Here is a 57,671-nt window from a genome sequence, read left to right as displayed (position 1 = left end):
GGATGACATGGCAGAGAGGATTGACGCCGACTACGCGGGCGAGGATCTGCTGCTGGTGGGCGTGCTCAAGGGCGCCGTGTACGTCATGGCGGACCTGTCGCGGCGCCTGCGCCGCAGCACGCCCATGGATTGGATGGCCGTGTCGTCCTACGGCTCGGGCACGAAGTCCTCGGGCGTCGTGCGCATCCTCAAGGACCTCGACACGGACCTCACCGGCCGCCACGTGCTCATCGTGGAGGACATCATCGACTCCGGGCTCACCTTGTCCTGGTTGCTGGGCAACCTCACCAGTAGGGGCGCGGCGAGTGTGGAGATCGCCACGCTCCTGCGCAAACCGGAGGCGATGAAGGTGGAGGTCGACGTCAAGTACGTGGGCTTCGACATCCCCAATGAGTTCGTCGTCGGCTACGGCCTCGACTACGCCGAGCGCTACCGCAACCTGCCCTTCATCGCCACCTTGCGACCCGAGGTCTACGAGGGCTGACGGGAACGACGGCGCGCTGTGGGCGTTGCGCGGCAGTAAGGGCGTGCCCTGCGGTTGCCGATGTTCTCCGGGGTTGCCGACGTGCGCCCGGAGAGCGTTCTCAACCGGGAGGCGCGTCGGCAACGCGTTCCGTGCCACCGCCGGCGCCCCGCTCCGGCCCATCCCTCTCCGGTGCCCTCCTTCCCCAGCACGCCCGGCGCGAACGGGAGGGGAGCGGGTGAGGTGATCCGCAGCCTCATGGGATAGCGTCTGACCGGAATGACGCTCCGGGTACGTTGAAGGGACGCACCGCCGATGAAGAAGCCTGGCCAAAGCCCCAAGCCCACTCCCTCCGGGGGCCGGGGCGGCAACAGCGACCGCCGCGACCCCTCCGGTCGCGGCGACAAGAAGAACCGCAAGCGCAAGGGCGCCCTCGGCAGCCCCTTCGTGTGGGCCGCCCCCATCGTGCTCGTCGCCGTTCTCATCTGGGCCCTCTACTCCTCGCTCAGCGGCTACCGCGCCATCGACACCTCCGACGGTCTGACCATCCTCAACGACGGCACCACCATCAAGTCGATCACCGTCATCGACCGCATCAACCGTGTCGAGCTCGACCTCGCCGCCCCCTACACCGTCAAGGCCAAGCTTCCCGACCAGCAGGATCGGCAGGTCGGTGACAAGGTCCAGTTCACCTACACCGACGCCCAGGCCGGCCAGGTCAACGAGCTCGTTCAGAAGGCCGCGCCCGTCGGCGGCTTCAACTCGGTGGTCCCCACCAGCTCCTGGTGGAGCTCCCTGCTCCAGATCACGCTGCCCATGCTCTTCTTCTTGGGTCTGCTCTGGTTCCTCATGAACCGCGTCTCCGGCGGCTCCAGCGGTCCCCTCAGCTTCGGCAAGTCCAAGGCCAAGATCGGCTCCAAGGAGATGCCCGACGTCACCTTCGACGACGTCGCCGGCGAGGACGAGGCCGTCGAGGAGCTCGAGGAGATCCGCGAGTTCCTCTCCGAGCCGGAGAAGTTCCAGGCCGTCGGCGCCAAGATCCCCAAGGGCGTCCTCCTCTACGGTCCTCCCGGGACGGGCAAGACCCTGCTGGCCAAGGCCGTGGCGGGTGAGGCCGGCGTGCCCTTCTTCTCCATGAGCGGCTCGGAATTCGTCGAGATGTTCGTCGGCGTGGGCGCCTCGCGCGTGCGCGACCTGTTCGAGCAGGCCAAGGAGAACGCCCCCGCCATCATCTTCGTCGACGAGATCGACGCCGTCGGGCGCCACCGCGGCTCCGGCACGGGCGGCGGCCACGACGAGCGAGAGCAGACCCTCAATCAGCTCCTCGTCGAGATGGACGGTTTCGACGCCACCACCAATGTCATCCTCATCGCCGCGACCAACCGGCCCGATGTCCTCGACCCCGCGCTCCTGCGCCCCGGTCGCTTCGACCGCCAGGTCTCCGTGGAGGCCCCCGACATGGCCGGGCGCGCCGCCATCCTCAGGGTCCACGCCAAGGGAAAGCCCATGACCGGCGACGTCGACCTCGACCAGGTCGCCAAGCGGACCCCCGGCTTCACCGGCGCGGACCTGGCCAACGTCCTCAATGAGGCCGCCCTGCTCACCGCCCGCTCCAACGCGCAGCTCATCGACAACCGCGCCCTGGACGAGGCCATCGACCGCGTCATCGCCGGTCCCCAGAAGCGCACTCGCGTCATGAACGACCATGAGAAGGCCGTCACCGCCTATCACGAGGCCGGCCACGCCCTGTGCGCCGCCGCCGGCGCCTACTCGGACCCGGTGACGAAGGTGACGATCCTGCCGCGCGGCAAGGCCCTGGGCTACACGATGGTCATGCCCGCGGACGACAAGTACTCCACCACCCGCAACGAGCTCCTCGACCAGCTCGTCTACGCCATGGGCGGGCGCGCGGCGGAGGAGATCGTCTTCCGCGACCCCACCACCGGCGCCTCCAACGACATCGAGAAGGCCACCGGCACCGCCCGCCGCATGGTCACCGACTTCGGCATGACCCGCAGTGTCGGGGCCATCAAGCTCGGCACCACCGAGAACGAGACCGTCCTGGGACTGTCCGCCACCAACCGGGACTTCTCCGAGGCCGTCGCCGCCCAGGTCGACGCCGAGGTCCGCGCTCTCCTCGACGCCGCCCACCGGGAGGCCTGGGAGATCCTCACCCGCAACCGCGATGTCCTGGAGGACTTGGCCACCCAGCTCCTGGAGAAGGAGACCCTCCTGGAGAAGGACCTGGAGGAGATCTTCGCCCCCGTCGTCAAGCAGCCCGAGCGACCCCTGTGGTCCGCCGATGAGAGCCTCGTCCTGCCCGAGGACGTTGCCGGCTCCTTCACCGGATCGCGCTTCCCGCGCCGCCCCGCCGCCGGGGCCGACACGGCGATGCGCACTGATACCACGGTGGGCTCCGAGGGCCCCCGCGCATGACCTACGACGCCGAGGGCGTGCGCCGCGCTGTGCGCGACCTGCTGACCGCCGTCGGCGAGGATCCGGACCGCGAGGGCCTGCGGGAGACCCCTGAGAGGATGGCCCGTGCCTACGCCGAGCTCTTCGCGGGGCTCGATGAGGACCCGGGCAAGCACGTGGAGCGGGTCTTCGAGGTCGGCCACCACGAGATGGTCCTCGTGCGCGACATCCCCATGTACTCCGTGTGCGAGCACCACCTCCTGCCCTTCCACGGCGTCGCCCACGTCGCCTACCTGCCCGGGGGGCGGGGGAGGGTCACCGGGCTGAGCAAGCTCGCGCGGCTCGTCGAGGGCTACGCGCGCCGACCCCAGGTTCAGGAGAGACTCACCGCACAGATCGCCGACGCCCTCGTGGAGCGCCTGGAGTGCTCCGGGGTGCTCGTCGTCGTCGAGGCCGAGCACCTGTGCATGTCCATGCGGGGCGTGCGCAAGCCCGGGGCCAACACCGTCACCTCGGCGGTGCGCGGCCAGCTGCGCAACGCCGCCACCCGCGCCGAGGCGATGAGCCTCATCCAGGGCGGGAGGCACTGAGGCGCGGGTGGGGCTCAGCAGCGTCGGCGCTGGATCTCAGGAACCTCCAGCGTTGGCACCGCACGTAGCATGAAGGCGTTGAAGTCGGGAACGGTGAAGGCCGCGCAGGGGCCCCGGCCTCGAGCACGGGCCGGCTCCTGGGGTGATGCGCTGCGATTCGATAACGCTCATGGGGCGCTCGACTCCTCGAGTCAGTGGATGATCGGACGCCGCTGATGTTAGAAGCGCGTGAGATCCTTGGGAATACTGCGATTGTGGGGGGCGGCGGGCTCATCTCAGCCTTTCGATGGACAGCCGCTCCCTACCCGCTCGCAGCGCTCTCCGGGGCGAGCCGGCGCTCACAGTGGCCGGTGGAACAGCCCATCCCGGCTGAGAACCGTTAGCCTGGGGTGGTGACCGAGCATCAGGACGCCCCCCGACTCAGGCCGGAACCACTACCCGGCTCGCTCGCCGACGGCCGGTGCCTCCTCATGGGGATCGTCAACGTCACCCCGGACTCCTTCTCCGATGGCGGCCGCTGGTCCACCCCCGAGGCCGCCATCGCCCACGCGCGCGAGCTGCTGGCCCAGGGTGCGGACATCCTCGACATCGGCGGGGAATCCACCCGGCCCGGCGCCACCCCCATCAGCCCGGCCGACGAGGCCGAGCGCGTCCTGCCGGTCATCCGCCCGCTCGCCGCCGAGGGCGCCGTCGTCTCCGTGGATACCATCCACGCCTCCACTGCGGCCGCCGCCCTCGACGCCGGCGCCCTCATCATCAACGACGTCTCCGGGGGCCTGGCCGATCCCGCCATGCACCCCCTCGTGGCCTCCTCCGGCGCCGTCTACATCTGCCAGCACTGGCGCGGCACGCCGGAGACCATGAATGAGCTCACCGATTACCCGGAGGGCGTCGTCACCGGAGTGGAGGCCGAGCTGCGCCGGCGCCTCGACTCCCTGGCCGCCGCGGGCGCGCGCGACTCCCAGATCGTCGTCGACCCCGGGCTGGGCTTCGCCAAGACCCACCCGCAGTCCTGGGAGCTCCTGGCCGCCACCGCCCGCCTGCGCGAGGATCTGGGCCTGCCCGTCCTCATCGGCTCCTCCCGCAAGCGCTTCCTCGCCGCGGCCGCGCCGCCGGGCGCCGAGCCCACGGGGCGCGACGCCGCCACTGCCGCCACCACCGCCCTGGCGGCCGCAGCCGGGGCCTGGGCCGTGAGAGTCCACGAGATCCCGGCCAACCGGGATGCCATCCGCACCGCCTCCCTCTGGAAGGACCCCCGATGAGCACCGTCACCTCCTTCTCCTCCGATAGGATCCGCCTCACCGGCCTGTCCGCCCGCGGTTACCACGGAGTCCTCCCCTTCGAGCGCTCCGAGGGGCAGATCTTCACCGCTGATATCGCCCTCGACCTCGGCCCGCGCGGCACCGCCGTCGCCGCGGTGACCGACTCCCTCAACGACGCCCTGGACTACTCGGCGGTCGCCAACGCGGTGGTCGCGCTCATCGAGGGCGAGCCCGTGGCCCTCCTGGAGACCCTCGCCGAGCGGATCAGCGAGACGGTCCTCGCCTTCCCCCGCGTCATGGCCGTGGAGGTCACGATCCACAAGCCCAACGCGCCCCTCGAGGTTGCCTTCGACGACGTCTCCGTCACCATCACGCGCCTGTCCGAGGCGGCGGCCTCCGTGCTCTCCTCGGCGACGAGCGCGTCCGCGGCGGCCAGTGCTCCGGTCGTTGCGAGCGCGCCGTCGGCGGCTCCCTGCGCGGCCGCCGCCGACGCCTCGGAGCCCCCACTGCCCAGGGCGAGTCTTCCACTGCCGTCCGCGCCGTCCGTCCCCTCGGCGCCCGCCGGCGCGCCCGCGGCCGAGCCGATCAACGACGCGCCCCCGTACCCGGGCGCCCTCACCGGTCGCCTCGACGCGGTCGACGATTCCAGGACCGGCGTGCCCGAGGCCCCTCTCGCCCAGGGCTCCAGCGCTCCCGAGCCGGCGCAGCCCCCCGTCCCGCCCGTTGGCGACCTCGGAGAGGGCACGGTTGACCACTTCGGGCAGGCCGGCCCCCTCCGGGCCGGCTCCGTGGACGAGGCCTGGGCCGCGGTCCCGTTCAGCACCGCTGAGCCCGTCGGAGGCGATCCGGGCGAGGATTCCCATGAGAACCGGGCCGAGGGGGCGGGCTTCGACGGCGTCGCGCCCGCCTACGATGCCGGCGCTCACGATCCTGGGGCTACGACCCCCATCGACGATGCGGCCTCCCACGCCACGCCCGCCCCGCTCGGCATGGGCTCACCCGCCCGGCCCGGAGATGATCGCATCGCCTCCCCGGCCCCCGCCGCGAGCGGTGAGGACACCGACTCCCCGATCGGAGCCGGCTCCTCCGCCGTGTCCCAGTACCAGGATGTTGAGCCCGGCCACGCCGTGGTCGCGGAGGCGGCCCCCCTTCCCGCCGGGCCCGCCGTCGACCCCCTCGCGGAGGCCCCCACGGCCCCGGTGCCCGTTGTCATCGGCCTGGGGGGCAATCTTGGTGAGGTCGTCCCCAGCTTGCGACGCGCCGTCCGCACCCTCCAGAGCACCGAGGGCGTCGAGGTGACGGCCATCGCCCCTCTGGCGCGCACCGCCGCCGTCATCGAGCCCGGCGCCGGCGAGCAGCCCGACTACCTCAACACGGTGATCCTCGCCCGCACGAGCCTGTCCGCGAAGGATGTCCTGGCCCTCTGCCGGCGCCTGGAGGCCGATGCCGGGCGCGTGCGCCTGGAGCCGAAGGGCCCGCGCACCCTCGACGCCGACGTCATCACCTACTCCGACCTTCGCTCGGCCGACCCCGAGCTCATCCTCCCGCACCCGCGCGCCACCAGCCGCTCCTTCGTGCTGCTGCCCTGGTCCCAGGCGGACGCCTTCGCCGAGATCGACGGCCAGAGCGTCGCCGCCCTGGCGGAACAGGCCCCGGACCGCGACGGAATCCGCTGGCTCGCCCTGGACTGGATCGACTCCGACGCCCTGCCCAAGCTCCCCACCGGCCAGTACGTGCCCGCCGACGCCCTTGCGGACTCCTCGCAGAAGGTCGGCGCCGGCGAGCGGGCCTCGCAGTCGCAGGACGTCCCCGACTTCCTGTCCGCGCCGTCGGCCGCCCTCGTGGGGGACGAGGAGGAGCCCTTCAGTGAGACCGTCCCCGCCTCCATGATCAAGGACGCTCTCGCCCAGGACCCCTCGAGCGCCGACGCCGCGCCCCCCGGCCCCGGGATGCCCGGTGCCCCCTCCGCGCCGGTGCCGCCCGCGCCGCCCGCCCCCAGCCCCTTCGTCGATCAGGCCCCGCAGGTCGCGGAGCCGATCAGCGGGGCCGCGCCGGGACAGCCCGGCCGACCGGGCCAGGCTCCGCAGGACGGGAGAAGGGCTGCGGGCCCCCAGCGCTCGGATGACCACACGTGGTCGGCCTCCTCCGGCTGGGAGGACGTCATCGGCCGAGGCGGGCAGGGGAACTGATGCGCCGCACGCGCTGGACGGCGGTCCTCGCGTGCTCCGCCACGACGACCGTCCTCTCCCTGGTCGCCCTCGATCTCATGCTGCGCAGCCGCGGCTGGATCCCGGTCCTCACCGCGTGGGGCGCGGCGACAGGCCTCGTCATCGCCATGGTCATCCTCGTCGCAGGGCTCGCGGTGAGGCGCCTGCGCGCTCGGCAGGCGACCTGGATCACCCCCACCGGCGCCGCCGCGACCGCCGCCGGCGCGCAGGCCTCCGCACTGGCGGGCTCCTGCATCGGCGGCGTCTACGCAGGGGGGCTGGCCTGTGCGCTCCTCGCTCCCGCCTCACCGGCGATGAGCGACCTGGCCCTCACCAGTGGACTCTGCCTGGCCGCCTGCGCGGCCTGGTGCGGTGTCGGCCTCCTCGTCGAGCACTGGTGCGCCATCGACTCCTCCGACGACGATGACCGTCCCACCGGCTCCGCGCGATCGGGCGGCGCCGCCACCCCCGGGGCCGCCGCATGACCGCCCAATCGATCCCAGGCCCCGCCGATCAGCGCCGGCCCGCCGCGCCCAGGACCTCCCGTCTGGCTGGCGCCGCCTCCGGTGCAGGAGGGCCCTTCGCTCCCCAGGGCGTCTCCTTCTCCCCGGTCTCGCCCTCCCTGGCCACCGCTCGTGTCATGGCGGCCCTCTTCCTCCTGCTCCTCCCGGCCGCGGGATTCGCCATCCCCGCGGTCCTTGTGAGCCCCTGGTTCTGGGCGGGAACCGGCGCCGCGATCGTCATCCTCGCCTGGCTGCTGTGGATGATCCCCCGCCAGGTGCGGGCCATGGGCTACGCCCTGGCCGGGGAGCACCTCCTGTGGCGCAAGGGGATCATGTGGCGCCGAATGTCCGTCATCCCCTATGGCCGCATGCAGTACGTCGACACCTCCCAGGGGCCCATCGCACGCCGCCTGGGCATCGCCGAGGTCAAGCTCCACACCGCGAGCGCCGGCACCGATGCCACCATCAACGGACTGCCCGTGGCCGAGGCCGAGCACCTGCGCCAGATCCTCGCCGAGCGCGGCGAGGAGAGGATGGCCGGCCTGTGAGCGGGGCCGCCGAGGCGGGCGGCGCCTCCTCCAGCGGCCCGAGCCCGGCCAGGACCGGCGCCGCTCGCCACCGGCGCGCGAGGGGCGCCGTGCCGAAGAGCGCCCGCCGGCGCGCCATGAGTCTCCCCAAGGGTCTGAGCTGGCGCCGCGTCCATCCCATCACCCCGCTGGTCCGCGGGTGGAGGGTCGTCGCCGCCCTCATCGCCATCGTCTCCTGGCGGGCGCTGGACGACATCGAGCGCGTGATCGAGCTCTACCGCGAGTTGCGCGAGGTCGAACCCGGTCAATACATCCAGACCGCGCGCGGCTGGGCGGCCGACGTCTCCGGAGGCGACCCCACGACCTGGCTCATCGGCGCCGGGATCATTCTCGGCCTGATCGTGCTCGTCATCCTCGCGCTCCCGTTCCTGTCGTGGCGGGCGATGAGCTACGCTGTCGACGCCGACGCCGTCTACCTGCGCTCAGGGATCCTCGCCAAGCAACTGCGGATCGCCCGGCTGCCGCGCATCCAGAGCATTGACATCACCCACCCGCTGCTCGGGCGCATCGTCGGCCTGGGGCAGCTCTCCGTCGAGGTCGCCGGCGGCGCGGACTCCAAGGTCCTCATCGGCTACGTGCGCACCCGCCAGCTCGAGGCGCTGCGGCGTGAGATTCTCGACCTCGCCGCGGGCGCCAGCACCGCAGGGGCATTGCCCGGCGCCCCGTCCCCGGCGGGCGCCGGTATGGGAGCTGGGGCCAAGGGCTTCGAGGATGCCGTGGGCTTCCCCCGCGTCTCCGAGGGCGTCCTGGACGAGGCCGAGCACCCCCTCTACGCCGTCGAGCCCCGTGTCCTCATCGCCTCCCTCATGCGCTCCGGGACAACGGCCTCCATACTCACGGCCGTCCTCTTCGCGGCTATCGGGCTGCTCTTCATCCTGCGGACGGGGGCAGACGTCCTCGCCATTCTGCCCATCATCACGGGCCTCTTCACAATCCCCATGACCCTCATCTCCCTGCAGTGGAGCTCCCTCGCCCGTGGCTGGGGATTCCGAGCCGCGGCGACCCCCGCGGGCATCCGCATGCGCTACGGCCTCACCGATGCGACCTCGACGACGCTGCCCCCGGGACGCGTGCACGCCGTCGGGCTCGTCCAGTCGGTGCTGTGGCGGGGCAAGGACTGGTGGCGCGTGGACGCGACCGTGGCCGGCCGCGCTGTCACCCCCTCCGCATCGAAAGGCGCGAAGAAGGTCTTCACGCGGCTGCTGCCCGTCGGCCCGCGTGACCATGCTCTGCGGGCCCTGTGGCTGGTGGTGCCCGACCTGGGGACCCCCGACCCCGATGCTCTCCTCGCCGCGGCTCTGAGCGGCATCGACGGTGCCGGTGCCGGTCCCGCCGCCGCGCCCATCGGCTCGGCGGAGCGCGGCTTCATCGGCGTGCCCCGCCGCGCCCGGCTCTTCAACCCGATCGCCTGGCGCCGCAAGGCCATCGCCCTGACCGGCACCTGCGTCATCCTGCGCCTCAACCGCTGGGCACGGCGCGTGAGCGTCATCCCCTACGAGCGCATCCAGTCCTTCCGCGTCCTCCAGGGGCCCCTCGCGCGGCGCTGCGGCCTGGCGACCATCCGATTCGACATGGTCGACTCCGATGTGCCCGTCATCCTGTCGAATCTCGACGCCCAGCACGTCACCGAGCTCTCGGCGCTCATCGCCGCGCGGATGGCGAGGCGGGGCCACGATGAGCACCTCGACCGCTGGCTCTCCCGCGTCACCGCCTCCATATCGTGAGACGATCCCGGCCATGAGCGACGCATCTTCACCCGACAACCCCGAGTCCCCCGCCCCCTCTCAGGCAGGGGGAGCGGCCCGCCCCGGGCGCCTCGGGGTGGGGGTCATCAGCGCCGGGCGCGTGGGAGCGGTTCTCGGTTCGGCCCTGCGCGCCGTCGAGCATCAGGTCGTCGGTGTCCACGCCGTCTCCCAGGCCTCGCGCGAGCGTGCCGAGATGCTCCTGCCCGGCGTGCCCATCCTGGAGGTTGAGAGCATCGTCGAGCGCGCCGAGCTCATCCTCCTCGCCATCCCCGATGACGCCCTGGGACCCCTCGTCCAGGGCCTGGCCGACCTGCGCCGCTGGCAGCCGGGCCAGCTCGTCGTCCATACATCGGGCACGCACGGCATCGCCATTCTCGAGCCCGCGCGCCTGTGCGGGGCGATCCCCCTGGCGATCCACCCGGCCATGACCTTCAGCGGCTGGTCCACGGACCTCGCCCGCCTCACCGGATGCCCCATGGCCGTCACCGCGCCCGCCGCCGTCCTGCCAATCGCCCAGGCCCTCGCCGTCGAGCTCGGCGGCGAGCCCTTCGTCCTGGAGGAATCCGCGCGACCCGCCTACCACGCCGCACTAGCCCACGGCGCCAACCATCTCGTCACCCTCGTCACCCAGGCTGTGCGCGCCCTGGAGGCCGCTGGTGTCCCCGATGGCGCCGCCACTCTTCGCCCACTGCTCACCGCCGCGCTCGACGGAGCCCTACACGAGGGGGAATCCTCTCTCACCGGACCCATCGCCCGGGGGGACGCGGGCACGATCACCCGCCACCTGACCGCCCTCGAAGCGCTGGAGGACTCCTCGGGCCACGGTCTCAGCGATGTCACCGCCACCTACCGGGCGCTGGCCCGTGCTACCGCGGACCGCAGAGAGTCCGCCGGAGCGCTCGGCGCCGAGCGGGCCGACGCCATCAGACGCGCGCTGGAGGCCGGTGAGTCGGGGGCCTGACGAGCAACGGCGCCCGTTCGCGCCCGGCTCGCGCGCCCCGTCAGCGGTCCGACCCCCGCGAGGCGCGCCCGGGCGCGGATCGGCCCGGGCGCAGTAGTGTGAACGCCATGACCGGCTCCGTCGTACCGTCCCCCGCTGTCCTGGCCCGCACTCGCGCGGAGCTCGCCGACGCCCTCGCGGGCGATGCCGCGCCGCGCGCCGTTGTCATGACCATGGGCGCCCTCCACCAGGGCCACTTCGATCTCGTCATCGAGGCCGCGCGCCGCGTGGGGGAGTTCGGGACCGTCGTCGTCACCATCTTCGTCAACCCCCTCCAGTTCGCCCCCGGTGAGGATCTCGACGCCTACCCGCGCACCCTCGAGGCCGACGTCGCAGGGCTCACCGGCGCGCTCACGAGGGATGACGGTGCCCTGCGCGTGGGCAGGCTCATCGTCTTCGCACCCACCCCCGAGGTCATGTACCCGGGAGGCGAGCCGGGAGTGCGCATCGACCCCGGCCCCATCGCCACAGTCCTGGAGGGGCGCTCACGGCCCACGCACTTCGGCGGCGTGTGCCAGGTGGTGCTCGCCCTCCTGCACCTGACGGCCCCCAGGTGGGCGATGTTCGGGCGCAAGGACGCCCAACAACTCGCCATCGTCAGCGCCATGGTCCGCGACCTCGCCGTGCCCGTGGAGATCGTGGCAGTGGACATCCGTCGTGAACCCGATGGCCTGGCCATGAGCTCGCGCAACGCCTATCTCGGCCCCGAGCAGCGCCGGCAGGCTCTCGCCCTGTCCCAAGCCCTGGAGGCCGGCCGGGCGGCGGCCGACGCGGGGGCGGACGCGTCGCGCATCCGCACCGCCGCGCTGACCCACCTGGAGACTGCGCCCGGCGTCGAGGTCGACTACGTCGCGCTCGTGGACCCGGAGACCTTCGTGGACCTGGCGGGCGCCGGGCTCGGGCTGGCCGCGGGCCCCAAGACGCGGGAGGAGCAGGCGCAGGCCGAGCCGCGCCAGGGACTGCTCGCGCTCGCGGCCCGCGTGGGCGCCACCCGCCTCATCGACAACGCCCGTGTGCCCCTGACGTGCTGACCGGCGCTGATGCCTGCGCCCTCGGGCCTCACATACCGGCTGGCCCCGCTTCGCGCCTTCAAACGGCGAGGATGAGGGCGCGAAGCGGGGCCGAGACCGCGAATCCTGGCCGAGACCGCAAGGACGGCACCGGCGATAGTGGTGCAGACCTCTCATCCGGGGGCTGGTGCCGCCCCTGCGGCCGTCTAGGCTGATTCGCGATGAGCACCCGCACCCGGACGATGATGACGTCCAAGATCCACCGCGCCACCGTCACCCAGGCCGACCTCGACTACGTCGGCTCGATCACCGTGGATGCCGCGCTCCTTGAAGCCGCCGATCTCCTGCCCGGTGAGCGGGTGGACATCTGCGATTGCGCCAACGGCAACCGCCTGTCCACCTACGTCATCCCCGGCGAGCGCGGCAGCGGCCAGATCTGTGTCAACGGCGCCGCCGCCCACCTGGTCAGCCCGGGCGATGTCATCATCCTCATCGCCTACGGGCAGATGAGCGATGAGGAGGCCCGTGCCTACCAGCCGCGCGTCGTCTTCGTCGACGCCAGGAACCGGATCGTCGAGCGCTCCGCCGAGCCCGGAGGCGTGCCCATGGACTCGGCGGCCGCTCGCCTCCAGGGCCTGTGTCCCTCTGGCATTCCGCTCGCCGAGGCCCGTGCCTGAGCCTCGACGCGGTTCTGCGCGCTCAGCCTCGGCACGCTTCTCTTGCCCCGGCGGAGAAACGTTGCGATCTCGCGGAACAGCGTGATCGGCAGCCACCGCTCGATGGGCGGTGAGACTCTCCGGAGGGGATCGCGTCCTCGGCACGACCTCCTCCAGTCGTTTCCGGGCGCCGGCGTCATAGCGGCTGGTCAGTGGATCCCGCAGTTCCTCGACGATGGCGCCCTGGCCCAGGGCGGCATCGTCGACCGCGATCGCCTCCAGTTCATCGTTCACGAGGTCCTCGTCGGCCGGCGTCTTGGGCGCTCATCCAAGTGCGCGCCTCCCCGATCGGGACGCCAGTCATCCACAAGCCTGCGGACTGACTTCGACGCGGATCACGGTGCGGGCCGGTCCGGCGCGCGTGGAGGAGCCGTAGACTCGGGCTGTGATCGACGATAACCCCACTGCCCCCGAGGCATCCCCCCTGGCCGACGCCCCTGTGACTCCCCCCGCTGCTCCCTCCGCTGAGCCCCCCGCGCAGGGCGGGCCGAAGCAGTCCAAGGCCGAGCCGAGCCCCGGTGAGCAGTTCGCCATCCGCGCCGGCAAGCGTGAGCGCCTGCGCGCCGAGGGCTGGGACCCCTATCCCGTCCAGCTCCCCCTGACCACCACGATCGCCGCCGTCCGCGCGAAGTACGCGGACCTGGCCGCCGGTGAGGAGACCGAGGACGTCGTGGGTGTGGCCGGCCGCGTCGTCTTCCTGCGCAACACCGGCAAGCTCTGCTTCGTCACTCTGGCCGACGGCGCCGGCACCACTCTGCAGGCGATGCTGTCGGCCAAGTCATTGCCCGGCCGGGGGCACTCCTCGCTCGCCGCTTTCAAGGCGGACGTCGACCTCGGCGATCACCTCTTCGTCCACGGCCACGTGGGCACCTCCCGCCGCGGCGAGCTCTCCGTCTTCGCCGAGCCGCTCCTGTGCGAGGGCCATGGCGCCGACGATCTCGCCGCCGCCGGCGACGATGCCCTCGAGGTCCCGGCCTGGCGCATCGCCTCCAAGGCCCTGCGCCCCCTGCCCAAGACCTGGACCAACGAGGCCGGCGAGGCCGTCACCCTGTCCGAGGAGCAGCGGGTGCGCCGCCGCGAGCTCGACCTCCTCACCCGCCCGGCGGCCCGCGACATGGTGCGCATCCGCGCCGCCGTCGTGCGCTCCCTGCGCGAGAACTTCCACCGCCGCGACTACGTGGAGCTGGAGACCCCTATGCTCCAGGTCATCCACGGCGGCGCCGCCGCGCGCCCGTTCGTCACCCACATGAACGCCTTCGACATGGATCTCTACCTGCGCATCGCCACGGAGATCTATCTCAAGCGGGCGGTCGTGGGCGGCGTGGACCGCGTGTTCGAGATCAACCGCAACTTCCGCAACGAGGGCGCCGACTCCTCCCACTCCCCGGAGTTCGCCGCCCTGGAGGCCTACGAGGCCTACTCGGACTACAACGGCATGGCGGAGCTGACTCGCAACCTCGTCCAGCAGGCGGCCCGTGACGCCTTCGGCCTTCCCGAGGGCGGGGAGGTCGTCGTACTCGCGGATGGCACCGAGTACGACCTATCCGGCGAGTGGGCGAAGATCGACCTCTACACCTCCATCTCCGAGGCCGTCGGCGAGGAGATCACCGTGGGCACCCCGCGTGAGGATCTCGTCCGCATCGCCGAGAAGCTGGGCCTGGAGGTCGACGACTACGCGGTGGCCGGCAAGATCGCCGAGGACATCTTCGAGGTGACCGTCGGCGACTCCCTGTGGGCCCCGACCTTCGTCTACGACTTCCCCGAGGACACCTCGCCGCTGACCCGCTATCACCGTTCCAAGCCGGGACTGACGGAGAAGTGGGACCTGTACGTGCGCGGCTTCGAACTGGGCACCGCCTACTCCGAGCTGGCCGACCCGGTGGTTCAGCGCGAGCGCTTCGAGGCGCAGGCCCTCGCGGCGGCCAACGGTGACCCGGAGGCCATGGTTCTCGACGAGGACTTCCTCGTTGCCATGGAGCAGGGCTTCCCGCCCTGCGGCGGCATGGGCATGGGCATCGACCGCCTGCTGATGGCGCTGACCGGCCAGGGGATCCGTGAGACGATCACCTTCCCCATCGTCAAGCGCGGCTGAGCCGGCCCGGTGGCGCCTCAGCGCGGTGCGCCCGATTCCCAATCCTTGAGCGCTTCGGTCACCTCATCGAGGTATTCATCGACCTCTTCCTGGGAGTAACCGGTCCGGAAAGGCATCCACAGGTCGTCGAATAGGGTGTTCAGCAGCCGATCGGCGGTCAGGATGTCCTTTCCTCCCGGGGCGGTGCTCATCGAGGCCATGAGGGTCGGCGCTCCCCTTCCCTCCCATGCGCGCAGGGCATGAGCGGCGCGCTCCATCGTCGCGTCCACATCCTCGATGACGTAGCGGGAGCCCGTGCGAACCCTCCTGAAATCCTTGAGCTGGACATCGCGACTGGTGATGGAGGGGGCCATGGGCATCCAATCTGGTTCGGGAACGGGGGCGGAGCGGTCCCATCATAGGCGAGGAGCCTGGAGGCGGGACGCGGTGCCGGTCGGGGCGATCGGCCGGGATCCGACCTCGCCCGGCGTGATCCGTGGATCCGTGGCCCTTAGCGGCTGAGGCTCGCCTCCGCCGCGGCGACCTGTCGGCTCACGGGGACGAGGCGGGTGAGCTGGGTGATGTGACGGGGTTCTAGCTCCTCGATGGTGGCGACCCCGAGCAGGCGCATGGTGCGCACGATCTGATCGGCGAGAATCTCGATCATGCGGTCCACCCCGGCCCGGCCGCCGGCCATGAGGCCGTACAGGTAGGCGCGGCCCACCAGTGAGAACTTCGATCCCAGAGCGGCGGCGGCGATGATGTCCTGACCATGCATGATGCCGGTGTCGATCATGACCGTGGTGTCCTTGCCCACCTCCCGCAGGACCTCGGGCAGGAGGCGGAAGGGGACGGGGGCGCGGTCCATCTGGCGCCCGCCATGATTGGACAGCAGGATCCCGTCGACGCCGAGGTCGACGAGCCGCTTGGAGTCCTGCACGTTCTGGACCCCCTTGACGATGATCCTGCCCGTCCACATGGAGCGGATGACGGCGAGGTCGTCGTCGGAGATCGTGGGGTCCATGACGGAGTCGAGCAGCTCGCCCACCGTGCCGTCGGTGGAGGACAGGGACGCGAACTCCAGCTTCGGGGTGGTCAGGAAATCGAACCACCAGCGCGGGTACATCGCCGTGTTGAGGACCGTTCCGGCGGTGATCCGCGGCGGGATGGAGAACCCATTGCGCTTGTCCCGCAGGCGGGCCCCGGCGGTGGGCACGTCCACGGTGAACATGAGGGTGTCGAAGCCGGCCCTCTGCGCGCGCTCGACCAGCCCGTAGCAGATCTCGCGCTGGCGGGTGACGTAGAGCTGGAACCAGTTGCGGCCGCTGGGATTGGCGGCGGCGACATCCTCCATGGACGTGGTCCCCAGCGTGGACAGGCTGAAGGGGATGCCCGCGGCGCCGGCGGCGGTGGCCCCGGCGATCTCGCCCTCGGTCTGCATGAGGCGGGTGAATCCGGTGGGGGCGATGCCGAAGGGGAGTGAGGAGCGCCCGCCGAGGATGGAGCAGGAGGTGTCGGTCTCCGGCGCGGGGCGCAGGATGTCCGGGTGCCATTCGATGTCCCGGAAGGCCTGACGGGCGCGGCGCAGGGAGATCTCCTCGTCGGCGGAGCCGTCGGTGTAATCGAAGGCGGCGGCGGGTGTGGTGCGCTTGGCGATAGTGCGAAGGTCCCAGATCGTCTGAGCTGCGGCAAGGCGGCGACGGCGCGCGTTGAAGTCGGGGGACTTGAACTGCAGGAGTTCGAAGATCTCGGATGGTCTGGGGAACTGGCGCTTCACCACAGTGCTACCTCTTTGTCGGCTGGTGGTGCCGCAGTGGGCGGTGGCTGCTGCGGCGATCGGACAATGCTGGGACCTTGGTCTAGGTCTGGCGCACGTCGAAGTATGCTCTGAGGCCGCTGAAATAGCAAGGCAAGGCTTGCCTGTGTAATCGCTGAGGTGTGCGGAGGCCCCGGCGCCCTCCAGGATGGGGAGGGGGCCGGGGCCTCCGGTATCGCCGGCGGACCCGATCCCGGGGATCGGCGCGCTGGGAGCCTTTCCGGACCGTGCAGCCGCGACCGCGGCTCAGTCCTCGCTGAGAGTGGCCTCCATCCGGGCGCGCGCGCCCTGCTCCTTGATGGCGGCGAGCTCGGCGAGGAAGGCTGAGCGGAACCGTTCATCGGAGCCCAGGTCGGAGAAGACCTCCTCATTGGTGAGGAAGGCGCCCTCCTCGCCGTCGCGCTGGCGCCGGCCGTAGTCCTCCAGGTGGTCCTGGGCGTCCGGGATCGGCCTGCCGGTCTCGTCGACGCCCTCGGCGCACCAGGCCCAGGCGGCGCACAGCGCCGCGCCCAGCCGAATGGAGCGGCCCGCCTCGAGGTTCTCCCGGATCGTGGGCAGCACGAACTTGGGCATGCCCGAGGGGCCGAAGAAGGCCAGGCGCGCCAGGGTGTCGGCGATCGCCGCGTTCGTGAAGCGCTCGAATAGCGAGTCCACGTAGGCGGGCAGATCGATACCCGGCACTGGGCGCAGCGTCGGCAGGGCCTCGCGCTCCAGGTAGGCGCGGGTCCAGGCGGCGATCTGCGGGTCGGCGGCGGCCTCGTGCCCATAGGTCATCCCCAGCGGTCGTCCCCAGTGCGCCAGGGCCTGGTGGGAGGCGTTGAGCAGCCGGAGCTTCATGAGCTCGTAAGGGACGACGTCACTCACCATCTGCACGCCGACCTCCTCGTACGCAGGGCGCCCGGCGGGGAACTCGTCCTCAAGCACCCACTGGGTGAAGGGCTCGGCCACAACCGGCCAGGCGTCGTCGACGCCGAGCTCGGAGCGCACCAGGGCGATGTCCTCATCGGTGGTGCGGGGGGTGATCCGATCCACCATGCAGTTGGGGAAGGAGACGCTCGTGTCGATCCAGTTGGCCAGCTCCGGGTCGCTCATCCGGGCCTGGGAGACGACGGCGGCGCGGGCCACCCTCCCATTGCCGGGCAGGTTGTCGCAGCTCATGACCGTGAATGGGGCGGTGCCCTCCTCGCGGCGACGGCGCAGTGCCTCCACGATGTAGCCGAACGCCGTCGTCGGCTCACCGGGGTTGGCGGCGTCGTGGACCGCCCCCTCGGCGTCGGTGCGGAAGACGCCGGTGGCGTCGTCGATGTTGTAGCCGCCCTCGGTGACGGTCAGGGAGACGATCCGCGTGGTTGGCGCGGTGAGCGCGTCAAGCACCTCCGCGCGGGCCTCGGGGGCGTACAGGTAGCGGTGGATGGAGCCGATGATCGTGGGCTCGAGATGCCCGTCGGGGTGCTTGAGGGTGAGCGAGTAAAGGGTGTCCTGGCCTGTCAGGGCATCGCGCATGGCGGTGTCGGCCGGGAGGAGCCCGACACCGCAGATGCCCCAGTCCAGCGCCTTGCCCTCGCGCATGAGGCGGTCTATGTACATGGCGTGGTGAGCGCGGTGGAATCCCCCGACGCCGAAGTGGACGATCCCGGTGGTGATGGCCGAGCGGTCGTAGGCGGGGGCCAGGGGCGAGTCGGCGAGGCTGGTGGTCATGGTTCTCTCCTTGAGTCGGTGGTGGTCATCTGGCGATGGATATGGCGATGGATATGGGGGCTGTCGCCCGGCGGCTGTCGATGAATCGCTCGCGCGCCGGAGCGCGGCGGTGCCCATGGGCGCGGGGCGGCGTCAGGCGGTCGTGTGGCCGGCTCCCTCCTCCGGCTTGTCGGACAGTGCGGGCGCCGAGTGGAGGATTCGCGCGTTGCCGGGCAGCTTGAGGGCGAAGCACAGCAGGAAGGAGACGGCGTAGATGAAGGCGAGTGCCATCGCGGGTAAGAAGTAGCCCTGCGCGGTGTTCTCGTCGCCCAGGAGCATGGTCACGATGGCCGGGCCGACGAATGCTCCCAGGCCGGCTCCGAGGTTGAGGATGGCCAGGGCATTGCCGGTCTCTCCGTGCGCGTGGGCCACGAGCAGGGGAGTGGTGGGCACGTGCGCGCTCAGGCCGATGCCGATCCCAGCGGTGCCGATCGCGATGAGGAAGAAGTTCGGTCCTGCGATGATCGGGATGAAGTACATGTACACCAGGGAGGCGAAAGTGATCGGGGTGGCCGCCCATTGCAGGGTGTTTCTCCATCCGATCCGGTCGCCGGCCACGCCCCAGAAGACGTCGCCGATGATCGCGACCAGACCGAATACGGAGAACTCGAGGATGGCTTGGGACTCCGGCATTCCGAATACCTTGTGGAGGTAGACGACATAGTAGACTTGCATCCCGTACTGGCCGGAGAGGTTGATGATCTTGACGATGCCGCCGATCGACACCTTGGGGTAGCGCCAGAGGACGGATACCGCCGAGCCGACCGACTTGGCGATCGAGATCCCCGCGGTCTGCTTCGCCGAGGGGTGCCGGCGCAGGAAGAGCATCGTGATGATGCCGCCGATGGCCGCGAGGATCCACCCGGCCCACAGAGTGGCGATATGGCCGATGGCCGGCAGGAAGAAGCTCGAGAAATAGGAGCCGAGGAACTGCATGCCCAGGGAGAAAGCGAACCAGAACCAGCCGGAGACCGAGGACTGGCGCTCCGGGGGCGTGACCATCATGGTCCAGGTGAGGTAGCCGTAGGCGAACATGGGGTAGCCGAATCCGCGCAGCCCGTAGAACAGCAGGACGAGCGGCATCGAGTGGCTGGGGAGTCCGACGACGATGAACAGGACGTCGAAGATGAGGAAGGATATCAGTCCGGTGAGCATGACCGCTCGACAGCCCAGGGCATCGCACAGCGCCCCGGACAGGAATGCCGCGAGTGCGACGACGACGCCGTAGAAGGAGACGATGGTGGACCCTTGCGCCACCGAGAACCCGACGTCGTCGGAGGAGAAGTAGTTCGTGATCCACACGGCTTCGATTCCATCTCCGATCACGAAGATGATGACGCCGAGGAAGCCAATGGCGAGATTGGTGGGGAATCCGGTCTTCTGGATCGCTGCGATGACAGGAATGGATCTAGGCATTCAAGGCTCGTTTCGAGAGGGACTGCGTTGTCTTGGATGTCAGCCAGATCGTTCTGGCGCATCCAGCATCGCCGATCGGAGCGCGCCTGACAGTGACCGGTCGGGGATTCCCGACTGCCGATTCACCGATGGGGGCCCGCCGGCGCATCGATTCCGCCGGCGCGGCTGAGCGGGCCCGGCGATGCGCCCGGGTGACCGGTTCGCGGTGCCCGGGTGACCGTTATCGACCGGATCGGTGCCCGATTCACCGAGGGAAGCGGATCGGCGGGCCCGGCGGGTGCTCCCCCGGTGGGAACGGGTGCTCACGGTGCCTCGCCGAGTGGGTCGTGATCAGACCCGATCCAGGCGCCCCCCGGCGCTGATGATCCGGCGGGCGATCGATGAGCGCAGCTCGGTGCCGGTGATGATGCGCTCGAACTGTCGCACGTGGCCGAACCGGCACAGGGTGGAGCGCGCGAATTTCGTATGCGAGCCCACGAACAGGGCCCGCTGGGACACGGACAGGGCGGTCTCCTTGACCTCGGCCACAGAGGCGTGGGGCGTGGTGAGCCAGCCGTCCAGATCCACCCCGTTGGCGCCGATGATGGCCAGGTCCGGTTGCATATCGCGCAGCATCCTCGTGGCCCACCGCTCGACGCTGGCGGCGGTCACGTGGCGCACCCTGCCGCCCAGCACGATCACGGTGGTGCGGGGGCGCTCGCACATCTCCAGAGCCGTGGGCAGGGAAGCGGTGATGATCGTCAGATCCCGGTCCGTGGGCAGGGCCCGGCCGACGAGGAGCGGATGGAAGCCCTCATCGAGGAAGACGGTGTCGGCCGCGCCCAGTCGATCGACGGCGACCCGGGCGATGCGCTCCTTCTCATCGGCCAGGTGCTCCTTCCTGTAGGTCAGGGTCGACTCGTAATTGGAGGCCTCAGCGATCCTCACGCGCCCGTAGGAACGGGTGATCGCGTGCGTGTCCTCGAGCTCGCGCAGGTCGCGCCGGATTGTCTCCACGGAAACCCCGAACAGGCCTGGCAGGGAGGACACTGCCGCCTCGCCAGTGGCCCGGAGATGGGCGAGGATCGCCTTGCGCCGCTCGGGCGCGCCCAACTGCTCCTTGTGCTGCCCGCCCGGCGTGAGGGGGCGTCGGCCCTCGAGATGCGACGGATCCGCTGTGATCTCAATGCCCATGCCCTCCATCGTGGCATGTCAGCGAGCGGTATGGGAGGGGAAGAGGGACGCGGAGGCCCCGGCGCCCTCTGGGACAGGGATGAGCGCCGGGGCCTCCGGTTCTCCACTGCCCGAGGGTGAACATCCCGGGCAGTGGGGCTTTGCGCGGAGCCGGATCGAGTCCGGCCCCGCGGTCAGTGCGCGATGACGACCCCCAGGTTGCGGGGCCCGTGGACGCCGTTGACGCGGATGAGCTCGATGTCGCTGGTGGCCGATGGGCCGGCGATCCAGGTCGTCGGACGGGTCGGGTTCTCGCCCAGGATGTCCACGGCCTGCGGCACCGTGGGCTGGATCGACTCGCGCTCCAAGATGATGACGTGGCGGTCCGGCACCAGGGAGATGGCGCGGCGCCCCTGGTCGGGCTCGCCGTCGAGGCAGATCGTGCCCGACAGCGAGATCGCGGTGCGCGAGCAGGTCACGACGGCTTCGATCCCGTCGAGCTCGAGTGTGGGGATCGGATCCTGGCGGGAGTCCTCGCGGACGGTCCGGCCGTTCCTCGCAGCGGCCTCCTTGTAGGCCTGCGGGAGCCCTGCGGGAACCACGACGGTGGTCGCGTCGGCCAGGAGGGCGTCGATGGCGTCGAGGATGCCGACGTCCTCGGCCTCCACCCGCACGACGGCGTTGTAGTCCTCCAGCTTCTCCACCATCTCGGCCACGACGGGCTCGGATCCGGGCGGGTTGGCGCCGACGCGCGTATAGGCGCGGGGGACGGGCGCGGCCGGGGCGGTCTGGGAGCGGGAGATCGCCTCCCGGGCGCGCGAGAGGATCACGCTGCGGGCGTCCATCACTTGTCCTCCTTACTCTTACTGCTCGCAGTCGACTGCGGGTGCGTGCGCCTCCACCACTCGCGGAAGCTCTCCGCGGGGGCGGCGGGCACGTCGCGGGTGCCCGTCCACATCGAGGCGGGGAAGGGCAGGGAGCCGATCTTGCCGTCCCGGTCGATGAGGCGCGTGGCCTTGATGGCCTTCGTGGCCGTGGCCCACACCCTGCCGCTCTTCATGACCGGCGTGGTCACCCCCATGGCCACGTCCCACATATCGGGGAGGATCTTGCGCTTGACATCGACGGTCCTGGCGCGCAGGTGGACGAGGATCGTCGGGATGTCGATCTTGACCGGGCAGACCTCGCCGCAGGCCCCGCACAGGGTTGAGGCGTAGGGCAGGGTGTGGACCGGATCGTCGTCGGACAGGCCCTGGGTCAGCTGGGGGGTGAGGATCGCGCCGATGGGCCCGGGGTAGACCGAGCCGTAGGCGTGGCCGCCCGTGTGCTGGTAGACGGGGCAGATGTTCATGCACGAGCCGCAGCGAATGCAGTGCAGTGCCTCGCGGCCGATCGGGTCGGACAGGGCCTTGGTGCGCCCGTTGTCCATGAGGATGAGGTGGAACTCCTGGGGGCCGTCGCCCTCGGTGACGCCCGTCCACATGGAGGTGTAGGGGTTCATGCGCTCTCCGGTGGCCGAGCGCGGCAGGAGCTGGGAGAAGATCTCGACGTCCTGGAAGCGGGGGACGAGCTTCTCGATGCCCATGAGGGTGATGAGCGTGTCCGGCAGGGTCAGGCACATGCGGCCGTTGCCCTCGGACTCGAAGATCGAGACGGTGCCGGTCTCGGCAACGCCCATGTTGGTGCCGGAGACGGCCACCTTGGCGTGGAGGAACTTCTTGCGCAGGTGAGCGCGGGCGGCCCCGGCCAGCTCCTCAGGCGTGTCGGACAGGTCCTCGGGGGCGTCGTCCATGCGGTCCAGGAAGATACCGCGGACCTCGGAGCGGTTGCGGTGGATGGCGGGCACGACGATGTGCGAGGGCATGTCGTCGGCGAGCTGGACGATCATCTCGGCCAGGTCGGTCTCGTGGGCGGTGATGCCCTCGGACTTGAGGTGCTCGTTGAGATTGGTCTCCTGGGTGGCCATGGACTTGACCTTGACGACGTCGTCGACGCCCTTGGATCTGATGATCTCGGCGACGATGGCGTTGGCCTCGGCGGCGTCGCGCGCCCAGTGGACGATCCCGCCCCGGGCGGTCACGTTGGCCTCGAACTGCTCCAGGAGCTCGGGCAGGTTGCTCATCACCTCGTTCTTGACGGCGGAGGCGGCGTCGCGCAGGTCCTCCCAGTCCGGCATCTCCTCCACGCGCATGGCGCGCTTGCCCCGGATGGTGCGAGTGGCGTGGCCGAGGTTGCGGCGCATCTGCGTGTTCTGCAGGGTGCGGTGCGCGCCCTTGGTGAAGGTGGTGCCCCAGCGCAGCGGGTCCTCGGGGACGTCCACGGTGGTCACCCAGCCGCCGGTATGGGGGTGGGTCTCGGGGCGCCGGCCCGCGCCCGCGGGCATGCCCAGGAATGTCTGGCTCATCGGGCCACCTCCACATCCGCCTGGAAGGCGACGTTGCCGATGAAGGGGGCGTCCTTCGTCGAGGCGAGGATCTCGGCGAGGTGCATGATCCGCACCCCGGAGTTCAAGCGGGACAGCCCGCCGCCGATGTGCATGAGGCAGGAGTAGTCGCCCGCGCACAGGATCTCGGCCTTGGTGGCCTTCACATGGGAGACCTTATCGGTGAGCATCGCCGTGGAGACCTCATGGTTCTTCATGGAGAAGGTGCCGCCGAACCCGCAGCAGACGTCCGCGTCGGGCAGGTCGACGAGATCGATGCCCTCGACGGCGCGCAGCAGCGTGTAGGGACGGTCTCCAACCTTCGCGATGCGCATCGAGTGGCAGGTGGGGTGGTAGGTGACGCGGTGGGGGAAGTAGGCGCCGACGTCGGTCAGTCCGAGGACGTCGACGAGCAGCTCGGATAGGTCGTAGGTCCGTTCGGCGACGGCGTCGGCCCGTTTGGCCAGGTCGTGGTCCCCGACATGCTCGGCAACGAGGGCCTGCTCGTGACGTGTGGCCCCGGTGCAGGAGCCCGAGGGGACGACGATGGCGTCCCACTCGCCGTCGAGCACGGGCTCGAAGGTGTCCACGTGGTTGCGGATGAGTTTGGCGCCCTGCTTGAAATACCCGGTGTTCGCGTGCATCTGGCCGCAGCAGACCTGCCCCTCGGGGAAGACGACCTCATGGCCGAGCCTCTCCAAGAGTGTGACGGTCGCCTGCGGCGCCTGCGGGAACATGGTGTCCGCGATGCAGGTCGCGAAGAGCGCGATACGCACGATGAGGACCTCCCTGTCTTCTGTACTCGCGGCGTCGTTGTCCGATGTCGCTCTCACCCTAGGGCCTTCGTCCCTGCCCCGGTGGCCGTGATGTCCAGGAGACGGCGCCGGGTGGAGCGCGGTGGGGGCGCGACCCTTGGCGTACTGCGGAAACTCGGCGCTGTCATCGGGTGGGTGGCCGGTTGAGAGCGCCGGCCGCGTCGGTGGTGGCACCCCTCCGCGCGCCGGATATTACGAATGTGTGTCGTGATGTTTTCCCCGGCGGGCTCTCAGCGAGTCGCCCCCTCGCGTGTGTGGCGCGAGGGGGCGACTGAACGGGTGGGCCGGGCCGACTGCGGGGAAGGGGGGCGGGCCCGGCCTCGGGCGGCTCAGCGGATGGGCATGTAGGCGCCCAGCCAGCCCTGCGAGCCGATGAACACCAGCGTGCACAGGAGCAGCAGCAGGCCGATCGAGTACGGGGCGACCCGCTTGAGGATCTCGGCATCCGATCCGGGCTCGTCGATCGCGGTGGAGGCCACCGCCAGGTTCTGCGGGGAGATGATCTTGCCCAGGCCGCCGCCGATCGTGTTGCCCGCCAGCAGGATGCGCGCGTCGAGACCGGCGCCTTGGGCGGCTGTCGCCTGGAGCTTGGCGAAGAATGCGCCGGCGGAGGTCGCTGAGCCCGCCACGCCGGTGCCCACCCAGCCCAGGATCGGGGCGAGGAAGGCGAAGAATGCGCCGGTCGACGCCAGTGCCGCGCCGATCGCCGTGGTCTGGCCGGAGAAGTTCATGACGTAGGCCAGCGCCATGACCGTGGCGATGGTCAGGATCGCCAGGCGCAGGTTGTGGATCGTCCTGGGCAGGACGGCGAACATGGCGCCCACGCTCGTGCGGTATCGCCCGCCGGAGGAGACGGTTCCGTAGACGATGGCCACGATGATGCCGGTGACGAAGATCCACGTGCCCGGATTGGACAGGATCTGAAGGGTGTAGGTGCCTGACGGTGAGGGCCTGCCGTCAGCGCTCAGCAGCTGGCCGTGGACCCCGGGCCAGTGGATCGGCAGGTCCTTGGACTTCAGCACCGCCGGCAGGTCCACACCGACCTTCCACAGCTTGGTGATGGCGATGATGACGACCACGAGCACATAGGGCAGCAGGGCGAGCCCCACGCGGGCGCCGTCGGGCCTGTCCTCCTCGGCCACGAAGGTGCGGAACTCCTCGGGCGTCGTCGGGTTCCACACCAGCAGGAAGACGTAGCCGGCGGCCAGGCCCAGCAGGGAGGCGGCAACGGCGGTCAGCTCATAGGAGACTGAGGAGACGAGGAAGTGCCCGGCGCCGGTCGCCAGGCCGATCGCGAGTGCCAGTGGCCACAACTGCCTGATGCCCCGCATCCCGTCGATGATCTGCAGCAGGACCAGGGGGATGAAGGCCGCGAAGATCCAGGTGAGGTGCCCCATGCGGGTGGCGACCTCGACGGCGTCCTCCCCGCCCAGCTGGCCGGCGGTGGTCACCGGGATCGCCATGGCGCCGAATCCGACGTTGATGGCATTGCCCACGACCGTGGTCACGGCCGCCTTGATCTTGGGCAGGCCCAGGCCCACCAGCAGGGCGCAGGTGATGGCCACGGGCGCGCCGAATCCCGCCAGGCCCTCCATGAGCCCGCAGAAGGAGAAGGCGATGATGAGCGCCTGGGCGCGCTGGTCGCCCTTGCCGATGACGTTGAAGATCGCCTTGAGGTCGGCGCTGCGCCCGGAGGACTCGGTGAGGTTGTACAGCCAGACGGCGGCGATGATGATGTAGACGATCGGCATGAGGCCGAAGACCGCGCCCTGGGTGGCGCTCATGGCGGCCAGGCCCACCGGCATCCCGAAGAAGAGGGCGATGACCATGGAGATCGCCAGGGAGATGAGTGCGCACCAATGGGTCTTGACCTTGAAGGCGCCCATGAGGACGAAGAAGGCCACCAGGGGCACGAGTCCCACGAGAGCGGTCAGGTAGACGCTGTCCCCGACGGCGCTCGTCGACGGCGTGAAGCCTGTCGCGAGGGCCACTGGGATAGCGCTGGCGGGGAAGGCGGGTGCCATGAGGACCTCCGGCGTCGTTGCTGGTCAATAGCGGGTCTGAGGAGAGCTGGGGCGAGTTCTGCGTCCAGCGCCCTCCGAAGACCCGGGAGGGGGCGGATCCTGGAGCGCCGAGTCGCCCGGGCGCGGCCAGTGGACAAACGTCCTGGGTGAGAGTACCCGACATTCCCGGCGCGCGGTGCGCTCGGGGGATGGAAGGCGGGTGAGCGGAGCGGTGCTGCCTCCCGTGCCGGTCGGCGCCTGAGGACCGGCTGCCGCGGCTCAGCGCCGCGGGCCGGGGGCCAGACGCGCGGAGTTGAGGATGAAGGCGCTCTCGGAGCCCACGTGCACGAGGGCGGCGGCGATCGGGCCCAGCAGGCCCAGTGCGGCCATCCCCATCGCGACGGCGTCCACGGCGATGGTCCCGATGAAGTTCGCCATGATGACGCGCCGGGCCTTGCGGGCGATGTGGATCGTGCGCGCCAGGGAGAGTGGGTCCGACCCCACGAGGACGATGTCGCCCGCCTCTCGGGCAACATCCGTGCCCGAGCCCATCGCGATGCCCACGTCGGCGGCGGAGAGGGCAGGAGCGTCGTTGACGCCATCGCCGACCATCGCCACGCGATGGCCCGCCGCGCGCAGCTCGCTGATGATCGCCTCCTTGTCCTGGGGCAGCAGCCCGGCGCGGATCTGCCCGGGGGTCAGGCCCAGCTCGGCGCCGATCCTCGCGGCCGTCGACGGCGCATCACCGGTGAGCATGAGGACATCGAGGCCCATATCGCGGATCTTCGAGAGCATGAGCGCCGATCCCTCGCGCAGCTCGTCGGCCACCAGGATGATCCCCGCCGTGGCGCCGTCGACGACGACCCGGACGGCGGTGGCACCCGCGGGCAGGTCCGCCGCGGGGCCCGGCAGTCCGTCGAGAGCGCTGGAGTCCCGATCGGTGTCGGGGCGGCCGACACTCACCCGCTGTCCCTCGACAACGGCCTCGACCCCCCTACCAGGGGTGTAGAGGGTGGACTCGGGCGAGGGGATGGCCAGGCCTCGCTCGCGGGCCCTCTCCAGGATGGCCCGCCCTATGGGGTGCTCCGTGTTCCACTCGGCGGCCGCGGACAGGCGGAGCAGGGAGTCCTCGGCGCCCGCGTCGCCGCTGGCGGGGCGCAGGCCGACCACCCGAGGCGCGCCGGTCGTCAGCGTGCCGGTCTTGTCGAGCACCACGGTGTCGACGGCGGACAGGCTCTCCAGATGCGCCCCGTCCTTGATGAAGGCCCCGGTGCGCGCGCACCGGGCGACGGATGCCAGGACGGCCAGGGGCGTGCCGGCCGCGACGCCGCAGGCCCCGGCGGCGATGATCACGGAGATCGTGGCCCCGGTGTCCCGCGTGACGACAAGGGTGAGGAGCGCCAGGCCGAGGGCCAGGTAGACGATGCGGGCGGCGAGCACGTCCGCCAGGCGGTGGACGGGGGCGCGGCTGTCCTGCGCGGCGCGCACGGCCGCGATGATCCTTGCAAAGGAGGAATCCTCGCCCGCCCTCGTCACCTCGAGCTCGAGGGGCCCTTGGGTGATCGAACCTGCGGGCACGGGATCGCCCGCGTCCACGGTTACCGGCAGGGATTCCCCGGTGATCCGGGACTGATCGATGTCGGCGCTGCCCCTGCGCACGACGCCGTCGGCCGGGACCCTCCCGCCGGGGCGCAGGGCGATGACCTGGCCCGGGGCGAGGTCATCGATGGGGATCTCGCGCTCCTCGCCGTCGATGATGACGTGGGCCGTGCGCGGCAGGAAGGTCATGAGGCCGGTGAGTGCGTCGCGCCCCCGCTCCATGCACAGGTCCTCCAGGATCTCGGCCACGAGCACGAACAGGGCGATGAGCAGGGCCGTCCCCCACTGCCCGATAACAGTGGCCGCGGCGATGGCCAGCAGCATGGACAGCTCCATGCTCATGCGTCGCTCGCGCAGGTCGCCCCAGGCCTCGACGGCGATGGGCCAGCATCCGGCTGCCAGGATGACGGTGCCGATGGTCGCCAGCGTCCACCCCGGTGTGCCCGCCAGGCGGGCGATCCAGGCGGCCAGGGCGCCGACGGCGACGAGGATGACGCGGGCGGCGTCGGTGGTCTCGATCCGCTTCGGGAGCGGCTCATGGGCCTCGGCGGGAGGGGGAGGTGAGGATAATGGATCGTGCCGAGGGCACGTCGCGGGCTCGGCGCGCTCGGGGGCCGTCTCACTCATGATCCACTCCGATCCGGTGGTCGGCGGGCAAGTTCCCGGTGACGTGCTGGGCCTGGAAGACGGCCTGGCGTACGAGGATGCGGGCGTGCTCGTCGATGAGCCGGTAATAGACGCGGGGGCCCTCGCTGCGCGAGGCGACAACGTGCCCGAGGCGGAGCTTGGCCAGGTGCTGGGAGACGGCGGCGGCGCTGCGACCGGTGCGCTCGGCCAGGACGCCGGAGGAGATCTCCCCCTCCTCCTCCAGCAGGGCGATGATGCGGATGCGCGTGGCATCGGCGAGCAGGGAGAAGATCTCGGCCGCGAGCTCGGCGGTCTCCTGTGTCGCGGCATCGCTCATAGCGGGTCGTGGGGCGGCGACGTCGCGCACGAGCGAAGATTTAGCGTTTGCGTTCACATTTAAATAATAGGGATATGACGAGCTGTGTTCAAGGGGGCGGCTCTTCGCGCCCCCACCCCCCAAATACCGTCTCGGCCCGGCCTTGCGCCCTCAAACTGCGAGAATGAGGGCGCAAGGCCGGGCTGAGACGGTATCTCGGGGCCGAGGGCGCACCGAGGCCCCCGGCGCGCGGGCGCCGGGGGCCTCGGGAGGCCGGCAGGGACAGCAGGGCCGGCCGGTCAGGGGCGGCGGCTACTTGACGTCCTCGTCCACCCAGTCGAAGGTCCGGGTCACGGCCTTCTTCCACAGGCGGTAGGTGCGGTCGCGCTCGGAGGCGTCCATCGACGGCGTCCAGCGCTTGCCCTCCTGCCAGTTGGCGATGACGTCGTCGGTGGAGGCCCAGAAGCCCACCGCGAGGCCGGCCGCATAGGCTGCGCCCAGCGCCGTCGTCTCCACCACCGAGGGGCGCACGACGTCGCAGCCCGAGATATCCGCCTGGAACTGCATGAGGAGGTCGTCGTGGGTCATGCCGCCGTCGACCTTGAGCTCCTTGAGCGGCACGCCCGCGTCCGCGTTCATCGCATCGAGCACCTCGGCGGACTGGAACGCCGTCGACTCCTCGACCGCCCGGGCGATGTGGCCCTTGGTCACGTAGCGGGTCAGGCCCACGATCGCGCCGCGGGCCTCATCGCGCCAGTAGGGGGCGAACAGGCCGGAGAAGGCCGGGACGAAGTACACCCCGCCGTTGTCCTCCACGCTCGCGGCGAGCTCGCCGATCTGAGAGGACGTGGCGATCATGCCGAGGTTGTCGCGCAGCCACTGCACCAGGGAGCCTGCCACCGCGATTGAGCCCTCCAGGGCGTAGACCGGGGCCTCGTCGCCGAGCTTGTACAGCACGGTGGTCAGCAGGCCGTTGGAGGAGAAGACCGGTTCGGTGCCGGTGTTCATGAGCGTGAAGCAGCCGGTGCCGTAGGTGTTCTTGGCCATGCCCTTCTCGAAGCAGGCCTGACCGAAGGTCGCCGCCTGCTGGTCGCCGAGGATCCCGGAGATCGGGGTGTCCACCAGCAGGCCGTTCTTGCGGCCGTACCCGTAGATCTCGGAGGAGGACTTGATCTCGGGAAGCATGGAGGTCGGGATGCCGAAGTCGGCGCAGATGTCCTCGCGCCAGGTCAGGGTGCGCACATCCATGAGGAGGGTGCGCGAGGCGTTGGTGACGTCGGTGGCGTGGACGCCGCCGTTGATCCCGCCGGTGAGGTTCCACAGGACCCACGTGTCCGGAGTGCCGAAGAGCAGGTCGCCGGCCTCCGCGCGCTCGCGGGCGCCCTCGACATTGTCGAGGATCCACTTGATCTTCGTGGCCGAGGGATAGGTGGAGACGTTCTCACCGGTGATCTGGCGGTAGCGCTCGGTGCCCAGCGGGTCGCCGTCGGCGATCTCCCGGACGATGTCCCCCGTGCGCACGTCCTGCCACACGAGGGCGTTGTACACGGGCTTGCCCGTGTTCCTGTCCCACACGATTGTGGTCTCGCGCTGATTCGTGATACCGACGGCGGCGATCTCGTGGCGGTTGGTCTCCGCCTTCTGCAGCGCGTCGGCGACGACGGAGCGCACGGACTCCCAGATCTCCACGGGGTCGTGCTCGACCCAGCCGGGGTTGGGGAAGATCTGCGTGAACTCCTTCTGGCCGACGGACACGATCTCGCCGGAGTGGTTGAACAGGATGGCGCGCGACGACGTCGTGCCCTGATCGATGGCGAGGACGTACTTCTTCTCGGTCATGGGGTTTCCTTTCACTTCTTTGTGAGGGGGCGGGTGCTGGGGCGGCCCCGGGCGGGGCCGCCCCAGTGAGGATCAGGCGAGGCCGCAGGCGAAGACGATCACCGTGGCAACGATGGCGCCCAGGATCGGGCCGACCACCGGGACCCACGAGTAGCCCCAGTCCGATCCGCCCTTGCCCTTGATGGGCAGGACGGCGTGCGCGACGCGCGGACCGAGGTCACGGGCGGGGTTGATGGCATATCCGGTCGGGCCGCCCAGCGAGGTGCCGATGACCACGATGATGAGGGCGACGCCGAGGGGGCCGATGGCGCTCTGGGTGTGTCCGGAGACGAAGACCCAGATGATCAGGACGGCGGTGCCGATGGCCTCGGTGACGGTGTTCCAGCCATAGGACCGGATCTCGGGGGCGGTGGAGAAGACGCCGAGCTTGAGGGCCGGGTCGCAGTCCTCGTCGAAGTGCTGCTTGAAGGTCAGCCAGCACAGGACGGCGCCGACGAAGGCGCCCAGGAACTGGGCGACGATGTAGACGAGCACGTTCGCGGCGCTCACGGCGATGCCGCCGGCGCCCAGCTCCGGGCCGTTGAGCGTGATGCTGGAGTCGAACATGTGGCCGACGACCTTCGCGATCGTCACTGCGGGGTTGAGGTGGCCGCCGGTGTTGTAGGCGACGTAGACGGCGGCGAACACCGCCAGGCCCCATCCCCAGTTGATGAGGAGCCAGCCGCCGTCCTTGCCCTTGGACTTGGGCAGCAGGTTCGTCGCGACGACGCCTCCACCGAGGAGGAGGAGGATCGCAGTTCCGAGGAACTCCGAGAAGAAAATTTGAGCGAGGCTCATGGGGGATTCACTTTCTGCACGTCAGCGTGCCATGAGAGGGTTATCAGGGGCGGGGAGAGGGGTGTGCGCCTGCTCGCCCGAGCAGGCGCACACGCTGATCAGATGGATCGGGTGACCTTGGCGACCGCGTCGGCGTCGGTTGTCTCGGCTTCGGCGGCGGCGATCTGCTCGACCCTCTCGGTGTAGGAGGCTAGCTCGCTCGCGGCGTCGTTGTCGGACCAATGGAGGAGCGGCGCCATGATCCCCAGGATCTCCTCGGCCGCGGACAGGCCGCGGTCCCGGTGGGAGATGTCCAGGCGCACGCGGTGCAGCAGGACGTCCTCGAGGTGCTCGGCGCCCTCGTGGGTGACGGCCCAGGCGACCTCGGCCCGCAGGTAGGCGGGCGCATTGGTCAGGGGCTCGCCCAGGCGCTGGGAGTCCTCGGCCGCGGCGTCGGCGTCGATGAGTTCCAGGATGTCGGCGGTCTCGTCGCCGTAGCGGTCCAGGAGATGGGTGATGCGCGCCAGCGTCCAGTCGCGCTCCGCCGCGAGCTGGGCGGCGCGGCCGGCCAGCTCCTCGTAGCCCTCGGCCCCCACGAGCGGCAGGTTCTCGGTGCGGCTGGGGTGGGCGTGGGCGAGGGCCTCGCCCAGGGCGTGGTCGACGGCGTCGACGCCCATGACCCGGTAGGTGGTCAGCTTGCCGCCGGCGATGGCGGTCAGGCCGGGGGCCACGCGGGTGACGGTGTGCTCGCGGGAGACCTTCGTGGAGGCCGCCTTGGCGCCCGGCTTGAGGCGGGGCTGGAGCAGCGGGCGCAGGCCCGCGTAGACGCCGATGATGTCCTCGCGGCGGATCGGGCGGGTGAGCACGGAGTTCGCGTGCTCGAGGACGTAATCGATATCCGCGCTGGTGGCCACGGGCTTGGCGACGTCCTCGGTCCAGGGGGTGTCCGTGGTGCCGATGACCCAGTACTCGGGCCACGGGATGATGAAGAGCACGGACTTCTCGGTGCGCAGGAAGATGCCGGTCTCGGCGTCGATCGCGGTCTTGGGCACGACGATGTGGATGCCCTTGGACGCCAGCACCTTGAGGCCGCCCTCGGTGGTGGCCATGTCCTGGACCTCCTCGGTCCACACGCCGGTGGCGTTGATGGTGCGGGTCGCGCGGATCCTGATCTCCTCGCCGGCAGCGAGGTCCGTGGCGGTCACGCCGGTCACCCGGCCCTCACCGTCCTTGAGGAAGCCGGTCACGCGGGTGCGGTTGGCGGCGTGGGCGCCCAGGCCGACGGCGGTGCGCACGAGGTCGATGACCAGGCGCGAGTCGTCCACGCGGGCGTCATAGAAGCGGATGGTGCCGGCCAGGTGGCTGGTGTCCAGCGCGGGGGCGAGGGCGGCGGTGCCCTTCTTGCCCAGGTGCTTCTGGATGGGCACGGTCTTGTGCCCGCGGGCGCCGGCGACGGCCAGGGCGTCGTACATGCCCACGCCGATGGCGGAGTAAGTGCGCTCGTAGTGGTGCTTGAGCGGCCACAGGAAGGGCTGGGCCTTGACGAGGTGGGGCGCGTTGGAGGTCAGGAGGCGGCCGCGCTCGGTGAGGGCCTCGTGGACGAGGGCGAAGTTCGCCTGGTAGAGGTAGCGCAGACCCCCGTGGATGAGCTTGGAGGACCACGACGACGTGCCGGAGGCCCAGTCGCCCATCTCGACGATGCCGGTGCGAAGGCCGCGGGAGGCGGCGTCGACGGCGATCCCGGCGCCGGTGACGCCGCCGCCGATAACCAGGACGTCGAGGGGCTCGTCGGTGGGGCCGTTCGCGGATAGGGCGGCGAGTGCCTCGGCGCGCTGCTCCCGGTTGAGGGCTGTGGATCGCAGTGGTGCGGGTGCTGGGCTTGACATGGTGGCTCCTCGGTCTCGACGGTGAGCGGTTGCGTCTCGGGCGCGGCTGTCAGGGCGGCGGTTGTTCCCTGCGATACATCGTCGAGGCATGTGAGAGGATGGGCAAGCGTGCTGCACGAACGTGCAGGGCTGATGTGCGAAGCGGAGGAACATGACCACTCGGAGCGACAATTCTTCCTGGAATTCCAACAGTTCTGGCGATAATTCCACGCTGCTGCGGGCCTATGAGGCGGCGTCGATGTACTACGTGCAGGGCGAGACCATGGAGGTGATCGCCCATCACCTGGGGGTGTCGCGCTCGACCGTCTCCCGGCTCCTGGACCGCGCCAGGGCGACGGGCATCGTGCGCATCGAGCTCACCCAGCCCGGGGGTGCCGGCTCCATCGAGGGGAGATTCGCCTCCCTCTTCGGCGTGCGCGCCCAGATCGTTCCCGTGCGCGAGGGCGCCACCGAGATCCATCGGCTCCAGCAGGTCGCGGGCGTCGCCGCTGCGCGGATGGTCGAGATCACCGCCGAGTTGGCCGAGCGGCACGCCTCTGAGGCGTTGGGGGCTCCGGTGGGGGCCGGTGCCGATGACGCTGGGATGGGCGGCGCCGAGGGCTGCGGGCGGGGCGGGCTCGAGGCGGCCCCCGGCCCGGGCGGGCGGGGCGTCGTCGTCGGCGTCGCTTGGGGCACCACTATGTCCGAGGTGAGCGCGGTCCTGCCGGCGCGGCAGGTCCCGGGAGTGACCGTGGTCCAGCTCAACGGCGCCACGGATCCGATGGAGATGGGGCCCAGCGCCGGTGAGGTGCTCTCGCGGGTGGGCCACGCGCTGGGAGCGCGCGTGGTGGCCTTCCCCGTCCCCGCCTTCTTCGATCATGTGGCCACGCGCGAGGCGATGTGGTCCGAGCGCTCCGTGCGCCGGGTGCTGGCGCTGGCGCGCAGTGCCGACCTGGCGGTCTTCGGCGTCGGGTCAGTGGTTCAGGGCGTCCTGCCCTCGCAGGTCTACGAGGGCGGGCATGTCAGCCGCGCCGACCGCGTGGCGCTGCGCCGGGAGCAGGTGGTGGGCGACGTGTGCACCGTGCTGCTGCGCGCCGATGGCTCCTGGAGCGATATCGCCCTCAACGCGCGGGCCACCGGTCCCACTCCGGCCCAGCTCGCGCGCATCCCGAGGCGATTGTGCGTGGTGGCGGGGAGGGCGAAGGCGCCCGCCCTGTTGGCGGCGCTTCGGGCGCGGGTGGCCACGGATCTCGTTGTCGACGACGCCACTGCGCGCGCCGTCCTCGATCTGGCCTCCACCTCATAGTCTCCCCCTATATGCGAGACCGGTCGAAAATAGGAGCGAAACCGGTTCACGAACCGGTTTCGCTCCTATTTTCGACCGGTCTCGGGGCAGAGGGCAGGGCGTCAGGCCTGGGCGCGGGCGAGGGCTTGGGCGGCTACCTCGGCGACGTGCTCGCCGGTGAAGCCGTACTCCTCGAACAGGCGCGGTCCGGGCGCTGAGGCGCCGTAGTGGTCGAGGGACACGATCGCCCCCGAGTCGCCCACGATCTCGCGCCAGCCCATCGCGATGCCGGCCTCCACCGAGATCCGCACGGCGCCGACGGGCAGCACGCGGGCGCGGTAGGCCTCGTCCTGCTCTGCGAACCACTCCAGGCACGGCGCGGAGACGACGCGGGCCGGCGTCCCCTCCGCGCTCAGGCGCTCGCGCGCGGCCATGGCCACGCCCACCTCCGAGCCGGTGGCGATGATGACGACGGCGGGATCGGCCGGCGCCCCGGCGGCGTCGACGGCGTCGGCCAGGACGTAGGCGCCCCGGCGCACGCCCTCGGCTGCCGCCTCGGGGGTGGCGCTCACGGTGAGGTTCTGGCGCGAGAGGACAACGCCGACCGGTTCGCGGCGGCGGCGCAGGATCTCCGCCCAGGCGGCCGCGGTCTCGTTGGCGTCCGCGGGCCGCACGACGGCGAAGCCCGGGATAGCGCGCAGGGCCGCCAGGTGCTCGATGGGCTGATGGGTGGGGCCGTCCTCACCCACGCCGATGGAGTCGTGCGTCCAGACGAACACCGAGCCGATGCCCATGAGCGCCGCCAGGCGCACGGCCGGGCGCATGTAGTCGGAGAACACCATGAAGGTGCCGCCGTAGGGGCGGGTCAGGCCATCCAGGGCGATGCCATTGAGGATCGAGCCCATCGCGTGCTCGCGGACCCCGAAGTGGATGGTGCGCCCATAGGGGCCGTCGCCCCGGCCCACCGCCAGCGATGCCGGGAGGAAGGAGGGCTCGCCGGCCATCGTCGTGTTGTTCGACCCCGCCAGGTCCGCCGAGCCGCCCCACAACTCGGGCACCACGGGGGCGAGGGCGCTCAGGGTCCTGCCTGAGGCGGATCGGGTGGCGACGGCGTCGCCGAGCTCCCAGTGGGGCAGGGCGGCATCCAGTCCCTCGGGAAGTCGACCGGCGCGCAGGCGCTCCAGCAGTGCGGAGCCCTCGGGGGCCGCGGCCTGCCAGGCTGTGAAGCGGGCGTCCCAGTCGGCGCGCAGGACGGCGGCGCGCTCGGCGGCCTGGGCGCGGGTGTGCTCCAGGACCTCGGCCGGCACCTGGAAGTCGGCCTCCGGATCGAGCCCGAGGGCCCGCTTGAGGCCGGCGACCTCCTCGGCGCCGAGCTTGGCGCCGTGCGAGGACTCATCGCCCTGCTTGGTGGGTGAGGGCCAGGCGATGATCGTGTGCAGGCGGATGAGCGTGGGCCGGGCGGTCTCGGCGCGCGCCTGGACGAGGGCGGCGTGCAGCGCGTCGTAGTCCTCGCGGTACTGGCCGCCGGCCTTCCAGTCGACGTCGAGCACCTGCCAGCCGTAGGCGGCGAAGCGGGCGGAGGGGTCCTCGGTGAAGGCGATGTCCGTATCGCCCTCGATGGAGATGTCGTTGTCGTCGTAGATGGCGATGAGGTTGCCCAGCTGCTGGGTGCCCGCCAGGGAGGCGGCCTCGGAGGCCACGCCCTCCTGCAGGCAACCATCGCCCACGATCGTGTAGACGTAGTGGTCGAAGACGGACTGGCCGGCCGGAGCGGCGGCGTCGAAGAGCCCGTGCTCCCTGCGTGCGGACATGGCCATGCCCACGGCGTTGGCAATCCCCGCGCCCAGCGGCCCGGTGGTGGTCTCGATGCCGGCGGTGTGCCCGAACTCCGGGTGGCCGGGGGTGGGGGATCCCCATGTGCGCAGGGCGGCGATGTCGGAGATCTCCAGGCCGTAGCCGGCCAGGGCGAGCTGGATGTACTGGAGCAACGAGGCGTGCCCGATGGACAGCACGAAGCGGTCTCGGCCCAGCCAGGCGGGGTCGGAGGGATCGCCGGCCATCTCCTTCTGATAGAGCAGGTAGGCGACGCCGGCCAGGGAGATGGGGGTTCCGGGGTGGCCGGATCCGGCCTTCTCGACGGCGTCGGCCGCCAGCGCCTTGGAGATGGCGATGGCCTTGAGGTCGAGGTCGGTCAACAGCGCGGGTGTGGTCATGCGTTCCTCCTAGGACGGCGGTCCCTGGGCTGGGCTGGTGCGGTTGTCGATTCACACACTAACGAAGCAGGCCGAGGCGTCGGGAGCCAGTGCCGCGCCGCTCATATGTGCGCAGGTCCAGCGGGGCGCCGCCAGGGGCGCCAGTGGCGCTGAGAGTTCCGAGCCCAAAATGATAGCACCGGCCCCGGTGTGGCGGCAGAGACTCGGCAGGAATTGCTCATGTGTGCAACCGATTGTCGAATTCGCTGCAATTCAGGACCATGAGAAGCGCGTATCAACCACTGCGTCATCCGCCTCTTACTCCCGGGGTGTGAACAGCTCCAGGCGGAATGATGTGGGCGAGCGAGGAGGCCGCATATGGGATACAGGATCGTCATCGCCTGCGATGACGCTGCCATCGAGTACAAGGAGACCTTGATGAGGGATCTCGAGGGTGATCCGCGCGTTGACAAGGTGATCGACGCGGGTGTGTCGAAAGGGGAAGGTATTGACTATCCCCACGTCGCCGTGAGGGCGGCCCGCATGATCTCCGACGGCGACGCCGATCGCGGTCTCCTCCTCTGCGGCACCGGCATGGGCATGGCTATCAGCGCCAATAGGGTCCCCGGTATCCGCGCCTCCGTCGCCCATGACTCCTTCTCGGTGGAGCGCCTCATCAAGTCCAATAACGCCCAGGTCCTCGCCCTCGGCCAGCGCGTCATCGGCATCGAGCTGGCCCGAAGGCTCGTGAGCGAGTGGCTCGGTCACGCCTTCGACCCCTCCTCGCCGTCGGCCCGCAAGGTGGCCGCCCTGGAGTCCTACGAGTCCGGCGCCTGAGCCCCGCCCCACCCCGCCCCCGTCGGCCCCACCCCTCGCCCCGGTGAGGCGCTCCCCGACCACCCCCGACCACCGCAGCACTTCAAGGACGAAGAATGACACCTGATACAACAATCCCCCTGCTTGAGAACCTGGACTTATTCTGGCTCCTGGCGGCCTGCGTCGGAGGCGTCATCGGTGCCATCGTCGGAGCGAACAACGCCTTCGGATTCACCGGTGTCATGATCCTGACAGGTTTCGGGATCGCCGCTTCGACGGGCAGCACCTTCTTCTTCGACTATGTCGCCTTCGGCCCCGTCTTCGGACCGCATATCGCCTTCGCCGGAGCCGCTGCCGGATCCGCCTACTCGGCGAAGAAGAACCTGCTCGCCACCGGGCGGGATATCGATACGCCGCTGGGCAGCCTCAAGGATCCGACAATCCTATGGGTGGCCGCGGGATTCGGCGTTGCGGGTTTGATCGTGCAGCGCCTCATCGCGCTCATTCCCTGGTTCGGAACCCACACCGACTCCGTGGCCTTGACGGTCTTCCTGTCCGGCTGCGCCTCCCGGCTCGCCTTCGGATCCACCGGCGTCCTCCACGCCCCAACCTCGCCGCGGGGCTCGCACCGCTGGCTCGATCACCAGGAGACGCCGGGCCAGCTCGGCACCGTCGCCCTCGCCTCCGCCGTCATGGCCTCCGGATGCGCGATCGTGCTGGCCTCCTACGCCCAGACCCACCTGCCCGAGGACGCGGCCGCCGCCGTGGTGGGCAATGCCCACACCCTGCCCTTCGCCATCTCCGCACTCTGCATCTTCCTGCTGGTCACAGGACAGAGGGTCAACGTTACCCACCACATCACCATCATCGCGGGCTTGGCCGGCGCGCAGTTCTGGCTCGCCACCGGCAGCGGGTGGGCGGCCCTGGCGGCCGGCACCGTCCTCGGCATCCTGTCGGGCTTCGTCGCCGAGTTCGTCATCGCGCGCTCCACCTACTACCACGGCGACACGCATATCGACCCGCCGGCGGGGTCGATCTGGATCATGACCACGCTCATCCACCTCACCCTGCTCGCCGTTTGACTCCCTCCGCCCCTGACCGGGGCGCCCCGGGAAGCCCTGCCCGGATCACCCCACAACCCCAGGAAGCACCCATGAGCGAGACGTGTCCGCCCAGCGCTGCCCCCACCACCGTCCACGACTGGCCCACCGAGCTCTACGATGCCTACGTCTTCGACATGGACGGCACCATCTACCTCGGCGATCACCTCCTGCCGGGCGCCAAGCGCCTCATCGCCGAACTGCGCCGCCGAGCCATCCCCGTGCGCTTCCTGTCCAACAATCCCACCAAGGACCCCGGCCAGTACGCCGAGAAACTCGCCCGTCTAGGACTGCCGACGCCGGCGGGCGAGATCGCCAACACGGTGGTCACCACCGTGCGCTGGTTGACGGCTCACCACCCCGGGGCCACCGTCTTCGCCATCGCCGAGGATCCGCTCAAGCGCGCCCTGGCCCGGGCTGGAATCGCGCAGAGCGAGAATCCCGAGGAGATCGACATCGTCGTCGCCTCCTACGACCGCACCTTCGAGTACCGCAAGCTCCAGATCGCCTTCGACGCCATCTGGTACCACAAGCGGGCCTTCCTCATCGCCACCAACCCCGATCGCTTCTGCCCCTTCCCCCATGGGCGCGGCGAGCCCGACTGCGCCGCCGTCATCGCCGCGATCGAGGCCTGCACCGGCACCACCTGCCGCACCGTCATCGGCAAGCCCAACGCCTCGATGCTCCAGGCCGCCATCGGCGATCTCGACGTCAGTCCCGAGCGCTGCATGATGGTCGGCGACCGGCTCGGCACCGATATCCAGATGGCGGTGCGCACCGGTATGCGCTCCGCGATGCCGCTGACCGGTGAGTCCACCCTCGCCGAGGCCCTGGCCCTCGACGGGGCCGACCGCCCCACCTACGTCCTCGACCGCATCGACCGGCTCATCCCCGCCGCCGGGTGGGAGGAGCTCGGCTGGAGCGAGGGCCCCGACGCCATCCCCTGACCCGGCCCGCCCGACGCCGATCACGCGACGACACCGCTGTCACGACACGAAGAACGGAGACCAACGATGGTCAGTCCCGTATACGAAGGCCCCTACCTGCTCGGCATCGATTTCGGAACGGAGTCCTGCCGCGCGGCGATCTTCGACCTCGCCGGTCACCCGATCGCCTTCACCGCAGCCCCCTATACCACCACCCACCCCCGCCCGGGGCAGGCCGAGCAGAGCCCCGATGACTGGTGGGACGCCCTCAGGGCCGCCGTCCACCGGGTTCTCAACGAGACGGCTATCCCCGGCCGCCACATCGCCGGCATCTCCTACGACGCCACGACGATGACCATCGTCGCCATGGACGCCAACGGCCAGGAGCTGCGCCCGGCGATCATGTGGATGGATGTGCGCGCCTCCGGTCAGGCCGCCCGCGCCGAGACGATCGACCACTGGGCCCGCCTGTACAACGGCGGCGGCACCATGGGGGCGACCGCTGAGTGGTACCCCTTCAAGGCCGCCTGGCTCAAGGAGAATGAGCCCGAGGTCTACAAGGCCGCACACCGGCTCGTCGACGCCCCCGAGTGGCTCACTCACAAGCTCACCGGCGAGTGGACCCTCAACATCAACTCCGCGGCCCTGCGCATGTACTACAACCGCGACAAGGGCGGTTGGCCGGTCGAGTTCTACGAGCACATCGGCTGCGGCGACGTCTTCGACAAGATCCCCGAGCGCATCCTCGACCTCGGCATGCCCGTCGGCGGATTGACCGCCGCCGCCGCCGCCGGCGACCTCGGCCTGCTGCCCGGCACGCCAGTCGCCCAGGGCTGCGCGGACGCCTGGGCGGGGCAGATCGGCCTGGGCGTCGTCGAGCCCGGCAAGACCGCCATCATCACCGGCTCCTCCCATGTCATCACCGGCCAGTCTCCCAAGCCCCTGCACGGCAGCGGCTTCTTCGGCGCCTACACCGACGGCGTCCTGCCCGGCCAGTACACCTGCGAGGGCGGCCTGGTCTCCTCGGGCTCCGTGCTCAAGTGGTTCAAGGACAACTTCGCCGCCGACGTCACCTCCGCCGCGGAGCGCCTGGGCTACAACCCCTACAAGATCCTCGATGAGCGCAGCGCCCATGTGCCGGTCGGCTCCAACGGCCTCATCATCAACGAGTACTTCCAGGGCAACCGCACCCCGTACACCGACTCCAAGGCGCGCGGCATCGTATGGGGCCTCACCCTGGGCACCACCCCCGAGGAGTTCTACCGGGCCATCCAGGAGGCCGTCTGCTACGGAACCGCCCACGTGCTGCGGGCGTTCGAGGACGCCGGCTTCGCCACCACCGAGCTCGTCGCCTGCGGCGGCGCCACCAAGTCCCGCGACTGGATGCAGATGCACGCCGATGTCACCGGCGTTCCCGTCACCCTCACCGAGGTGGGCGACGCCGTCGTCCTGGGCTCGTGCGTGCTCGCGGCCGTCGGCGCCGGGCAGTACTCCTCCATCCAGGACGCCGTCCGAAACATGGTGCGCGAGACCGACCGCATCGAGCCGCGTCCCGATGTCCACGAGGAATACCGGTTCTACCTCGAGAAGTACATGGAGACCTACCCGCGCCTGCGGGCTCTCTCCCACGGGATGGTCGACCACCTCGTCTGACACGTCTGATTCCCAGGAAGGAAGCACGATCCATGACACAGTCATCGAACACCGACCTCATCACCCGGGCCCTGGCCACCGCGACCGATACCAGGCGGATCGCCTTCGGCGACGACGTTCTGGGCGCCACGGGCCCTCTCTTCGCCGATCTCTTCCCCGGCAAGCGGGTCATCGTCGTCGCCGATGGGAACACCTTCGCCGCGGCGGGCCGACCCGTGGTGGACTCCCTGGCGGCCGCCGGGGTCGAGGCCATCGAGCCCTACATCTTCCCAGGCGCCCCGACGCTCTACGCCGGCTACGAGAACGTCGAGATCCTGCGCGAGCGCATCAGGCCCCTGACGGACGCCATCGTGTGCTCCATCGCCTCGGGCATGCTCAACGACATCGCCAAGCTCGCCTCCGGGGAGCTGTCCCGCCCCTATATGAACGTGTGCACCGCCGCCTCCGTGGACGGCTACGCCTCCTTCGGGGCCTCGATCTCCAAGGACGGCTTCAAGATCACCCGAGGCTGCCCGGCCCCCGCCGGCCTCGTGGCGGACCTCGGCGTCATCGCCGCCGCCCCCAGGCGACTGACCGCGACCGGCTACGGCGACCTCATCGAGAAGGTGCCCGCCGGGGCCGACTGGGTGCTCGCCGACGAGCTCGGCATCGAGCCCATCGACGACGACGTGTGGGACCTGGTCCAGGGCCCGCTGCGCGACGCTCTGGCCGATCCCGGGCGCATCGGCGCGGGAGACCCCGGGGCCATCAGGGGTCTGGCCGAGGGCAACATCATGTCCGGCCTGGCCATGCAGGCGGCCCAGTCCTCCCGCCCCGCCTCCGGAGCGGGGCACCAGTTCTCCCACGTGTGGGAGATGGAGGGGCACGGCCTGGACTGGGAGCCGCCGCTGTCCCACGGCATGAAGGTCGGCATCGGCACCATCGCCTCCTGCGCCATGTGGGAGGAGATCCTGAGCCGTGGACCCGGTTTTGTGGAGGCGATCGACGCCGACGACGTCGTCGCGCGAGCGCGCTCCGACGAGGAGATCGAGGCCGCCGTGCGCCGGGCCCTCATCCCGCGCATCGCGCAGGAGGCGGTGGGGCACGCCGTGGGCAAGAACCTCACCGGCGATGCTCTGCGCGAGCGCATCACCACCATCAAGAGGGCCTGGCCGCGCGTGGTCGAGCGGGTCCGCCCCCTGCTCATGGGCCCGCAGGAGGTGGCCGATCGCCTCAAGGCCGTGGGCGCGCCCTGCCATCCCGAGATGATCGGGATCGACATGGGGCGCTTCCGGGCGACCCATGCCAAGGCCCAGATGATCCGGCCCCGCTACACCATCCTCGATGTCCTGGCCGACCTCGGGCTGCTCGACGACGTCGTCGACGCCCTCTTCTCCCCCCAGGGCTACTGGGGACGTCACCTCCACGAGGAGCGGGACTGACCTCCGACCAGGACCCGCCCTGAGCCACGGGCGCCCCGCCCCTGATCGACCACCCACCGCGCGACCCTGAATGCGAAGGAGCGATGAGCACCATGACAACCGCAGGAGCACCCTCCAGGGAGGGGACATGCACCCTGGGCCTCGACTTCGGCACGCTATCCGTGCGCGCCGTCGTCACCCGCGTATCCGACGGCGAGATCCTCGCCGATGCCGTGAGCGAGTACGCCACCCCGATCATGGATCGGCGCCTGACCGCCGGTGACAACCGTGAGCTGCCCCCGGAGTTCGCCCTCCAGGTGCCCGGCGACTACCTGGAGTCCATGTGCGCCGCCAGTGCCGCCGCCGTGCGCGCCTCCAGGGTGAGCAGCACCGACATCATCGGCGTGGGACTCGATGTCACCTCCGCCACCGTCGTCGTCACCGACTCCGACGGCGTGCCCATGTGCGACAAGCCCGAGTTCGCCAACAACCCCCATGCCTACGTCAAGCTGTGGAAGCACCACGGGGCGCAGGGCCAGGCCGACCGCATCGTCGAGCTCGCCAAGAAGCGCGGTGAGGCCTGGCTGCCCCGTTACGGCGGCATCCTGTCGGCCGAGATGCTCCTGCCCAAGGCGCTGGAGACCCTCGAGAAGGCCCCTGACCTCTACGCCGCCACGGGAGAGATCGTCGACATGCTCGACTGGCTCACATGGCGCCTGACCGGCACTCTAGCCTACTCGGCCTCTGATTCCGGCTACAAGCGCATGCTCCAGGACGGCGTCTACCCCTCCGAGGAGTTCCTCGGCGCCCTCAACCCCGACTTCGCCGACGTCTACGCCACGCGCATGGACCATCCGATCGCCCCACTCGGATCGGCCGTGGGGGGCCTGACCGCGGAGTACGCCCAGGCCTTCGGGCTGCGAGAGGGCACCCCCGTGGCCGCGGGCAACATCGACGCCCACGTCCACGCCGCCTCTGTCAACGCGGTTCGGCCCGGTCAGCTCACCGGCATCCTCGGCACCTCGACCTGCTGGGTCCTGCCCGCTGAGGAATGCGTGGAGGTGCCAGGCGTCTTCGGCGTCGTCGACGGCGGCATCTCCGAGGGCACATGGGGCTACGAAGCCGGTCAGAGCGCGGTGGGCGACTCCTTCGCCTGGTTCATCGAGAACAACGTGCCGCGCTCCTACTTCATCGAGGCCGAGTCCGAGGGCATCTCGATCTTCGCGCTCCTGGCCCGCCTGGCCGCCGAGCAGGAGATCGGCGAGCACGGCCTGGTGGCCCTCGACTGGTGGAACGGAAACCGGTCCCCATTGGTCGACTCCCAGCTCACCGGTCTCATGATCGGCCAGACGCTCGTGACCCGCCCCGAGGACCAGTACCGCGCGCTCCTGGAGTCCACCGCCTTCGGCGCCCGCGTCATCATCGAGAACTTCGAGTCCCACGGCGTGCCCGTCACCGAGGTGCGCGTTGCCGGGGGCCTCATCAAGGATGAGTTCCTCATGCAGATGTACGCCGATATCACCCGGCGTCGCCTGCTGACCGCCTCCACCCTCCAGGCCGGGGCCCACGGCTCCTCGATCTTCGCGGCCGTTGCCGCCGGCGCCCACCCGGACCTGCCCGCCGCGGCGACCGCGATGGGCGGCGTGTCCGAGAGGATCTACGAGCCCAACGAGCCGGCAGCGGCTCAATACGATCGCCTGTACGAGATCTACCGCCATCTCCATGGGCTCTTCGGGCGCGGGGACGAGACGATGCACGCCCTCAAGGCGCTGCGAGCCGACGCCCTCCGGCGCCGAGCGGAGGAGCCGGCCGATGCTGAGTGACACTCAAGGCCCTGCGACATCCGGTGGATCCGGGGTCGCGCGGTACCCGGTGCCTGGGGAGGAAGACGATGAGCGACGCCGAGCGCGAGGCCCTCATGCTGCGGGCAGCCGAGCTCTACTACTACGAGCGCCTGACGCAGGCGGCCATCGCCGACCGCCTCATGTGCTCGCGGTGGACCGTCGGGCGCCTGCTGGAGGAAGCCCGGGATTGCGGGATGATCACCATCTCGATCGTCCATCCGCACGCCCGCGACCGCTCGCTGGAGAACCGACTCCGCGATGCCTTCGGCATTCCCGACGCCATCGTGGTCACCTGCACTGAGGAGGCGCGGACCGCCCGGCGCGTCGTCGCCTCCGCGACGAGCGACTACCTCACCGGACTGCGTCCGCGCCCGGCGACCCTCGGCGTGTCCTGGGGACGCACCGTCGCGGCGGTCGCCCAGGCCATGCCCGATCGCTGGACGAGTGGGCTCGAGGTCTACCAAGCCTTCGGCGGTCTCATCCGCTCCGATGATGATGACGATGTCGTCGGGCGATCGATCAGCCTCATCGCCCGCAAGGGCCAGGGAGTCGGGCGCCTCCTGCCCGCTCCGGCCTTCGTGCGCGACGTCGAGCTGGCCCAGCGCCTGCGCCAGGAGCCGAGCATCGCCCGCATACTCCGCGATGCCGCCGACGCGGACACCATCCTCTACTCGCCCGGGGCGATCCGCGACGATTCCATCCTCGTGCGCTCGGGATACCTCAAGAAAGGGGTGATGGAGCGACTGCGCGCCAAAGGGGCTGTGGCCGACTTCTTCTCCCATTTCGTCGACTCCCGCGGCGTGCCGGTCATCCCCGAGGTGGAGGACCGCGTCATCTCCATCGGCCTGGAGGCCCTCGCCGGGCCGGGCCGGCGTATCATGGCGGGCTACGGGCTGGACAAGGTGCTGCCGATGCGCGTGGCCCTCGCCGCAGGCTTCGCCACCGCTGTCGTCACCGATTCATGCACTGCCTCCGCGATCCTGGCGCACTGAGCGGGACTGGGTAGGGTGGATCGGTGACCTCTGTGCTAGAGCCCGAGCCTTCCTGCGCTCAGGCGCCCACTCCGGCCGGTGGATCGAGTGCCCTGCCGGGCGGCTCGGCGACTGAGCAACGGAGTCTCCCGATCCTGCGGCCGGCTCGCCCGGCGGATGTGCGCGCCATCGCCGATCTCGTCCGGCCCTTCGCCGAGAGGCGGATCCTGGTCGCCAAGGACCTCATCGCCTACTTCGAGGACGTCCAGGAGTTCACCGTCGCCGAGTTGCCCCCGATCCCGGGGACCGTGCGCCCCACGGGCATCGAGCCGGGGCGGATCGTGGGCTGCGGCGCGCTGCACGTCATGTGGGATGACATCGCGGAGATCCGCACTCTGGCGGTGGATACCCGCTTCAAGGGGCGAGGCGTCGGCTCGGCGCTGCTGCGCGCCCTCATCATCCGGGCGCGCTCCCTGGACCTCAAGCGCCTGTTCTGCCTGACCTTCGAGGTCGGCTTCTTCAGTCAGCACGGTTTTCATGAGATCGCGGGGACGCCCGTGGGCACCGATGCCTTCGCCGAGATCGTCCGCTCCCATGACGACGGCGTCGCCGAGTTCCTCGATCTGGCCCGGGTCAAGCCCAACACCCTGGGCAACACCCGGATGCTCCTGGAGCTCTGATCCGCTGCCAAGCCCTGATTGCGATCGCCAACGCGCGGCGCGGTTGCGGACGTCCCACGGGGGCGCGTCCGCAAACCCGACGCGCGTCGGCAATTCCGTGGCGCGGACTCTGGTGCCCGGCTCGTGGTCGCTCGGCGGCTACGATGCGGGCCCAGGAGGCGCACGTGGATGGAGCAAGAGAATCGGGGGCCCTGAGCCGCGGAATCGCCCAGGCCCCGGATGGTGTCGGGAGCCCCACCGGCAGCACCGGCTGTCCTGGCGGCGCCGCTGGGGGAGACGACGCCGCCTCGGAGATCATCGCCTGGTACCGGCTCCACGCCCGCGACCTGCCCTGGCGTCGGCCCGGGACCTCGCCCTGGGCGATCCTCGTCAGCGAGGTCATGAGCCAGCAGACCCCCGTGGCCCGCGTGATCCCGGCCTGGCGGGAGTGGCAGCGCCGCTGGCCGGGTCCCGCGGATCTCGCCGCCGCCCCCACCGCCGACGTCCTGCGCGCCTGGGGCCGCCTGGGCTACCCCCGCCGGGCGCTGCGCCTGAAGGAGTGCGCCGCCGCCGTTGTCGCCGAGCACGACGGCGTGCTGCCCGCCCAGCGCGAGCCGCTCCTCGCCCTGCCCGGCGTCGGGGAGTACACGGCGGGCGCGGTGCTGGCATTCGCTCACGGGCGCCGCGCCCTCGCTCTGGACACGAACGTGCGCCGGGTCCTCGCCCGCGTCATGGGCGGCCAGGCGCTGCCCGCGCCCCACCTGGGCCGCGCCGAGCGGGAGCGCGCCGAGTCCCTCCTGCCCCGCGATGACGCGACGGCGGCCCAGTGGTCCGTGGCCGTCATGGAGCTGGGGGCGCTGGTCTGTGCGGCCCGCGAGCCGGACTGCCCGGCCTGCCCCTGGCGGCGCCGCTGCGCCTGGCTGGCTGCGGGGCGCCCTGCTGACGAGCACGCGGGCAGGCGCAGGACCCAGGCCTGGGCGGGCACGGACCGCCAGGCGCGGGGCCTCATCATGGCGGTCCTGCGGGAGGCCCCCGAGGGGCGCAGCGTCGTTGCCGAGGCCCTGCTCGCCGCCGCGGGCGCGGCGAAGCGGGGCGGTGCCGATCCCGGGCAACCTGCTCGGGCCCTGGCGGGGCTCCTGGCCGACGGCCTCATCGCCACCGATGACGCCGGCACCACCTACCGTCTGCCGTGAGCGGAGCACTGCGGGTGATGAGTCGGCATTCCCCACGACCTCGGATGCGTTCCGCTGCGCGGTGGCGGTTCCCGCGGGGGCGTCCTTGATGAGGCGCCTCGCGCGGGCATCGTGGGGATCCGAGTTCGTCTCCAGGTGCCCGCAGTGGTCTGACTGGCGGGGTGAAGAGCACCACGCCGGAGAACGTGACCTGAAAAGCACATATGAGCGGTCGGCCCTGGCGCAGTAGAGCGAGTCGTCGGATGCCCGGCCGGTGTGCGAGGAGTCCGGGACACGCGGCCGGCTGAGCGGGGCGCTCGCGGGCGGGGTGGGATCCGGGCGGTACAGTCTGCCGCATGGCACAGGGACGCAGAGGGGGCGGTGGAAGCAGCGGTGGCGCGGCCAAGGGCCGGAAGAGCGGGCGACCGCGCCCCGCGGGTTCGGCGCGTTCCTCGGGTCGAGGGGCTGGAAGCGGGCGCGCGCCCGGCTCGTCATCCCTGTCGCGGGGATCCTCCTCGAGGCAGCAGGCCCGATCAGCCGCGAGCAGAGGGGGCGCGCGCGCCGGGTCCCGCTCTGATTCCAATTCCAAGCGCCGTCGGACATCCTCCTCCCAGCGCGCGAGCACTGCCGCGGGGCGCGCCAAGGGCCACCGGTCCGCTCCGTCGCCCGGCCAGGGACCGCGCAAAGGGCGCTTGGACCGCACGGCCAACGCCCTGAGCACCCAACGCCATCCGCGCGCGGGCGCCATGGGCGCTGTGAGGGGGATACTCGCCTCCCTCGCCTCCCGTTCCCAGGACCACAAGGCCCCGGGCCTCTCCTCAGCTCGCGCCTCTTCCTCGCGATCCGCTGCCCCAAGAGCCTCAGGCCCGCGATCGGCGAGCTCGGCCCGCTCCTCCGCAGCCAGGACCTCCGGACAGCGCTCCGGTGGGAGCTCCCGCGGCGGTGCCGGGCGCGGAACGGCGAATGGCGGGGGAGGGCCGCGGGGCGCGCGCGGGGCCCGCGGCCAGCGCCCCGTGCCTCCTGCCCAGCCCCGCTACTGGCTGCGCCGGCTCATCCTGCTGTGCGCTGTCGTCCTCCTCCTGCTGGCGCTCGTCGTGGGCATCGTCCAGGGCGCCTACGCCGTCCGGGACCGGATTCGCGAGCAGGATCGCCAGCAGGCCGCCGAGCAGACGGTCACCCCCTACCCCGCCCCGCTGGTCTGTGCCGCCGATGCCCTCGGTGTCTCGGTCAGCGCTCCCGAGGAAGTCGCCCCCGGCGCGGGTATGAGCGTCGAGGTCACCATGACGAACAACGGCGCCGACGCCTGCCTCCTCGATCTGGGCAGCCGGTCGTTGGGCGCCTCGATCACCTCCGGGGGAAACCTGGTGTGGGCATCGGACACCTGCTCGCCGTCGGCCGACAGCCGCCGGCTCCTCGTCAAGCCCGGTGCCTCGGCCTCCGCCACCATCACCTGGGATGGGCGGCGCAGTGGGTCCGAGTGCGCTCCCGCCGCCCCGACGGCGACCGCCACCGGCACGGTGGTGACGCCCACCGCTGTCTCGGAAGCACCCAGCGCGACTCCCTCCGAGGATCCCGCCGTGGACCCGAGCGCTTCTCAGAGCGCCGATCCCAGTGCCAGCACCGACCCCGCCGCCGCCCCGACGCCGTCAGCCTCGCCCCTGGCCCCCGCCCAGTCCAACGGGGACGTCGCCACGACCGGCGTTTACAAGCTCCAGCTGCGCCTGGGCGACGCCAATCTCGGCGATGAGAGAGTCTTCGTCGTCAAGTGACGCGGCCGCTGCTCGAAAGGGTGGTGGGAGGTGGGGGGAATCGGCTCGCAGGGCCGGCATTGTGTCCGGCGAGAACGCCTGGGAGAGCTTCAGCTCCCGGTGGCGGAAGGACCGGTGGGCGGACCGATTCGCCGGCCCGACTCTCACCGGAGTCGCGAGTGCCGCGCCTCAGCGCTCGTTGAGGGAGACCTCGGCAAGACGGCTCAGGCCGTCGCGCAGGGTGCGGGCGCGACGCGGCCCGATGCCCTCAACGGCCTCGATCTCCTCGCTCGATGCCCCGAGGATCCCCTGCAGGGACCCCCAGTGGTCGACAACGGCGCGGATCGCCACCAGCGGCAGCCGCGGGATCTTGGACAGCAGGCGCAGGCCCCGTGGGGAGATGGCGGTGTCGAGCTCCTGGCCGTCCGGGCCGCCCAGGCCCATGGAGCGGGCCACCATGGCCAGGTCGAGCAGGGCGGGGGAGCCCACCCACTTCAGTCGCGCGTCCACCGTGGCCACCTCGAGCCCGTTGGGCAGGTAGTCCGCCAGCAGGAAGTCCCGCTCGGCCATGAGGCCGCGCGTGAGCTCCTCGAGCTGCAGGTCGAGCAGGCGGCCGTCGGTGCCGAGCTCGAGGACGTAGCCCTCGATATCCGAGGCGATGCGCCGCACCATCTCGAGCAGTTGCAGGACGCTGGTGACGTCGCGGACGGAGACGATGTCCTCGATCTCCAGAGTATTGAGCCCGGAGGCGGTCTGGGACAGGCGCGTCGTGTAGCGCTCGAGGGTGGCCAGGGCCTGGTTGGCGCGGGCCAGGATCGACTCGCTGGGCTCGATGACGCGGCGCTTGCCATCGATGTACAGGGAGATGATCTGCATCGACTGGCTCACCGAGATGACCGGGTAGCCGGTCTGGCGGGCCACGCGCTCGGCGGTGCGGTGCCGCATGCCCGCCTCCGCGGTCTCGATCGAGGCGCTGGGCAGGAGCTGGACGTTGGCGCGGCGGATGCGGGTGGCGGTGGAGTCGATGACGACGGCGCCGTCCATCTTCGACAGCTCGCGCAGTCGGGCTGCGGAGAGCTCGGCGTCGATCTGGAAGCCTCCCGAGGAGATCTCCTCGACCGTCTCGTCGTAGCCGATGACGATGATCGCGCCGGTGCGGCCGCGCAGGATGCGCTCCAGGCCGGCGCGCAGCTCGGTGCCGGGGGCGACGAGGGAGAGGGTCTCACGCATGAGACTGCTCGAATCACTCATCAGTGCTCCTGGTCGGGCGCTCGCTCAATGGGCGAGTGGTGCTGTCGTGGCTGATCCTCGGCCATCGTAGTGGCGGGGTGGCGGCCCACCCCGGCAAGGTGTTGAAGACCACTGGGTCCGACGCCGAGTTGTTGCCTTCCGGGATCATCGCCGTCCCTCATCGCCCCGCGCGGATGGACCGGCCTCAGCCACGGGGGAGCGCCGCACCGACGGCCTCGCCCACATGGCTCACCGGCAGCACCCGCATGCCGGGCACCTCCCGCAGCTCTTGGGAGCCGGCCAGGGGGACCAGCGCGTGGTCGAAGCCGAGGCGCGCCGCCTCCGCCAGGCGCCGCTGGATTCCGACGGTTGCCCTCACCTCCCCGGTCAGCCCCACCTCCCCGAAGGCCACGAGCCCCGGTGGCGTGGGCAGGCCCTGGGCCGCGGAGACGACGGCGATCGCCACCGCCAGGTCCGTGGCCGGCTCGACGGCGCGCGCCCCGCCGACGGTCGAGACGTAGACATCCGAGCTGGACGTGTCCACCTTGAGCCTGGCGGCCAGCACGGCCAGGCCCATGGCGACGCGCGCGTGATCGACGCCGGACGTGGTGCGGCGCGGCGACCCGGCTCCGGTGGCGGCCACGAGGGCCTGGATCTCCACGGGCATGGGCCGGCGCCCCTCCAGGGTGATGGTGGCGCAGGTGCCCGGCACCTCGGATCGGGCGGCCGATAGGAAGAGCCCGGAGGGGTCGGCCAGCCCCACGATGCCGCGCTCGCCGAGATCGAAGCAGCCGACCTCGTCAGTGGGTCCGTAGCGGTTCTTCACCGCCCGCAGGAGCCGCAGGCGGGCGTGGCGGTCCCCCTCGAACTGGGCGACGACGTCCACCAGGTGCTCCAGGACGCGGGGACCGGCGATCCCGCCGTCCTTCGTCACATGCCCGACGAGAAGCACGGGGATCCCCCGCTCCTTGGCAACCGCGATGAGCGCGCCGGCCACGGCCCGCACCTGCGTCACCCCGCCCGCCGAGCCATCGACGGCGGCCGAGGCGATGGTCTGCACCGAGTCGACGACGAGCAGCGAGGGGCAGGCCTCCTCCACGTGGCCCAGCAGCGCGCCCAGCTCCGTCTGCGCCGCCAGGAGCAGGGCGTCATCGATGGCCCCGATGCGCTCGGCGCGCAGGCGCACCTGGGAGGCGGATTCCTCGCCGGTGACGTAGAGGACGGGCCCCTCGCCGCGCCGGCGGGCGACGGCGGCCGCCTTGGCGGCGACGTCGAGCAGGAGGGTGGACTTGCCGACACCGGGCTCCCCCGCCAGGAGCACCACGGCGCCCGGCACGATCCCGCCGCCGAGCACCCGGTCCAGCTCTCCCACCCCCGTGGGGCGGGCCCGGGCCTCCTCCGCGCTGACCTGCCCGATGGGGCGGGCGGGGGAGGAGGGGCGCACCGCCTCCACCGCCCGCGCCGCCCCGGAGCCCCCGGCCGCGCCCGCGACCTCCTCCAGGGTTCCCCAGGCGCGGCACTCCCGGCACTGGCCCAGCCACTTGGGGCTCGACCAACCGCACTCGGAGCAGCGGTAAGAGGGCTTGGGCGCCTTGACGGGAGAAGCGGTGTTGCTCGGCATGTCCCGAGACTATCGAGGGGCACTGACACGAATGGCGGGCGCCCCGGGACGCTCCGACGGCGGGATGCAAGTGGGGGTGGTCCAGTCAACCCCTGTCGCGATACGGAGGTTGAGGTAAGGCTCACCTTTATGTAACCTGGTTCCCTCAGGCATTATTTCCCTGCCGCGCACCGCTGGCCTCCGCTTTCTACTGAAAAGGATCTCCCGTGGCCCCTCGCCGACACCTGACCGCACCGCATCTGCTCACCCGCCGTGGAGCGCTGACCGGGGCCGGCGCGCTCGGTCTGGCGGCCGCTCTGGCCGCCTGCGGCTCCAAGAAAGAGGGCGGCTCGCAGGCCGCCAGTAGTGGCTCCGCCGATGGCTCGGCGGCGTCCGCCTCGGCGGCACCCACGTCGGTCAGCATCGAGGACAATCACGGCACGGTGACGGTCGCCCTGCCGCCGGCGACCGTCGTGTCCACCGACAACCGCACCTTCGAGGTCCTCGCCGACTGGGGTGTCGCGCTCGCGGCGGTCCCCAAGAAGATCATCCCGTCGACCATCACCGCCTACTCCGGTGACGGCGTCGTCGACCTCGGCAACCACCGCGAGCCCGATTTCGACGCCCTCATCGCCGCCGCGCCCGACCTCATCATCATCGGCCAGCGCTTCACCCAGCACTACGACCGCATCGTCCAGGACAACCCCGAGGCCGCCATCATCGACCTGGAGCCCCGCGAGGGCCAGCCCATCGACGCCGAGCTCGGCCGCGAGGTGACCGCGCTCGGGCAGATCTTCAACAAGACCGTCGAGGCGGACAAGCTCATCGCCGACCTCGGCTCCGCCATCGAGAGGGCGAAGGGCGCTTACAACGCCTCCCACAAGGTCATGGCCGTCAACGTCTCCGGAGGCAATATCGGGTACGTCGCCCCCGGCAAGGGACGCACCTGGGGGCCGCTCTTCGACCTGCTGGGTCTGACCCCCGCCCTCCAGGTCGAGGGCTCCACCGACGACCACCAGGGCGACGACATCTCCGTGGAGGCCATCGCCGAGGCCAACCCCGACTGGATCCTCGTCCTCGACCGCGACGCGGCGATCAAGGCGAACGATCCCTCCTACATCCCGGCCAAGGACGTCATCGCCGGCAACGCCGCGCTGCAGGGCGTCACTGCGGTGAGCAAGGGGCAGATCGTGTACGCCCCCGCGGACACCTACACCAATGAGTCGATCATCACCTACACCGAGATCGTCACCTCCATGGCCGACGCCTTCTCCGGCAAGGCCTCCTGAGTGACGCCGATACCGGGCGCCGATCGGGCGACCCGTCAGCCCCTGCTCGGGCGCGGCCAGCTCGTCGGCCTCGTCGTCGTCCTCGCCCTGCTCATCGCGAGCCTGGCCACCGGCGAGTACTCCATCCTCGGCGGCGCCGACGGCGCGCAGCTGTTCCTGGATGTGCGCGTCCCGCGCACGATCGCCCTCGTGCTCTCCGGCGCGGCGATGGCCATGTCGGGACTCGTCATGCAGGCCCTCACCCAGAACCGCTTCGTGGAGCCCACCACCACGGGCACCACGGAGTGGGCGGGGCTGGGGCTCCTGGCGGTCATGATCCTCCTGCCGAACGCAACAGTGCTCACGCGCATGGTCGGGGCGGTGACGGCGGCCTTCGTCGGCACGATGATCTTCTTCCTCATCCTGCGCCGCATCAGCCTGCGATCCTCCCTGCTCGTGCCCATCGTGGGCATCATGCTCGGCGCCGTGGTCAGCGCGGTGTCCACCTTCATCGCCCTCGAGGCCGACGCCCTTCAGTCCCTGGGCGTCTGGTTCCAGGGCTCCTTCACCTCGGTCTACCGCGGCCAGTACGAGGTGCTGTGGATCGTGCTGGCCGTCGTCCTCGCCGTCTTCGTCTACGCCGACAGGCTCACCGCGGCCGGCCTGGGCGAGGATGTGGCCACGACGATCGGCCTGGACTACCGGCGCGCCGTCATGATCGGCACCGGCCTCATCGCGATCGCCACAGGGGTGGTGACGGTCGTCGTCGGCTCTCTGCCCTTCCTGGGGCTCATCGTCCCCAACATCGTGTCGATGCGGCGCGGTGACGACCTGCGCTCGAACCTGCCCTGGGTCTGCCTGCTGGGCGTCGGCATCGTCACCGTGTGCGACCTCGTGGCGCGCACGATCATCGCCCCCTTCGAGGTGCCGGTGGCCGTCATCCTCGGGCTCGTCGGCGCGGCGGTCTTCATCGGCCTCATCATCGGCCAGGTGAGGAAGGGGAGCGTATGAGCGCGACCGAAGAGCGGCGCTCCGGCGCCTTCGCCTCGCGCTCCGACAGGCGCCGCTGGTGGCTCCTCTTCCTCGGCATCACAGCGCTGGCGGCGGTCTGCATCGTCGGCCTCGTCCTCTACGGCAACCCCGCCGTCGTCGGCTCGCGCGGGTTCTGGAGGATCGTCGACCGCCGCATGGACGCGGTCATCGCCATGGCGGTGGTCGCGCTGTGCCAGGCCATGGCCACCGTCTCCTTCCAGACCGTCACCGGGAACCGGATCCTGACCCCCTCGATCCTCGGATTCGAATCGCTCTACCGGGCGATCCACACCACGACGATCTTCCTGTTCGGCGTCGCGGGCCTCAACGCCGCCCGCACCACGGGCATGTTCCTGCTCCAACTGGCCCTCATGATCGGGCTCAGCCTCCTGCTCTACTCCTGGCTGCTCCTGGGCTCGGTCAAGGGCCTGTACCCCATGCTGCTGGTGGGCATCATCATCGGCGCGGGCCTGGGGAGCCTGTCCACCTTCATGCAGCGCCTGCTCACCCCCAGCGAGTTCGATGTGCTCACGGCCCGGCTCTTCGGCTCCGTCAACAACGCCGACCCCGACTACTACCCGGTGGCGATCCCCCTCATCCTGGGGGCGGCGGCGCTCCTGTACGCCCTGTCCAAGCGCCTCAACGTCCTCTCCCTGGGGCGCGACACGACGACGAGCCTCGGCGTCGGCCACGCCAGGATCTCCCTGGCCGTCCTCGTGCTCATATCCGTGCTCATGGCCACCTCGACCGCCCTCGTCGGCCCCATGACCTTCCTCGGCTTCCTCGTGGCGACCCTCACCTACCAGCTCTCGCCGACCTACGACCACCGTTACGTCTTCCCCATGGCCGTCAGCCTGGCCATGCTCACCCTGTGCGGCGCCTACTTCCTCATGAGGAACGTCTTCTCCGCCCAGGGGGTCGTATCGATCATCATCGAATTCGTCGGCGGGGCCCTCTTCCTCATCGTTCTACTGCGCCGGGGGCGGCTGTGAGCCCCCGGCTGAAGGAGAGACCATGATCGACCTGTCCGGTGTCCGCAAGGTCTACTCCTCCGAGGTCTCCATCGGGCCGGTGAGCCTGGAGATACCCGCCGGGGGCATGACCGCCTTCATCGGCCCCAATGGCGCGGGCAAGTCCACCCTGCTGACGATGATTGGCCGACTGCTGGGCATCGACGAGGGCGCCATCACCGTGGCCGGCAAGGACGTCACCTCCACCAAGTCGGCCGAGCTCGCCAGGATCCTGTCCATCCTGCGTCAGGAGAACCACTTCATCTCCCGCCTCACCGTGCGCCAGCTCGTGGGCTTCGGGCGCTTCCCCCACAGCCATGGGCGCCTGAGCGCCGACGACGAGCGCGTCATCAGCCGCTACATCGATTTCCTCGGTCTGACCGACCTGGAGTCCCGCCACCTCGACCAGCTCTCCGGCGGCCAGCGCCAGCGCGCGTACGTGGCCATGGTCCTCACCCAGGAGACCGAGTACGTCCTCCTCGACGAGCCGCTGAACAACCTCGACATCGCCCACAGCGTGGAGATGATGACGCACCTGCGCCACGCCGCCACCGAGCTCGGCCGCACGATCCTCATCGTCCTGCACGACATCAACATCGCCGCCCGCTACGCGGACCGCATCTGCGCGATCAAGGACGGCGGCGTCGCCTTCTTCGGCACCCCGGCCGAGGTCATGGATCCCGCGGTCCTCTCCGAGGTCTTCGGCACCGACATCACCGTCATCGAGGGCCCTCACGGCCCCCTCGCCTGCTTCTGAGGCGCGGGAAGGAGGCCGGACTGCGCTCCTCGCGCCGACCGGCGCCGTGTGCCCCGAGCGGTGCCGTTCGCACCGAGAGGTGCGGGCTGGGCCGAGAGGTGCGGGCCGCCCGCTCCAGCGGGTGCGAATCGCATCAGTCGGAGTCGGGGCTCAGCGCCTCGCGGCCTCCAGTGTGAGGACGGCGCGAGCGGTGGGCTCATCCGTGGCCAGAGCGGAGAGGTAGCCGCTGCGCAGGGCCGCCAGGATCGCCGTCGTCTTATCGGTTCCCGCCGCAACCCCGATGACCAGTGGGATGTCCGCCAGGCGCTCCAGCCCCAGGCACAGGGTGCGCTCGCAGATCGCGGTATGCACATGGCGGCCATCGGCGTCGAGGTGATGCCCGCAGATATGGGCGACGACGCCCTTGGCCCGGCACTCGGCGATCACCTCCGGCGTCATCCACCGCCGCAGCAGGGGGCTTACCCCCAGCCCATCGCCGACGGCGCCGATGCCGGTCAGCGCCGCGTCCGAACGGGCGGCGAGCTCGATCGTCGTCGAGACCTGCTCCTCCTGGCGCATGCCCGTGGCCATGGCCAGGGAGTCGAAGACGAGCGGCACGGTGAGATTGCGGTAGTGCCCGCCCAGGCGCAGGGCCATGGAACGGGAGATGTTGGGGCCGTCCTCCAGGTTGAAGGACTCGCCCGCGCTGCCCACCATCGCCACCACCATCGAGTCCGGCCAGATCTGTTCCGGCAGGTGATGCGCCACCGCCCCGACCGCGCGCCCATTGGACACGGCGACGACGCAGCGCCGTCCCACGTGCTCCAGCAGGAGCTGCCCGGCCGAGCGCGCCAGCTCCGCGCTGACACCCTGCTCGCCCGTGGGCCGCGCCTCGCAGACCCGGGCCTGTTTGAGGCCGAAGACCCGAGCCAGTTCCTCCTCGAGCCCCATGAGGCGCTCGATCGGATGGGCGACCGTGATCGTGACGACCCCCTCGCGCCGGGCCTCGGCGAGCATCCGGGAGACCGTGGGGCGCGAGTAGCCCAGGCGGGAGGCGACCGCCGCCTGGTCGAGCCCGTCCTCCCAGTACAGGCGAGCGACGTCGAGTAGCAGGGACAGTCGGGATCGATTAGCAGTGGCGCACATCTGTTCCTCCTCGACTCATCAGGGGTGCGAGCGGGCGGCGTTTCCCATTTCCGTGCTGCGATTCTAGGGAGTGCTGGTCGAAGAGTGCATCGGAGGTTGTGAACCTATGTTCATCGCGTCGATTCGGTCCTCATCGGTCAACTCCTAGGTTCGTTCATGCCTGCCGCGCATCGGGCGCGGTCCGTTCGAAGGAGAACCTGCATGAGCATCGTCCGCACCATCCACGGTGACGTCGACGCCTCCACCCTCGGTGTCGTCAACGCCCACGACCACCTCATCCGCGTCGGCGCCGGCGAGGTCTACATCGACCCCGATCACCTCCTCATCGACGAGGACAAGGCCGTCGAGGAGGCCGCATCCTTCGTGGCCGCTTCCAAGCGCTTCGCCGCCTCCGGCACCATCGTGGACATGTGTCCCGCCTCCTCGGGGCGCGGCGTCCTCAAACTGCGCGATGTCGTCGACCGCGTCCCCGACCTCCAGGTCATCCAGGCCACTGGCTTCCACCAGCAGAAGGTCTACCTCGAATGGCGTCAGTCCTGGGTCAACCAGTACACCGTCACCGAGATCGCCGACCTGCTCATCGCCGACATCGTCGAAGGCGTCGACGCCAACGACTACATGGGGCCCCTCGTCAAGCGCACCGACATCAAGGCCGGCTGCATCAAGTGGGCCACCGCCTACGGCAGGATCACCGACTGGGAGGTCAAGACCGGCCAGGCCGTCGCCATCGCCTCCAAGGAGACCGGCGCCCCCATCAACACGCATGTCACCGCCGGCACCTGCGGTCCCGAGCAGGCGCGCTTCCTCGTCGAGCACGGCGTGGCGCCCGAGAAGATCGCCATCGGCCACATCCAGCGCAACTGGGACCCCTGGGTCCACGAGCAGATCACC

The 57,671-nt window shown here is 70.6% G+C and carries 46 protein-coding genes (2 of these 46 cut by a window edge); 28 read left to right on the top strand and 18 right to left on the bottom strand.

The window, feature by feature from the left end:
* From hpt to B1H50_RS04495, 12 genes are all read left to right on the top strand, one after another.
* Positions 1-484 carry the 3' portion of a hypoxanthine phosphoribosyltransferase gene (gene hpt, locus B1H50_RS04550; protein ID WP_080462583.1) on the top strand. The gene continues 71 nt to the left of window position 1, outside the view, so the window shows 484 of its 555 coding nt (coding positions 72-555); its start codon lies beyond the left edge, outside the window; the stop codon is at positions 482-484.
* A gap of 294 nt (positions 485-778) precedes the next feature.
* Positions 779-2,899 carry an ATP-dependent zinc metalloprotease FtsH gene (ftsH, locus tag B1H50_RS04545; RefSeq protein WP_080462582.1) on the top strand — a complete coding sequence of 707 codons (2,121 nt, stop codon included), beginning with the start codon at positions 779-781 and terminating at the stop codon, positions 2,897-2,899.
* A complete protein-coding gene (gene folE / locus B1H50_RS04540; RefSeq protein ID WP_080462581.1) occupies positions 2,896-3,468 on the top strand; it encodes a GTP cyclohydrolase I FolE in 573 nt (190 codons plus the stop codon). The genes ftsH and folE overlap by 4 nt, the downstream gene beginning before the upstream one ends.
* Before the next feature lie 392 nt (positions 3,469-3,860).
* The gene (gene folP / locus B1H50_RS04535; RefSeq protein WP_080462580.1) at positions 3,861-4,730 is read left to right on the top strand and encodes a dihydropteroate synthase; all 870 of its coding nucleotides are present in this window, start codon (positions 3,861-3,863) and stop codon (positions 4,728-4,730) included.
* Positions 4,727-6,919, top strand: a complete 2,193-nt coding sequence (folK, locus tag B1H50_RS04530; RefSeq protein ID WP_080462579.1) for a 2-amino-4-hydroxy-6-hydroxymethyldihydropteridine diphosphokinase — start codon at positions 4,727-4,729, stop codon at positions 6,917-6,919. The genes folP and folK overlap by 4 nt, the downstream gene beginning before the upstream one ends.
* Positions 6,919-7,422 carry a DUF3180 family protein gene (locus tag B1H50_RS04525; protein ID WP_080462578.1) on the top strand — a complete coding sequence of 168 codons (504 nt, stop codon included), beginning with the start codon at positions 6,919-6,921 and terminating at the stop codon, positions 7,420-7,422. Before folK ends, B1H50_RS04525 begins: the two co-directional genes overlap by 1 nt.
* Positions 7,419-7,988 (top strand): PH domain-containing protein, encoded by a 570-nt coding sequence (locus tag B1H50_RS04520; protein WP_080462577.1) that lies wholly within the window; start codon positions 7,419-7,421, stop codon positions 7,986-7,988. The genes B1H50_RS04525 and B1H50_RS04520 overlap by 4 nt, the downstream gene beginning before the upstream one ends.
* Positions 7,985-9,751 (top strand): PH domain-containing protein, encoded by a 1,767-nt coding sequence (locus B1H50_RS04515; protein ID WP_229657954.1) that lies wholly within the window; start codon positions 7,985-7,987, stop codon positions 9,749-9,751. Before B1H50_RS04520 ends, B1H50_RS04515 begins: the two co-directional genes overlap by 4 nt.
* A 13-nt stretch (positions 9,752-9,764) precedes the next feature.
* On the top strand, positions 9,765-10,733 hold the full coding sequence (locus tag B1H50_RS04510) for a Rossmann-like and DUF2520 domain-containing protein (protein ID WP_080462576.1): 969 nt from the start codon (positions 9,765-9,767) through the stop codon (positions 10,731-10,733).
* 107 nt (positions 10,734-10,840) lie between these two features.
* The gene (gene panC / locus B1H50_RS04505) at positions 10,841-11,803 is read left to right on the top strand and encodes a pantoate--beta-alanine ligase (RefSeq protein ID WP_080462611.1); all 963 of its coding nucleotides are present in this window, start codon (positions 10,841-10,843) and stop codon (positions 11,801-11,803) included.
* A gap of 200 nt (positions 11,804-12,003) precedes the next feature.
* Complete coding sequence (gene panD / locus B1H50_RS04500; RefSeq protein WP_080462575.1) at positions 12,004-12,459, top strand: aspartate 1-decarboxylase; 456 nt, start codon at positions 12,004-12,006, stop codon at positions 12,457-12,459.
* 478 nt (positions 12,460-12,937) lie between these two features.
* On the top strand, positions 12,938-14,590 hold the full coding sequence (locus B1H50_RS04495; protein WP_229657965.1) for a lysine--tRNA ligase: 1,653 nt from the start codon (positions 12,938-12,940) through the stop codon (positions 14,588-14,590).
* Between the two features lie 17 nt (positions 14,591-14,607).
* On the opposite strand, the gene B1H50_RS04490 is transcribed toward B1H50_RS04495, so the two are convergent.
* The 14 genes from B1H50_RS04490 to B1H50_RS04425 all read right to left on the bottom strand — a co-directional run bounded on the left by B1H50_RS04490 (position 14,608) and on the right by B1H50_RS04425 (position 33,013).
* On the bottom strand, positions 14,608-14,943 hold the full coding sequence (locus B1H50_RS04490; protein WP_158082824.1) for a DivIVA domain-containing protein: 336 nt from the start codon (positions 14,941-14,943) through the stop codon (positions 14,608-14,610).
* Between the two features lie 137 nt (positions 14,944-15,080).
* The gene (locus B1H50_RS04485; protein WP_080462572.1) at positions 15,081-16,349 is read right to left on the bottom strand and encodes an alpha-hydroxy acid oxidase; all 1,269 of its coding nucleotides are present in this window, start codon (positions 16,347-16,349) and stop codon (positions 15,081-15,083) included.
* A gap of 282 nt (positions 16,350-16,631) precedes the next feature.
* Positions 16,632-18,083 carry a mannitol dehydrogenase family protein gene (locus B1H50_RS04480; protein WP_080462571.1) on the bottom strand — a complete coding sequence of 484 codons (1,452 nt, stop codon included), beginning with the start codon at positions 18,081-18,083 and terminating at the stop codon, positions 16,632-16,634.
* A 132-nt stretch (positions 18,084-18,215) separates the two neighbouring features.
* On the bottom strand, positions 18,216-19,538 hold the full coding sequence (locus B1H50_RS04475) for an RbtT/DalT/CsbX family MFS transporter (RefSeq protein ID WP_080462570.1): 1,323 nt from the start codon (positions 19,536-19,538) through the stop codon (positions 18,216-18,218).
* A 330-nt stretch (positions 19,539-19,868) separates the two neighbouring features.
* Positions 19,869-20,711, bottom strand: a complete 843-nt coding sequence (locus B1H50_RS04470) for a DeoR/GlpR family DNA-binding transcription regulator (protein WP_080462569.1) — start codon at positions 20,709-20,711, stop codon at positions 19,869-19,871.
* A 173-nt stretch (positions 20,712-20,884) separates the two neighbouring features.
* Entirely contained in the window at positions 20,885-21,535 is a 651-nt protein-coding gene (locus tag B1H50_RS04465; RefSeq protein ID WP_080462568.1) for a LutC/YkgG family protein, read from the bottom strand.
* Positions 21,535-23,094: a LutB/LldF family L-lactate oxidation iron-sulfur protein gene (locus B1H50_RS04460; protein ID WP_080462567.1), complete on the bottom strand. Its 1,560-nt coding sequence runs from the start codon at positions 23,092-23,094 to the stop codon at positions 21,535-21,537. Before B1H50_RS04460 ends, B1H50_RS04465 begins: the two co-directional genes overlap by 1 nt.
* The gene (locus tag B1H50_RS04455) at positions 23,091-23,888 is read right to left on the bottom strand and encodes a (Fe-S)-binding protein (protein WP_080462566.1); all 798 of its coding nucleotides are present in this window, start codon (positions 23,886-23,888) and stop codon (positions 23,091-23,093) included. The genes B1H50_RS04460 and B1H50_RS04455 overlap by 4 nt, the downstream gene beginning before the upstream one ends.
* Before the next feature lie 368 nt (positions 23,889-24,256).
* A complete protein-coding gene (locus tag B1H50_RS04450) occupies positions 24,257-25,951 on the bottom strand; it encodes an L-lactate permease (protein ID WP_080462565.1) in 1,695 nt (564 codons plus the stop codon).
* A gap of 258 nt (positions 25,952-26,209) precedes the next feature.
* On the bottom strand, positions 26,210-28,156 hold the full coding sequence (locus B1H50_RS04445; protein WP_080462564.1) for a heavy metal translocating P-type ATPase: 1,947 nt from the start codon (positions 28,154-28,156) through the stop codon (positions 26,210-26,212).
* Positions 28,149-28,550 carry an ArsR/SmtB family transcription factor gene (locus B1H50_RS04440; RefSeq protein ID WP_229657953.1) on the bottom strand — a complete coding sequence of 134 codons (402 nt, stop codon included), beginning with the start codon at positions 28,548-28,550 and terminating at the stop codon, positions 28,149-28,151. Before B1H50_RS04440 ends, B1H50_RS04445 begins: the two co-directional genes overlap by 8 nt.
* Before the next feature lie 234 nt (positions 28,551-28,784).
* A complete protein-coding gene (glpK, locus tag B1H50_RS04435) occupies positions 28,785-30,311 on the bottom strand; it encodes a glycerol kinase GlpK (RefSeq protein WP_080462562.1) in 1,527 nt (508 codons plus the stop codon).
* A 72-nt stretch (positions 30,312-30,383) separates the two neighbouring features.
* Positions 30,384-31,148: an MIP/aquaporin family protein gene (locus tag B1H50_RS04430; RefSeq protein ID WP_080462561.1), complete on the bottom strand. Its 765-nt coding sequence runs from the start codon at positions 31,146-31,148 to the stop codon at positions 30,384-30,386.
* A gap of 98 nt (positions 31,149-31,246) precedes the next feature.
* Positions 31,247-33,013, bottom strand: coding sequence for a glycerol-3-phosphate dehydrogenase/oxidase (locus tag B1H50_RS04425; RefSeq protein ID WP_080462560.1), 1,767 nt, complete (start codon positions 33,011-33,013; stop codon positions 31,247-31,249).
* 238 nt (positions 33,014-33,251) lie between these two features.
* Between B1H50_RS04425 and B1H50_RS04420 the strand changes: the two genes are divergently transcribed.
* A complete protein-coding gene (locus tag B1H50_RS04420; protein WP_373284823.1) occupies positions 33,252-34,298 on the top strand; it encodes a sugar-binding transcriptional regulator in 1,047 nt (348 codons plus the stop codon).
* A 101-nt stretch (positions 34,299-34,399) separates the two neighbouring features.
* Here the strand turns inward: B1H50_RS04420 and tkt are convergent, their stop codons facing one another.
* The gene (gene tkt, locus B1H50_RS04415) at positions 34,400-36,490 is read right to left on the bottom strand and encodes a transketolase (RefSeq protein ID WP_080462558.1); all 2,091 of its coding nucleotides are present in this window, start codon (positions 36,488-36,490) and stop codon (positions 34,400-34,402) included.
* 357 nt (positions 36,491-36,847) lie between these two features.
* Between tkt and B1H50_RS04410 the strand changes: the two genes are divergently transcribed.
* The 10 genes from B1H50_RS04410 (at position 36,848) to B1H50_RS04360 (ending at position 48,779) form a co-directional block, all read left to right on the top strand.
* Positions 36,848-37,306: a ribose-5-phosphate isomerase gene (locus tag B1H50_RS04410; protein ID WP_080462557.1), complete on the top strand. Its 459-nt coding sequence runs from the start codon at positions 36,848-36,850 to the stop codon at positions 37,304-37,306.
* 95 nt (positions 37,307-37,401) lie between these two features.
* On the top strand, positions 37,402-38,367 hold the full coding sequence (locus tag B1H50_RS04405; RefSeq protein WP_080462556.1) for a hypothetical protein: 966 nt from the start codon (positions 37,402-37,404) through the stop codon (positions 38,365-38,367).
* Positions 38,368-38,438: 71 nt separating this feature from the next.
* Positions 38,439-39,332 (top strand): HAD-IIA family hydrolase, encoded by an 894-nt coding sequence (locus tag B1H50_RS04400; protein WP_080462555.1) that lies wholly within the window; start codon positions 38,439-38,441, stop codon positions 39,330-39,332.
* Positions 39,333-39,398: 66 nt separating this feature from the next.
* Positions 39,399-40,964 (top strand): FGGY-family carbohydrate kinase, encoded by a 1,566-nt coding sequence (locus B1H50_RS04395; protein ID WP_080462554.1) that lies wholly within the window; start codon positions 39,399-39,401, stop codon positions 40,962-40,964.
* A gap of 32 nt (positions 40,965-40,996) precedes the next feature.
* Positions 40,997-42,385: a sn-glycerol-1-phosphate dehydrogenase gene (locus B1H50_RS04390; protein WP_080462553.1), complete on the top strand. Its 1,389-nt coding sequence runs from the start codon at positions 40,997-40,999 to the stop codon at positions 42,383-42,385.
* 83 nt (positions 42,386-42,468) lie between these two features.
* Positions 42,469-44,187 carry a ribulokinase gene (locus B1H50_RS04385; protein WP_080462552.1) on the top strand — a complete coding sequence of 573 codons (1,719 nt, stop codon included), beginning with the start codon at positions 42,469-42,471 and terminating at the stop codon, positions 44,185-44,187.
* A 68-nt stretch (positions 44,188-44,255) separates the two neighbouring features.
* Entirely contained in the window at positions 44,256-45,200 is a 945-nt protein-coding gene (locus tag B1H50_RS04380; protein WP_080462551.1) for a sugar-binding transcriptional regulator, read from the top strand.
* Between the two features lie 92 nt (positions 45,201-45,292).
* Entirely contained in the window at positions 45,293-45,859 is a 567-nt protein-coding gene (locus tag B1H50_RS04375) for an amino-acid N-acetyltransferase (RefSeq protein ID WP_080462610.1), read from the top strand.
* Between the two features lie 293 nt (positions 45,860-46,152).
* The gene (locus B1H50_RS04370) at positions 46,153-47,031 is read left to right on the top strand and encodes an HhH-GPD family protein (RefSeq protein ID WP_080462609.1); all 879 of its coding nucleotides are present in this window, start codon (positions 46,153-46,155) and stop codon (positions 47,029-47,031) included.
* Between the two features lie 992 nt (positions 47,032-48,023).
* A complete protein-coding gene (locus B1H50_RS04360; RefSeq protein ID WP_080462549.1) occupies positions 48,024-48,779 on the top strand; it encodes a hypothetical protein in 756 nt (251 codons plus the stop codon).
* A gap of 168 nt (positions 48,780-48,947) precedes the next feature.
* Here B1H50_RS04360 and disA read toward each other — a convergent pair whose 3' ends face one another.
* Together disA and radA are read right to left on the bottom strand one after the other, a co-directional pair.
* Positions 48,948-50,009: a DNA integrity scanning diadenylate cyclase DisA gene (gene disA / locus B1H50_RS04355; protein ID WP_080462548.1), complete on the bottom strand. Its 1,062-nt coding sequence runs from the start codon at positions 50,007-50,009 to the stop codon at positions 48,948-48,950.
* 184 nt (positions 50,010-50,193) lie between these two features.
* Positions 50,194-51,609, bottom strand: a complete 1,416-nt coding sequence (gene radA / locus B1H50_RS04350; RefSeq protein WP_080462547.1) for a DNA repair protein RadA — start codon at positions 51,607-51,609, stop codon at positions 50,194-50,196.
* Positions 51,610-51,815: 206 nt separating this feature from the next.
* Between radA and B1H50_RS04345 the strand changes: the two genes are divergently transcribed.
* Genes B1H50_RS04345 through B1H50_RS04330 form a run of 4 tightly spaced genes read left to right on the top strand, consistent with a single transcriptional unit; the run spans position 51,816 to position 55,655 of the window.
* Complete coding sequence (locus tag B1H50_RS04345; RefSeq protein ID WP_229657952.1) at positions 51,816-52,877, top strand: siderophore ABC transporter substrate-binding protein; 1,062 nt, start codon at positions 51,816-51,818, stop codon at positions 52,875-52,877.
* Positions 52,878-53,867: an ABC transporter permease gene (locus B1H50_RS04340; protein ID WP_080462546.1), complete on the top strand. Its 990-nt coding sequence runs from the start codon at positions 52,878-52,880 to the stop codon at positions 53,865-53,867.
* Positions 53,864-54,880, top strand: coding sequence for an iron chelate uptake ABC transporter family permease subunit (locus B1H50_RS04335; protein ID WP_080462545.1), 1,017 nt, complete (start codon positions 53,864-53,866; stop codon positions 54,878-54,880). The genes B1H50_RS04340 and B1H50_RS04335 overlap by 4 nt, the downstream gene beginning before the upstream one ends.
* Positions 54,881-54,902: 22 nt before the next feature.
* Positions 54,903-55,655 carry an iron ABC transporter ATP-binding protein gene (locus tag B1H50_RS04330; RefSeq protein WP_080462544.1) on the top strand — a complete coding sequence of 251 codons (753 nt, stop codon included), beginning with the start codon at positions 54,903-54,905 and terminating at the stop codon, positions 55,653-55,655.
* Between the two features lie 150 nt (positions 55,656-55,805).
* Here B1H50_RS04330 and B1H50_RS04325 read toward each other — a convergent pair whose 3' ends face one another.
* The gene (locus B1H50_RS04325) at positions 55,806-56,780 is read right to left on the bottom strand and encodes a sugar-binding transcriptional regulator (protein ID WP_080462543.1); all 975 of its coding nucleotides are present in this window, start codon (positions 56,778-56,780) and stop codon (positions 55,806-55,808) included.
* A gap of 201 nt (positions 56,781-56,981) precedes the next feature.
* On the opposite strand from B1H50_RS04325, the gene B1H50_RS04320 reads away from it, so the two are divergent.
* Positions 56,982-57,671: the 5' portion of a phosphotriesterase family protein gene (locus B1H50_RS04320; protein WP_080462542.1), read on the top strand. 303 nt of this gene lie beyond the right edge of the window; only the first 690 of its 993 coding nucleotides appear in the window; it begins with the start codon at positions 56,982-56,984; its stop codon lies off the right edge, out of view.

It is taken from the genome of Actinomyces gaoshouyii, assembly GCF_002072175.1.
GTDB lineage: Bacteria > Actinomycetota > Actinomycetes > Actinomycetales > Actinomycetaceae > Actinomyces > Actinomyces gaoshouyii.
This window is presented reverse-complemented; position numbering and strand designations above follow the sequence as displayed.

Excerpts from the sequence above, each read along its gene's own strand:
- ftsH (WP_080462582.1), top strand. The coding sequence starts at position 779 with ATGAAGAAGCCTGGCCAAAGCCCCAAGCCCACTCCCTCCGGGGGCCGG.
- folE (WP_080462581.1), top strand. The coding sequence starts at position 2,896 with ATGACCTACGACGCCGAGGGCGTGCGCCGCGCTGTGCGCGACCTGCTG.
- folK (WP_080462579.1), top strand. The coding sequence starts at position 4,727 with ATGAGCACCGTCACCTCCTTCTCCTCCGATAGGATCCGCCTCACCGGC.
- B1H50_RS04525 (WP_080462578.1), top strand. The coding sequence starts at position 6,919 with ATGCGCCGCACGCGCTGGACGGCGGTCCTCGCGTGCTCCGCCACGACG.
- B1H50_RS04520 (WP_080462577.1), top strand. The coding sequence starts at position 7,419 with ATGACCGCCCAATCGATCCCAGGCCCCGCCGATCAGCGCCGGCCCGCC.
- B1H50_RS04510 (WP_080462576.1), top strand. The coding sequence starts at position 9,765 with ATGAGCGACGCATCTTCACCCGACAACCCCGAGTCCCCCGCCCCCTCT.
- panC (WP_080462611.1), top strand. The coding sequence starts at position 10,841 with ATGACCGGCTCCGTCGTACCGTCCCCCGCTGTCCTGGCCCGCACTCGC.
- panD (WP_080462575.1), top strand. The coding sequence starts at position 12,004 with ATGAGCACCCGCACCCGGACGATGATGACGTCCAAGATCCACCGCGCC.
- B1H50_RS04490 (WP_158082824.1), bottom strand. The coding sequence starts at position 14,943 with ATGGCCCCCTCCATCACCAGTCGCGATGTCCAGCTCAAGGATTTCAGG.
- B1H50_RS04480 (WP_080462571.1), bottom strand. The coding sequence starts at position 18,083 with ATGACCACCAGCCTCGCCGACTCGCCCCTGGCCCCCGCCTACGACCGC.
- B1H50_RS04475 (WP_080462570.1), bottom strand. The coding sequence starts at position 19,538 with ATGCCTAGATCCATTCCTGTCATCGCAGCGATCCAGAAGACCGGATTC.
- B1H50_RS04470 (WP_080462569.1), bottom strand. The coding sequence starts at position 20,711 with ATGGGCATTGAGATCACAGCGGATCCGTCGCATCTCGAGGGCCGACGC.
- B1H50_RS04465 (WP_080462568.1), bottom strand. The coding sequence starts at position 21,535 with ATGGACGCCCGCAGCGTGATCCTCTCGCGCGCCCGGGAGGCGATCTCC.
- B1H50_RS04460 (WP_080462567.1), bottom strand. The coding sequence starts at position 23,094 with ATGAGCCAGACATTCCTGGGCATGCCCGCGGGCGCGGGCCGGCGCCCC.
- B1H50_RS04450 (WP_080462565.1), bottom strand. The coding sequence starts at position 25,951 with ATGGCACCCGCCTTCCCCGCCAGCGCTATCCCAGTGGCCCTCGCGACA.
- B1H50_RS04445 (WP_080462564.1), bottom strand. The coding sequence starts at position 28,156 with ATGAGTGAGACGGCCCCCGAGCGCGCCGAGCCCGCGACGTGCCCTCGG.
- glpK (WP_080462562.1), bottom strand. The coding sequence starts at position 30,311 with ATGACCGAGAAGAAGTACGTCCTCGCCATCGATCAGGGCACGACGTCG.
- B1H50_RS04430 (WP_080462561.1), bottom strand. The coding sequence starts at position 31,148 with ATGAGCCTCGCTCAAATTTTCTTCTCGGAGTTCCTCGGAACTGCGATC.
- B1H50_RS04425 (WP_080462560.1), bottom strand. The coding sequence starts at position 33,013 with ATGTCAAGCCCAGCACCCGCACCACTGCGATCCACAGCCCTCAACCGG.
- B1H50_RS04420 (WP_373284823.1), top strand. The coding sequence starts at position 33,252 with ATGTACTACGTGCAGGGCGAGACCATGGAGGTGATCGCCCATCACCTG.
- tkt (WP_080462558.1), bottom strand. The coding sequence starts at position 36,490 with ATGACCACACCCGCGCTGTTGACCGACCTCGACCTCAAGGCCATCGCC.
- B1H50_RS04410 (WP_080462557.1), top strand. The coding sequence starts at position 36,848 with ATGGGATACAGGATCGTCATCGCCTGCGATGACGCTGCCATCGAGTAC.
- B1H50_RS04405 (WP_080462556.1), top strand. The coding sequence starts at position 37,402 with ATGACACCTGATACAACAATCCCCCTGCTTGAGAACCTGGACTTATTC.
- B1H50_RS04400 (WP_080462555.1), top strand. The coding sequence starts at position 38,439 with ATGAGCGAGACGTGTCCGCCCAGCGCTGCCCCCACCACCGTCCACGAC.
- B1H50_RS04395 (WP_080462554.1), top strand. The coding sequence starts at position 39,399 with ATGGTCAGTCCCGTATACGAAGGCCCCTACCTGCTCGGCATCGATTTC.
- B1H50_RS04390 (WP_080462553.1), top strand. The coding sequence starts at position 40,997 with ATGACACAGTCATCGAACACCGACCTCATCACCCGGGCCCTGGCCACC.
- B1H50_RS04385 (WP_080462552.1), top strand. The coding sequence starts at position 42,469 with ATGAGCACCATGACAACCGCAGGAGCACCCTCCAGGGAGGGGACATGC.
- B1H50_RS04380 (WP_080462551.1), top strand. The coding sequence starts at position 44,256 with ATGAGCGACGCCGAGCGCGAGGCCCTCATGCTGCGGGCAGCCGAGCTC.
- disA (WP_080462548.1), bottom strand. The coding sequence starts at position 50,009 with ATGAGTGATTCGAGCAGTCTCATGCGTGAGACCCTCTCCCTCGTCGCC.
- radA (WP_080462547.1), bottom strand. The coding sequence starts at position 51,609 with ATGCCGAGCAACACCGCTTCTCCCGTCAAGGCGCCCAAGCCCTCTTAC.
- B1H50_RS04335 (WP_080462545.1), top strand. The coding sequence starts at position 53,864 with ATGAGCGCGACCGAAGAGCGGCGCTCCGGCGCCTTCGCCTCGCGCTCC.
- B1H50_RS04330 (WP_080462544.1), top strand. The coding sequence starts at position 54,903 with ATGATCGACCTGTCCGGTGTCCGCAAGGTCTACTCCTCCGAGGTCTCC.
- B1H50_RS04325 (WP_080462543.1), bottom strand. The coding sequence starts at position 56,780 with ATGTGCGCCACTGCTAATCGATCCCGACTGTCCCTGCTACTCGACGTC.